Below are 57,220 nucleotides of genomic sequence, written 5' to 3' on the forward strand. Positions count from 1 at the left end.
AGTGGGAGACACCCAAAGAATCCAGTTCCAACCGCTTCGCAACGCCCATCCGCCGCCATATGCGATTCCCCTACCCCTGGAGGGGAGGTAAGGGGCACGTCGAGCAAACCGGCTGCGATCCGTGGACGCTATCCGATCGCGATGCCGTTGCCGACGGTCCGGTTCAGGACCTGGGTCGATTTCTCGATGCGCTCGGCGGCGGCGTTCAGCGCGTTCACGACCGCGGTCTGGGTCATCCGGGCGCGCTCGACGGCGGCATTGCGGAAATCCCGCAGCTCGGTCAGCTCCTGCTCCATGGTGCGCACGCGGTTACCGACGTCGACCAGTTCGTCGCAGACGGTCAGCGCCGCCATCACGGTGAGGCGCGCATCGCCGATCTCGCCGAATTTTCCGCGCAGCGACTGAATCCGTGTCTCCAGGCTTTCGGCGAGCTTGAGCAGCCGCACCTCCTGGCCCTCCTCGCAAGCCATGCGGTATTGCCGGCCGTTGATGGTGACGTTGATGTGGCTCATCCGTCCTCTCCGGTATCGAGCACCGAGCGTATCGTGACGATTGCGGAATCCAGCCGGTCGGAGATGTCGCGATTGGTGCGCTCGAGCTTGCGCGCCTTCACCAGCGCGCCGTCGAGCTCGTCGGCAAGCCGCGAGCGATCCGCGCCCAGCGCCTGGATCCGCGCCGCGAGTTCGTTCTCGTCGCGATCGGCATCACGCCGCCGCTCCACCGCGCTTTCAAGCGCGTCGAGCGCCGCCATGAGTCTGCGGGTCGCGATCTCGATCTCGACGGCGGACGACTCCGTCATGGCAGAGCTGTTGGACACGCGATCGTTCATGCAGTCAGCGGCGGAACCTGTGGCCTTCACCCTGGGACTTGCCGTCCGGCAAAAGACTCGGTTCGGCAAGCGGTTAGAAGCAGAAATTTACGTGGCAAGCTAGCCGAGCGCAACGCCGCCGCGAAACTATGCACTGCTAAGCAACTTTTACGGCCAAACCGACGTTTGATTGCCTTGGACTCCCGGAACCGAGGTGCTATCCCAGCCCCGACCTTCAGCGGCCGCCAAGCTCCTCCCACGCGGCCCGCACCACCGCCAAGCGCCTCATTTCAGACGGATTTCAGACATGACGCAAGTCGACCACACCCGTATGGCCAACGCGATCCGTGGCCTCTCGATGGACGCTGTCGAGAAGGCGAAATCGGGCCATCCCGGCCTGCCGATGGGCGCCGCCGACATCGCCACGGTGCTGTTCACGCAATTCCTGAAATTCGACGCTGCCGCAACCGATTGGCCGGATCGCGACCGCTTCGTGCTCTCGGCCGGTCATGGCTCGATGCTGCTCTATTCGCTGCTGTACTTGACCGGCAATGCCGGCATGACGCTGGACCAGCTCAAGCAGTTCCGCCAGCTCGGCGGGTTGACCCCGGGCCACCCCGAGAACTTCCACACCAAGGGCATCGAGACCACCACTGGTCCGCTCGGCCAGGGCATCTCGACCGCGGTCGGCATGGCGCTCGCCGAGAAGATGCTGGGCGCCGAGTTCGGCAAGAAGATCGTCGACCACCACACTTTCGTGCTCGCCTCCGACGGCGACCTGATGGAAGGCGTGTCGCAGGAAGCGATCGCGATGGCCGGGCACTGGAAGCTCGGCAAGCTGATCGTGCTCTACGACGACAACGGCATCTCGATCGACGGGCCGACCTCGATCTCCGATTCCGTCGACCAGGTGAAGCGCTTCAAGTCCGCGGGCTGGGCCGCCGAGAAGATCGACGGCCATGACCAGGCCGCCATCGCCGCCGCCATCACCCGCGCGAAGAAATCCAACAAGCCGACGCTGATCGCCTGCCGCACCACCATCGGCTTCGGCGCGCCGCATAAGGCCGGCACCGCGAAGGCGCATGGCGAGGCGCTCGGCGCCGACGAGCTCAAGGCCGCCAAGGAAAATCTCGGCATCTCGCTCGAGCCGTTCTCGGTCCCTGATGACGTGCTGAAGGCCTGGCGCGCAGCCGGCAGCCGCGGCGCTGTGGCGCGGCAGGAATGGGAGGGCCGGCTCGGTGAGCTCGGCAGCCGCAAGCGCGCCGAGTTCGAGCGTCGCCTGCGTCATGAGCGTCCGGCCTCGCTCGCCAAGGCCGTGCGCGCGTACAAGAAGGAGCTCTTGGAAAAGCCGATGACCGCGGCGACCCGCAAATCCTCGGAAGCGGTGATCGAAGTCATTGCCGGCGCGATGCCGATGGAATTTCTCGCCGGCTCGGCCGACCTCACCGGCTCCAACAACAACAAGGCGAAGTCGGCGACCGCGTTCTCCGCCAAGACGCCGAAGGGCCGCTTCATCCATTACGGCATCCGCGAGCACGGCATGGCCGCCGCGATGAACGGCATCTTCCTGCATGGCGGCTTCGCGCCGAACGGCGCGACCTTCCTGGTGTTCACCGACTACGCGCGTCCTGCGATGCGTCTTGCCGCATTGATGGGCGCCGGCGTCGTCTACGTGATGACGCATGACTCCATCGGCCTCGGCGAAGACGGCCCGACCCATCAGCCGGTCGAGCATCTCGCCGCACTTCGCGCCATTCCGAACATGCGCGTGTTCCGTCCCTGCGATGCGATCGAGGTCGCCGAGTGCTGGGAGCTTGCGCTCAACCGCATCGACGGCCCGACCGTGCTGGCGCTGACGCGTCAGAACCTGCCGCAGCTCCGCACCAATGCGCCGAACGACAATCCGTGCGCGGCCGGCGCCTACGAGCTGGTCGCAGCCCAGGGCGAAGCCAAGGCGACGCTGTTCGCTTCGGGCTCCGAGGTCGAGATCGCGGTCGCCGCCCAGAAGCAGCTCGCCGAGCGCGGCATCGCGTCACGGGTGGTCTCGGTGCCCTCGCTCGAGCTTTTGTTAGCGCAACCAGAAGCCAAGCGCGCCGAGATCATCGGCAACGCGCCGGTGAAGGTCGCGATCGAGGCCGCGGTGCGCTGGGGCTGGGATGCCGTAATCGGCCAGGATGGCGATTTTGTCGGCATGCATTCGTTCGGCGCGAGCGCGCCGGCGAAGGATCTTTACAAGCATTTCGGCATTACCGCCGAGGCTGCGGTTAACGCCGTGCTGAAGCGCGTTTCCTGAGAGTTGAGCTTGCCAAAAAAAAGGACTACGTAACGTCTCATATGATCAAGCACCGCCCGGCCGAACCGGGCGTCCGCCTCTAAAAAACCCTCGCAGGCGCGCAAAGCGCGTTGTGCGGGAAGACGAACGTCATTGAACGGTCATAAGGAGATGAAACATGGCAGTCCGCGTCGGAATTAACGGTTTTGGCCGCATCGGCCGCAACGTGTTGCGCGCTATCGCCGAGTCCGGCCGCAAGGACATCGAGGTCGTCGGCATCAACGACCTCGGCCCGGTCGAGACCAACGCCCATCTCCTCCGTTTCGACAGCGTCCATGGCCGCTTCCCCGGCACCGTCATCGTCGACGGCGACTCGATCAGCCTCGGCGGCGGCAAGATCAAGGTGACCGCCGAGCGCGATCCCTCGAAGCTGCCCTGGAAGGATCTCGGCGTCGACATCGCGCTGGAATGCACCGGCATCTTCACCTCGAAGGACAAGGCCTCCGCACATCTGACCGCCGGCGCCAAGCGCGTGCTGGTCTCCGCGCCCGCCGACGGCGCTGACGCCACCATCGTCTACGGCGTCAACCACGAGACGCTGACCAAGGATCATCTGGTCGTCTCCAACGGCTCCTGCACGACGAACTGCCTTGCGCCGGTCGCCAAGGTGCTGAACGATCTGGTCGGCATCGAGACCGGCTTCATGACCACGATCCATGCCTATACCGGCGACCAGCCGACGCTCGACACCATGCACAAGGATCTCTACCGCGGCCGTGCGGCTGCGATGTCGATGATCCCGACCTCGACCGGCGCCGCCAAGGCGATCGGCCTCGTGCTGCCCGAGCTGAAGGGCAAGCTCGACGGCGTCGCGATCCGCGTACCGACCCCGAACGTCTCGGTCGTCGACCTCAAGATCGTCGCCAAGCGCGCCACCGACGCCAAGGAAATCAACGCGGCGATGAAGCGCGCCTCCGAGCAGCAGCTCAAGGGCATCCTCGGCTACACCACGGCGCCGAACGTCTCGATCGACTTCAACCACGACCCGCACTCCTCGACGTTCCACGAGGACCAGACCAAGGTGCAGAACGGCACGCTGGTGCGCGTGATGTCCTGGTACGACAACGAGTGGGGCTTCTCGAACCGCATGGCGGACACCGCCGTCGCGATCGCGAAGGTGATCTAAGGGGAGCGCAATGCTTCCTGCCTGGATCGGAATTCCTGGCGTCATTCTGCTGTTCGCATTGATCGCGTATGGCATGCGCCAGGGAGACAAAGTGACGACCAGGCAGGAAGGCAATCCACCCGAACGCGATGCGCAATAGCGTCGCCAGCTGACGAGTGATCAGGACATGGCCAGTTTTCGCACCCTCGACGACGTCGACGTGAAGGGCAAACGTGTGCTGCTGCGCGTCGATCTCAACGTGCCCATGGACAACGGGCGCGTCAGCGACGCCACCCGGCTCGAGCGCGTCGCGCCGACCATCACCGAAATCTCGGACAAGGGCGGCAAGGTCATCCTGCTCGCGCATTTCGGCCGGCCGAAGGGACGCGACCCCAAGGAGTCGCTCAAGCCGGTTGCCGAAGCGCTGTCGAAGGTCGTGAACAAGCCCGTCGCCTTCGCTGACGACTGCATCGGCGAGCCCGCAGCCACGGCCGTTTCCAGCTTGAAGGATGGCGACATCCTGTGCCTGGAAAATACCCGCTTCCACAAGGAAGAGGAAAAGAACGATCCCGCCTTTGTCGCGGAATTGGCGAAGCTCGGCGACATCTGGGTCAATGACGCGTTCTCGGCCGCGCACCGCGCCCATGCCACGACCGAAGGCCTCGGCCACAAGCTGCCGGCCTATGCCGGCCGCACCATGCAGGCCGAACTCGTCGCGCTGGAGAAGGCGCTGGGTTCGCCGACCAAGCCGGTCATCGCGATCATCGGCGGCGCAAAAGTCTCGACCAAGATCGACCTGCTCGAAAATCTCGTCAGCAAGGTCGATGCGCTCGTGATCGGCGGCGGCATGGCCAACACCTTCCTGCACGCCCAGGGCGTCGCGGTCGGCAAGTCGCTCGCCGAGAAGGATCTCGCCGCCACAGCGCTCCGCATCATGGAGAAGGCGGAAGCCGCCAATTGCGCGATCATCCTGCCGGTCGACGCCACTGTGGCCTATCACTTCGCCGCCAATGCGCCCTCGCATGCCTACGGGCTCGATGCGATCCCGGCCGACGGCATGATCCTCGACGTCGGTCCGCAGTCGATCGCGCGTGTCCATGCCGCCATCGACGATGCGGCCACGCTGGTCTGGAACGGACCGCTGGGCGCCTTCGAGATGCAGCCGTTCGACCGCGGAACCGTGTCGGCCGCCAAGCATGCCGCCGAACGTACCAAGGCCAAGAAGCTGATCTCGATCGCCGGCGGCGGCGACACCGTTGCGGCCCTCAACCAGGCCCATGTGGCCGGGCAATTCACCTATGTCTCGACCGCCGGTGGCGCATTTCTTGAATGGATGGAGGGCAAGCCCCTGCCCGGCGTCGAAGTTCTGCGCACCAAGTAATTAGTCGACACGTACCAAGCGGCCCGATAGGCCCAACCGGAGAAAAAAACACATGGCTCGGATCACGTTGCGTCAATTGCTCGACCATGCGGCGGAGAACGATTACGGCGTACCGGCCTTCAACATCAACAACATGGAGCAGGCGCTGGCGATCATGGACGCGGCCAACACGGTCGACGCGCCCGTCATCATCCAGGCCTCGCGCGGTGCGCGCTCCTACGCCAACGACATCATGCTCAAGCACATGATGGACGCGGTGACCGAGATCTATCCGCACATTCCGGTCTGCGTGCATCTCGACCACGGCAACGAGGCCGCGACCTGCATGACCGCGATCCAGGCCGGCTTCACCTCGGTGATGATGGACGGCTCGCTCAAGGCCGACGGCAAGACCCCCGGCGACTGGAACTACAATGTCGGCGTCACCAAGACCGTGACCGACATGGCCCATCTCGGCGGCATCTCGGTCGAGGGTGAGCTCGGCGTGCTCGGTTCGCTCGAGACCGGCATGGGCGACAAGGAAGACGGCCACGGCGCCGAAGGCAAGCTGAGCCACGACCAGCTCCTGACCAATCCGGACGAGGCTGTGAAGTTCGTCCAGGAGACCAGGGTCGACGCGCTCGCGATCGCGATGGGGACGTCTCACGGCGCTTACAAATTCACCCGCAAGCCGGACGGCGACATCCTCGCCATGAACGTGATCGAGGAGATCCACCGCAAGCTGCCGAACACGCATCTCGTGATGCACGGCTCCTCGTCGGTGCCGCAGGACCTCCAGGACATCATCAACGAGTTCGGCGGCAAGATGAAGCCGACCTGGGGCGTGCCGGTTGCCGAGATCCAGCGCGGCATCAAGAACGGCGTGCGCAAGATCAACATCGACACCGATAACCGCATGGCCATGACCGGCCAGATCCGCAAGGTGTTCAAGGAGCACCCGGAAGAGTTCGACCCGCGCAAGTACCTGAAGCCCGCGATGGAAGCCATGACCAAGCTGTGCAAGCAGCGGCTCCAGGAGTTCAACACCGCCGGCCAGGCCTCCAAGATCAAGAAGGTCCTGACCACCGCCGAGATGGCCAAGCGCTACGCCAAGGGCGAGCTCGACCCCCGCGTCGCGTAGCGATCGCGTGGTGGCGTAGGGCTCTCAGGGCCCCCTCTACCGTCATTCCGGGACACGCGAAGCGTGGGCCCGGAATCCATAACCACAGCCTGGGGTTATGGATTCCGGGCCTGCGCCGTTCGGCGCATCCCGGAATGACAGAAACCCTTTTACCCTGCGACGAACGTTAACTCGGCAATTGCCCGAGAACCGTCTATTTTCACAGGCATGGGCAGAATCGTTTTGGGAGGACCTCTCGATGAATCTGACTGAGCTCAACAGGATCGCGACCGCCGTGGTCACGCCCGGCAAGGGCATCCTTGCAGCCGACGAATCCTCCGGAACCATCAAGAAGCGTTTCGACGCGATCGGCGTGGAATCGACGGAAGGCAACCGCCGCGACTATCGCGAGATGCTGTTCCGCTCGAAGGAGGCCATGAGCCAGTACATCTCCGGCGTGATCCTCTATGACGAGACGATCTGGCAGGATGCGAAGGACGGCACGCCGCTGATCAAGCTGATCGAACAGAGCGGCGCCGTTCCCGGCATCAAGGTCGACGAGGGCACGCAAGCCCTGCCGATGTGCCCGGGCGAGCTCGTCACCGTCGGGCTCGACAAGCTCGCCGAGCGCCTGAAGAAGTATTACGAGCGCGGCGCGCGCTTCGCCAAATGGCGGGCGGTGATCGACATCGGCAGCGGGATTCCCTCGATGACGGCGATCAGCGTCAACGCGCATGTGCTCGCCCGCTACGCGGCACTGTGCCAGGCTGCGCAGATCGTGCCGATCGTCGAGCCGGAAGTGCTGATGGACGGCGATCACGACATCGACCGCTGCTATGACGTGACGAGCCGCGTGCTCAACAAGACGTTTCAGGAATTGCGGGTGCAGCGCGTCGCGCTGGAGGGCATGGTGCTGAAGCCGAACATGGCGATTTCGGGCAAGAAGTGCGCGAAGCAGGCTCCCGTCGAGGAAGTCGCGGAGAAGACCGTGCGGCTCTTGAAGGCGTGCGTGCCGGCGGCGGTGCCCGGCATCGCCTTCCTCTCCGGCGGCCAGTCGGACGAGGAGGCGACTGCGCATCTCAACGCCATGCACAAGCTCGGGCCGCTGCCCTGGGGGCTGACCTTCTCCTACGGCCGCGCGCTGCAGGCCGCGCCGCAGAAGGCCTGGTCCGGCAAGGCCGAGAATGTCGCAGCCGGCCAAAGCGCATTCAGCCATCGCGCCCGGATGAATGGCCTAGCCTCCAAGGGCGAATGGCAAAGCAGCCTGGAAAAGAAGGCAGCCTAGATCTTGTCGAACAAATCGCCTCCGCCGCGCCCGGCGCCGCGCCTCTATCTTGCGACGCCTGTTGTCGACGATCCCGCGACGCTCGTCGCCGACCTGCCGGACCTGCTCGCGTCTGCCGATGTCGCGGCGGTGCTGATGCGGCTGAAGGAGACCGACCAGCGCACCATGATCTCGCGGATCAAGGCGCTGGCGCCGGTCGTGCAGAATGCGGGTGCAGCCCTGCTCGTCGACGGCCATCCCGAGCTCGTCGCACGCGGGGGCGCCGACGGCGCGCACTTACCCGGCATCGCCGCGCTGAAAGAGGCGCTGCCATCGCTCAAGCCCGATCGCATCGCCGGAGTCGGCGGGCTGACGACGCGGCACCATTCCATGGATGCGGGCGAGATCGGCGCGGACTATTTGTTGTTCGGCGAGCCTGACGCGAAGGGCCAACGCCCGTCGCCCCAGGCAATCGCCGAGCGGCTGGACTGGTGGGCCGAGCTGTTCGAGCCGCCCTGCGTTGGCTTTGCCACCTCGCTCGAAGAGGCCCACGACTTCGCCGCCAGCGGCGCCGATTTCGTGCTGGTCGGCGAGTTCGTCTGGTCCGATTCGCGCGGTCCCAAGGCCGCGCTGATCGAGGTCGACGCCGCGATCAAGAAGGCCCATGCGACTGCGCTTGCGGGTCAGGAGCACGGCTAGCGCCCGACATGAAGCTTTCGCGCATCACCATCCTGGCCACGCTGCTGCTGACGGCGCCCGCGGCCGCGCAGCTCCAGATCACGCCGCCGGTGGCAACGCCGGGCGCTGTGCCTGAGAAACAGAAGCCCAAGCCGCCTCCGGCCGCCAAGAAGGAAGCTGCGCCGGCGCCAAAACCTTCGGCCTCGCCCAAGCCGGCCGCCTCCCCCAAGCCGGCGCTGCCCGCAACTGTGATCCCCGCACCGGCAACCGACAATCCCAATGTCGATCTGGTGTTCGGCGCCTATCAGCGCGGCCAGTACAAGACGGCGTTCGACCTCGCCACCGCTCGCGCCGCGACCGGCGATCCCAAGGCGATGACCATGCTGGGCGAGCTCTATTCCAACGCCATGGGCATCCGGCGCGACTACGCCAAGGCGCTCGAATGGTACAAGCGCGCCGCCGACGCCGGCGACCGCGAGGCGATGTTCGCGCTCGCCATGATGCGCATGTCTGGCCGCGGCGGCCCGGTCGACAAAGGTGAAGCGGTCAAGCTGATGGCATCGTCCGCCAAGCTCGGCGAGCCCAAGGCGGCCTACAACCTCGCCCTGCTCTATCTCGACGGCCAGACCCTGCCGCAGGACGTCAAGCGCTCCGCCGAGCTGCTGCGCCAGGCGGCGGACGCCGGCCTGCCCGAAGCTCAGTACGCGCTCGCGACCTTCTACAAGGAAGGCACCGGCGTGCCGAAGGACGCCGAGAGGTCGGTGCGACTGCTGCAGGCGGCCTCGCTCGCCGACAATGTCGATGCCGAGGTCGAATATGCCATCGCCATGTTCAACGGCACCGGCACGCCGAAGAACCAGCCGGCCGCTGTCGCGTTGCTGCGCAAGGCCTCCCGTCAGGGCAGCGCGATCGCGCAGAACCGCCTGGCCTGGGTGCTGATCAACGGCATGGGCACGTCCACGGACAAGGTCGAGGGCTTTAAATGGCATCTGGTGGCCAAAACCTCCGGCAAGGGCGATCCGGAGCTCGACAAGCAATTGTCCGACCTGCCGGCCGAGGACCGGGCCAAGGCCGAGGCCGCCGCCAAAAAATGGCTCGGGACCAAATGACTTGACGCAATGACTTGACCTTGGGGCCCTCGCAGGGCACCCAATCCTTCAAACAGGCGCGATTTCGCGCCATTTCCCCCGATCAAGACCAGAGCACATGCTGTATTCCGCCACTATCAACGTCATGGTCAAGGCCGCGCGCCGCGCCGGCCGCAGCCTCAAGCGCGATCTCGGCGAGATCGAGCATCTCCAGGTCTCGCTGAAGGGGCCGGCCAATTTCGTCTCGCTGGCCGACAAGCGCGCCGAGGAAATCCTCTATCAGGACCTCGCCAAGTCCCGTCCCGGCTACGGCTTCATCGGCGAGGAAGGCGGCACGCGGGAAGGCTCCGACAAGAGCCACACCTGGATCGTCGACCCCCTCGACGGCACCACCAACTTCCTGCACGGCATCCCGCAATTCGCGATCTCGATCGGCCTCGTGCGCGAGGGCACGATCATTGCCGGCGTGATCTACAACCCCGCCAATGACGAGCTCTACATCGCCGAGCGCGGCAAGGGCGCCTTCCTCAACGACCAGCGCCTGCGCGTGGCCGGCCGCCGCCAGCTCAACGAATGCGTGGTGGCCTGCGGCCTGCCTCATATCGGCCGCGGCGACCACGAGGAATTCCGCCGCGAGATGACCGCGATCCAGGACCGCGTCGCAGGCCTGCGCCGCTTCGGCGCCGCCTCCCTCGACCTCGCCTTCGTCGCCGCCGGCCGCCTCGACGGCTACTGGGAGCGCAACCTGCAATCCTGGGACATCGCCGCCGGCATGCTGATGGTGCGCGAAGCCGGCGGCACCGTGAGCGACATCGCGACCCCAGGCGATGCGCTGGTGACCGGCCACGTCGTGTGCGGCAACGAGTTCGTGCACGGGGAGCTGGTGAAGATTTTGCGGAAGTAGGCGTCCAACGGCTCGACCTGCAACGATTAAGAGTCGTCTTCGTCGGATTCCTCGACCCGATATTCACCGCCAATGGTCAGACCTTCGATGGTCGTGGCGCCTTTCGGCTTGATCACCCGGCGAAGCGGGACCGAACTCTCGCTTCGCAATGCCTCCATCAACTGCTCCGAGTGGGTGACAATCCAGATGTCCGCGCGGCATGACGCCTTGGCGATCAGCCGCGCCAATGGCGCAAGTAACGACGGATGTAGGCTGGTCTCCGGTTCGTTCAGCGCGATGAAAGGCGGCAGCCGATAGCCCATGAATACCGCAAGCAGGCAGATGTATTTCAGCGTCCCATCGGACAATTCGTGAGCCTTGAACGGCCGCGGCATATCCGCCAGTTGCAAATCAAATTCGCACAAACCGCCTTCCTCCCAAGCGCGGAGCTCAGCGCCCGGGAATGCATCCTGGATCGCGTCCTGCAGGTCGGTTGCGTCTTCCCGAATGGAATAAAGTGTCGCCAGGGCGGCGGCCAAATCGCTTCCGTCGGCGCTGAGCGAGGGCGTCGTGATCGCAAGGCAAGGCTTTCGTATCGGTGATGCCGGATCGGTGCGAAAGTCGTGATAGAAGCGCCAGCCCAGCATTGCGTTTCTGATCAAATCGATTTCGGGGCATTCCCTACCATCGGAAAAGCCCGCGAGCGCCGTCTCGGACGGCAGCACCGCGTCCTTGTGGCTGCTCCATGCGCCGCTCTCGCCGCGGATGCTGACGAGCGAATTCTTCCGCTCCATCAGCTGAACCGTTCGTTTGCCCTGTGCTGCCTCGATACTTTCGGCCTTGATCATCGGCTCGCTGGAAAACGCTGCCTCGAGCGGGCCAGGAAATCCGATCTCAATGGAATATCTGAAACGGTCGAATTTGGCCGACAACCGCAGTCGCCCATCTTCGCCGCGTTTGCGGATGCCGGACCAGCAGACTGAATTCAATCCGCCTTCGTCGGCGATCGTGCGCGTGATCCGCCCGCTTGCCGCATCGCGCAGGAGCGACAAGGACTTGTAGAGATTGGATTTGCCGACACCATTCTCGCCCACAAACACGGACAGGGGGTGGATTGGTATGGAGAGCCGCCGAATGGAGCGATAGTTCGAGATCGCAATTTCGGTCGGACGCATCACATGCTCTCAATCGGCAGGTGTGCATTGGCGGCGCAGCGCGAATACACCTGCTTTCAATCCAGGGATGCAGTCTGGATCGACGCTCCCGCGAAAGCAAGCCGAACGCCTTCTTGACGTCGCGCGACGTGGAGGCCGCTAAATCGCGGCCTCCGGTCTCGTGTCATACTAGCCGATTACCACGCCACCCATTTGCGGCCGTGCCAATAGCCGCGGCCCTCGTGCTCGCGGAAGGCAAACTTCTCGCGCGGGCCCCAGTGCCAATTGTCCTCATGGACGACGACGCCCGCTTCGTGAGGAAAATCGTAGGCCTCATGCGTGTGCCAGCAGGTGTGGCCCTTACACACGATCGCCGCCGACGCGGTGAAGGTCGACATCATCAGCACGCCGGTGCCGACAGCGGCAGCGGAAAGGATCTTCTTCAACATTTGGACGTCTTCTTCTCCGTGGAACCCCTAACCCCGCGGAAAACAGATTTGCCGACGTCCGGTTCCATCAGAGAACGTGAAGCTTTCGTAAGGATCGGAGCGCCTTCACCTATGGCTTCACCCGCGCCGGCGGGCCGTACGCTTCGCTTTCGTTCGCAGCCTTTGGCTCCCGATCCCCCGCCAGCACGCGCTGCACCGAGACGAAGAACACCGGCACCATCAGCAGCGCCAGGATCACCACCGCGATCATGCCGCCCATCACGATGCTGCCGAGCGCTTGCTGGCTGGCGCCGCCGGCGCCGTGAGCGATGGCCATCGGCAGCACGCCGCAGATGAAGGCAAGGCCGGTCATCAGGATCGGGCGGAAGCGCAGGCGGCAGGCTTCGATCGTGGCTTCCACCAGCGGCTTGCCTTCCTTGCGCAGATCCTTGGCGAACTCGATGATCAGGATCGCGTCCTTTGCGGCGAGGCCGATGATGGTGATCAGACCGACGGTGAAATAGACGTCGTTGGGCAGGCCGCGCAGCATCGCCGCGGCCACCGCGCCGACGATGCCCAGCGGCACGGTGAGCAGCACCGCGAGCGGAATGGTCCAGCTCTCGTACAGCGCGGCAAGACACAGGAACACCACGAACACCGACAGCGCCAGCAGGAACGGCGCCTGCGAGCCCGACAGTTTTTCCTGGAGCGACTGTCCGGTCCATTCATAGCCGAAGCCGCGCGGCAATTTGCCGGCAAGCCGCTCCATCTCGTCGATCGCGTCGCCCGAGGTGAAGCCGGGTCTCGCCTCGCCGGAGATGCGCACAGCGGGATAATAATTGAAGCCCGCGATCTGCGTCGGGCCGCGCGCCCATTCGACCGTGGCGAAAGAGGAGAACGGCACGAGCTGGCCACGGCTGTTCTTGACGTTGTAGTTGAGGATGTCCTCGGTCCGCATGCGGTCGCGGGCATCCGCCTGCACCACGACGCGCTGCATGCGGCCGCGGTTCGGGAAGTCGTTGATGTAGTTCGAGCCGAGATTGGTCGAGATCGTGTTGTTGATGTCCTCGAAGGTGACGCCGAAGGCGCCGGCCTTCTCGCGGTCGATCACGAGATTGACCACGCCTGCCTCGGGCAGGCCCTCGATATAGACCTTTTGCAGCACGGGGCTGGCATTGGCCTCCGCGATCAGCTGGTCGGCGGCGCGCATCAATGCCGGATAGCCTTTCTGGCCGCGGTCCTGGAGGCGGAACGAGAAGCCCGAGGAGTTGCCGAGATTGTCGATCGGCGGCGGCTGGAGCGCCGAGATCTTTGCATCGCGGATCGAAGACGACAGATCGCGGTTGATGTCGTTGACGATCGCGGCGGCGGAGTCCTTCGGACCGCGCTCCGACCAGTCCTTCAGCGTGATGAAGGCCTGCGCGGTGTTCATGCCCTGGCCGGAGAAGCTGAAGCCGGTGAGGAAGGTGACATCCTTCACGCCCGGCCGCTCGGCGAGATATTTCTCGACCTTCTCGATGACGGCCTCGGTGCGGGGATACGACGAATCCGACGGCGTCTGCACGTCGGTGGTGACGAAGCCCTGGTCATCGATCGGCAGGAAGCCGCCGGGCAGGCTGACGAAGGCCCAGGAGAGACCAACCAGCAGCGCGACATAGACCAGCATCAGGCGGCCGGTTCGCTTCAGCGAGAAGCCGACGGTGCGGGAATAGCCCTCCTTGCCGCCTTCGAGCATGCGGTTGAACCAGCCGAACACGCCCCTCTTCGCATGACCGTGGCCGGCCGCGACGGGCTTGAGCAGGGTCGCGCACAGCGCCGGCGTCAGCGACAGCGCGAGGAAGGCGGAGAAGCCGATCGCGGCGACCATGGTCACCGAGAATTGGCGGTAGATGATGCCGACCGAGCCGGGGAAGAACGCCATCGGCACGAACACCGCCATCAGCACCAGCGTGATGCCGATGATGGCGCCCGATATCTGCGCCATCGCCTTCCGCGTCGCTTCCTTCGGCGGCAGACCCTCCTCGGACATGATGCGCTCGACGTTCTCGACCACGACGATGGCGTCGTCGACGAGGATGCCGACCGCGAGCACCATGCCGAACATCGAGAGCATGTTGATGGAATAGCCGGCGAGCAGCAGCGTGGTACACGCGCCCAGCAGCGCCACCGGCACCACGATGGTCGGGATGATGGTGTAGCGGATGTTCTGCAGGAACAGGAACATCACCACGAACACCAGCACCACGGCTTCGACCAGCGTCGTCAGCACTTTCTTGATCGAGGCCTCGACCACGGGCGTGATGTTGTAGGGGATCTCGTAGGAGATGTTGGCCGGGAAGAAGCGCGAAAGCTCCTTCATCTTCTCCTCGACCGCGCTCGCGGTCGCCAGCGCGTTGCCGGTCGGCGACATCAGCACGGAGAGGCCCGCGGTCGGCTTGCCGTTCAGGCGGGTGTTGAACTGGTAGCTGAGGCCGCCGACCTCGATGCGTGCGACGTCGCGCAACCGCACGGTCGAACCGTCGGCATTGGCGCGCAGGATGATGGAACCGAATTCGTCCGGCGAGGAGAGCTGGCCCTTGACCAACACCAGCGAGGAGGTGCGCTGGCTCGAGGTCGACGGCTCGGCGCCGATGCTGCCCGAAGCGACCTGTGCGTTCTGCGCGGCAATCGCCTTGTTGACGTCGTCCGCGGTCAGCCCATAGCCGACGAGCTTTGCCGGATCGACCCAGACGCGCAAGCTGCGTTCGGTCGAATAGAGCGTGGCGCGGCCGACGCCGGGGATGCGGCGGATCTCGCCGAGCACGTTGCGGATCATGAAGTCACCGAGGCCGACTTCGTCGAGGCTGCCGTCGGTCGAGTTCAGCGTGATGATCTGGAGCACGGCGCTCGAGGCTTCCTCGATCAGGATGCCCTGCTGGATCACCGCGCGCGGCAGGCGCGCTTCGACGCGCTTGATGCGGTTCTGCACCTCGACGGAGGCGGCGCTGGTATCGGTGCCCGGCTGGAAATTGGCGATGATCTCGACCTGGCCGAGCGAGTCGCTGGTCGATTCGAAATTGAGGATGCCGGAGGCGCCGTTGAGCTCCTCCTCGATCAGCCGCGTGACGCTGTTGTAGAGGTTTTCGGGCGAGGCGCCGGGATAGCTGGTCGAGATCGAGATCGAGGGCGGCGCGATGATCGGATATTGCGCGATCGGCAGCAGCGGGACCGCAATCGCGCCGATCAAGCAGATGAACAGCGCGACCACCCAGGCGAAGATCGGCCTGTCGATGAAGAAACTCGCCATGGCGCGTTACCGCGTGAGCTTCTGGGCGTGCCGGTTGTCCGCGGTCGCGTCCGCTTCCGACCAGGATCGCGGCTTCACCTTGTCGCCGGCCGCGAACTTCTGGAAGCCTTCGACCACGACCTTGTCACCGGCCTTCAGGCCCTCGGTCACAAACCAGAGTCCGTCCTGCACCGACCCTGTGCGCACGGGCTGCACCGCGATGTGGTTGTCGTCCTTGACGACGAACACCTCGCTGCCGCCGCCGCCATTGCGCTGGATCGCCTGCTGCGGCACCGCGATCGCGTCGCTATCGAGACCCTGGTCGATGCGGACGCGGACATACATGCCCGGCAGCAGCTCGCGCTTGGGATTGCGGAATTCGCCGCGCAGGGTCACCTGGCCGGTATGGGCATCGACCTTGGCGTCGGAGAACAGCAGCTTGCCTTCGAGCGAATAAAGGGTGTTGTCGTCGAGCACGAGGTGCACCTTGGCGGCATCGGCCGCGATGCGCTCGAGGTCGCCGGTCTCGAAGGCGCGGCGGAGCTGGTTGAGCTCGGTCACCGACTGGGTGAAGTCGGCATAGATCGGATCGAGCTGCTGGATGCTGGCGAGGTTGGTCTCGTTCTGCACCGCGAGCGCACCCTCGCTGACCAGCGCCGCGCCGACAACGCCATCGATCGGCGCGCGCACGGTGGCATAGTCGAGATTGAGTTTTGCGCGCGCGAGTTCCGCCTTGCGGCCTTCGACCTCGGCTTGGGCCTGACGTTCGGCCGCGACCGCCTTCTCGTTCTCGGCCTCGGGCGCGGCGCGCTGGCTGGTGAGCGTCGCGATGCGGTGCGCCTGCTGCTTGGCCTGCATCAATGCGGCCTCGGCCTTGGCGACCGCCGCCTCGTTCGCCATCACCTCGACCTCGAACGGACGCGGATCGATCCGATAAAGCGCATCGCCCGCCTTCACCTCGCTGCCCTGGCGGAACAGGCGCTCGACCACGATGCCGGAGACGCGCGGCCGCACGTCGGAGACGCGCGTCGGCGCGATGCGGCCCGGCAGCTCGCGCACCACGGCACGCGGCTGCGGCTTCACGACGACGATGCTGACATCAGGATCGGCGGGCTGGACCGCGGAAACCGCAGAGGCGGACTCGTCACAGCCCGCGAGCAGCGGCGCTAGGGCCGCGAGCATCATTGCAACGCATGCCGATCGCGCGCGAAGTCCTGACATGAAGTTAAGTGCCCCGATGTTGTTGAAACTGAAACCACGCTCCGCACGAGCCCGTTCTGGGCGAATCCACGCGGCTGATGCCGTCAAAATAGAACGTACTTGCTGCGACGCAACGCATTGCGCGGGCGGCTCAATGCCACATGACCTATCGTGCTGAGTTCAGGGCGCTTTTAGGGACTCACCGGATTGTGAGTCTGGTTCCATCATCGCGCGCTGCGACAGAATATCGCAATCACGCGGAAGCCTTCATCCGGTAGTGGCTGACACCCCATTCGGTTCCATCGGCATAGCCGAACAGGCCTGATGTCGCGAGGAAGAACCAGCGCCAGCGCCGCATCCACAAAGCGGTCTCCTCGCCATAGACCTTGCGCAGGGACGCTTCGATCGTGTCGCGACGCGCATCGAAATTGGCGAGCCAGTCGTTGGCGGTACGCTGATAGTGCGTTCCGCTCCAGCACCATTCCTTCTCGATCGTGAAGATGTCGCCGAATTGCCTGACGAGGTGATGGCTCGGCATCAACCCATCCGTAATGACATGCTGCGCGATCCAGTCCCCGCGATTGGTGCGGTCGAACAAATGAGAGCCGGAGCGATGGGTGACGATGTGCATGAAGAAGCGCCCGTCAGGCGCGAGCCATGACCGCACGCGCGTCATCAGCTTGCGCCAGTTCATCATCTGCTCGAACATCTCGACCGAGACGATGCGGTCGAATTGCCCATCGGGCGCGAACACGTTCATGTCCGCGGCGACCACGCGCAGGTTCAGGAGCCCGAGCAGCCGCGCCTGCTCCTCGACACAGGACCGCTGGGCCTGCGAGTTCGACACCGCCGTCACCTTCGCATGCGGAAACCGCCGCGCCATCCACAGCGACAGCGAGCCCCAGCCGCAGCCGAGCTCGAGGATGGTCTGGCCGTCGGCGAGACCGGCGTGCTCGACGGTCTGGCGCAGCGCCTCCTCCTCCGCCTCCTGCAGGGTGCTCGCATCGGACTTGTAGAAGCAGGACGAGTATTTGCGGTTGGGGCCGAGCACTTCCGCAAAGAACGAAGCGGGCACCTCGTCATGCCCGGCATCCGCGTCCTCGGCGATCGGCCGCAGGATCATCCGCCCGGCGAAGGCGGCATCGTCGGCAGGGCCCAGCGCGGACAAGCGCGTCGCCGTGCGCGAGCACAGACGCTGGATCGCGGCGCGAATCACGACGTCCGGCAGCGGCACGCGCTCGGCAGTCCCGATGATCGCGGAAACGACGCTCATGCGACCACTCCGTTGGTCAGCTCTCGTTGGGGCGGCGGTGGAAAGATCGGGCAGGTTCGGGCGTTGCCACCCACCCGGCGGGCTCTGAGGTCCAAACGGGATCGACCGCGCCGCAGGTGCTGCCGCGCCGTCCAGGCGAGCCCCATCCAGACCGCGAGCAAGAGCGCGATGACGGCCAGCCCCCAAGGATTCGTCGCCATGCAAAAAATCTGACCTAAGTCTGCGGAATGCCGAAGTTTTGCAAATTACCTCTCTATCAAAGCGCGATTTCAGCTTTGGGTTCCGGGAGCTGTCCACGAAATCGGCGCATCCGGCGCTTTTTTTGGGCTGCCGCTGTGCCATAGTGCGCGCTGCAAGCAAGTAACGGATGATACCGGCCATGCCGCCAGGCGCCTCGCCCCGCTCCCCCAAGGATATCGAATATACCAAGCTGTCCTCACCCAGCGTTTTCCTGGTGCGGATGCTGGTCTTTCTGGTGCTGTGCACCCTGGTCGGCGTGGTGCTCTACAAGCAGATCATCCAGGCCTTCTTCGCCAATCCCGGCCTCAATGCCCTGATCGGCGGCGTGCTGTTCATCGGCATCATCCTGGCCTTCCGCCAGGTGATCCGGCTCTACCCCGAAGTCTCTTGGGTCAACAATTTCCGCATCGCCGATCCCGGCCTTGCGCCGTCCCGGCACCCGAAACTGCTGGCGCCGATGGCGATGATCCTGGGCGGCGAGCGCACCGGGCGGATGACGATCACCCAGACCACCATGCGGCACCTGCTCGATTCGATCGCGACCCGCCTGGACGAGGCCCGGGACATCTCCCGCTACATGACCGGCTTGCTGGTCTTCCTCGGCCTGCTCGGCACCTTCTGGGGCCTGATCGAGACGGTCGGCTCGGTCGGCAAGGTGATCGACGGGCTCAAGGTCGGCAGCGATTCCGGGGCCCTGTTCGACACACTGAAGGAGGGACTGGCCGCCCCGCTCGGCGGCATGGGCATCTCGTTCTCGAGCTCGCTGTTCGGCCTCGCCGGCTCGCTGATCCTGGGCTTCCTCGACCTGCAATCGAGCCAGGCGCAGAACCGCTTCTACACCGATCTGGAAGACTGGCTCGCCACCACCGTGCGCGAATACGGCCGCGGCGAAGTTGCCGTCGCCGCCGGTGGCGGGGGCGGCGTTGCCAGCGGCGAGCTTCAGGCCGCCGTCGAGCGGCTGCGCTCGGTGCTCGAGGAAGGCAGCGCCAGCCGCGGAACCACCGCGGCGATGGCGAGCCTTGCCGAAGCCATCCAGGCGCTGGTCTCGCACATGCGGACCGAGCAGCAGATGATTCGCGAATGGGCCGACGGCCAGGGCGAGCAGAACCGCGAGATCCGCCGCCTGCTGGAGCGCCTCGCGCGCCAACCCGAGAAGGGTTAGCGACATGGCTCTAGCGCGCGGCCGCCGCAGCGATGGCGCCTTCAACTACTGGCCGGGATTCGTCGACGCGCTGTCGACGCTGGTGCTGTCGATCGTGTTCCTGCTGTCGGTGTTCCTGGTCGTGCAGTTCTTCCTGTCGCAGGAGGTCACCGGCAAGGACAAGGCGCTGGAGCAGCTCAACGCCAAGATCGCCCAGCTCAACGAGCTCCTGTCGCTGGAAAAGCTCGGCAAGCTCACGCTCGACGACCAGGTCTCGCAATTGAAGGCGGGCCTCGCCTCGGCCGAGACCGAGCGCGATCGCATCAAGGGCCTCTATGACGGCCTGGCTGCTGCCGGCAACGACGCGCAGGGCAAGACCTCGGAGCTCGGCAAGGCGCTCGACTCGGAGAAGGCCGTCTCGGCGCGGGCGCTGGCGCAGATCGAGGTGCTGAACCAGCAGATCAGCGCGCTGCGGCGGCAACTGGCGGCGCTGGAAGAGGCGCTCGACGCCAGCGAGAAGCGCGACAAGGAATCGCAGAACCGGATCGCCGATCTGGGATCTCGCCTGAATGTTGCCTTGGCGCAGCGCGTGCAGGAATTGTCGCGCTATCGCTCGGAGTTCTTCGGCCGCCTGCGCGCCATTCTCGGCAACCGCCCTGACATCCGCATCGTCGGCGACCGCTTCGTGTTCCAGTCCGAAGTGTTCTTCGACACCGGCCAGGCGGTGCTTCTGCCCGAGGGCCGCGCCGAGCTCGACACCCTGGCAGCCGCGCTGATCGAGCTCGACAAGAAGATCCCGAGCGATCTCCCCTGGGTGCTGCGCGTCGACGGCCATACCGACGTACGCCCGGTCACCGGCCCGAACTTCAAGTCGAACTGGGACCTGTCCGCGGCGCGCTCGATCTCGGTGGTGCAGTATCTGGTCTCGCTCGGCGTGCCCGCCCAGCGCCTCGTCGCCGCCGGCTTCGGCGAATTCCAGCCGCTCGACACCGCCAACACGGAAGAAGCCTACAAGCGCAACCGCCGCATCGAGCTGAAGCTGACGGAGCGGTAGTGAGCGCCCTCCGCCTCCGCCCCTACCGCCCCGAGGACGAAACCGCCTCGATCGACCTTTGGCATCGCACCTGGCAGCAGGCCTATCCGCAGATCGATTTCGCCGCGCGGCTCGAATGGTGGCGCGAGCGCTGGCGCAAGGATCTGGTGCCGAAAGCCTCGATCGTCGTCGCCGAACAAGACGGCGTGCTGACCGGCTTCGTCACCATCGACGGCGAAGGCTATCTCGACCAGCTCGTGGTCGATCCCGCTCACTGGGGCTCGGATGCAGCAAGGTTGCTGGTGGACGAGGCCAAGCGCCTGTCACCGTCAGGCATCACGCTGCTCGTCAACAAGGACAATGCCCGCGCCATCCGCTTCTACGAGCGCAACGGCTTTGCGCATGCCGGCGACGATCTGAACCCGACCTCGGGACGGCCGGTGCTGAAGATGGCATGGCGGGCGTGACGCCGGTCACCCAGGGATCCCCGGACGTCGGTTATTCGTTGCCCCCGTGGGAGCAGCGATGACAGGCGGATGGAGACGATCGATGCGGCTGAGCAACCTGGCCAAGGGGTCTTCGGTCTTTCTGGGCGTCATCGTCGCCGGATTTTTATCGACGGCCTATGTCGACCAGCGTTTTGTCGCGCCGGCGAAGACGGCGAGTGCGCCGGCTCCGACCGGCACCCCCGATCCAACGATCGGCCCTGCTTCATCGGCCTGCGTCGGCGAGGACGGGAGCTGGAAGAACTGGCCGTGGCCGAATGTGCCGGCGCTGTCGCCGAAGTGCCGATAACGTCCGCTATGTCATTCCCCGCCACCGGGTCTCGCCTTCGGCGAGCCCGATGACAGGCTCCGGCCGGGGATCCAGTATGCGGCAGTTTCTCGATTGATCACGACCGTCTCGGAGTACTGGATCACCCGCCTTCGCGGGTGATGACACCGTGATCGGGGCGGCGATCGCGGCGCCTCACGCCCCCTCGAACTGCAGCCTCGCGAGCCTCGCATAAAGCCCGTTCGCCGCCACGAGTTCCGCATGCGTGCCCTGCTCGACGATCTTGCCGTGCTCCATCACCAGGATGCGGTCGCAGGAGAGGACGGTTGCCAGGCGATGTGCGATCACGAGCGTGGTGCGGTGGCGCATCAGCTCTTCGAGTGCGGTCTGCACCAGCGTCTCGCTTTCGGCGTCGAGCGCGGAGGTGGCTTCATCGAGCAGCAAGAGCGGCGCATCGCGCAGGATCGCGCGGGCAATCGCGATGCGCTGGCGCTGGCCGCCGGACAGCGTCACACCGCGCTCGCCGAGCGGGGTGTCGAAACTTTCGGGCAGGCGGCGGATGAACTCGGCGGCATGCGCGAGTTCGGCAGCACGCTCGACCTCGGCGTCGGTCGCATCGGGCCGGCCGAAGCGGATGTTCTCGCGGGCGCTTGCGGCGAACACGTTGGATTCCTGCGGCACCAGCGCGATGCGGGAACGGAAATCACGCGGATCGGCGGACTTCACCGGCACGCCGTCGAGCGAGATCGCGCCGCCCCGCGGATCGTAGAAGCGCAGCAGCAGATGGAAGATCGTGCTCTTGCCGGCGCCTGAGGGGCCGACGATCGCGACCTTCTCGCCGGGGCGCACGGTGAACGACACGGCATCGAGCACATTGACGTCGGGCCGCGCCGGATAGGAGAAGCTGACCTGGTCGAAGCCGACCTCGCCGCGTGCCGGCACCGGCAGCGCGCGCGGCGCTGCGGGCGCCTTGATCTCGGGCTGCACATGCAGGATCTCGAACAGGCGCTCGGCCGCGCCGGAGGCAGCCGAGACTTCGCCCCAGACCTCGCTGAGCTGGCCGAGGCCCGCCGCAGCGAAGGCCGCATAGAGCACGAACTGGCCGAGCCGGCCCGGCGAGATCGTGCCGATCAGGACGTCATGCGAGCCGATCCAGAGGATCGCGACCACGCTGGCGAACACGATGAAGATGATGATGGCGGTGAGCACCGCGCGCGCCTGCGTGGACGTGCGCGCGGCTTCATAGGCCTGCTCGACCTCGCCACCAAAACGCTTCTCGGCGAGCCCTTCGCTGGTATAGGCCTGCACGGTGCGGATGGCGCCGACCAGCTCGCCCGCATAGGCCGAAGCGTCGGCCAGCGTGTCCTGCGCGTTGCGCGACAGACGCCGCACCCAGCGCCCGAACGCGACCAGCGGCAGCACGATCAGGGGAATGGCGAGAAGCACGAAGCCGGATAGCCGCGGGCTGGTGATCACCATCATCGCCGCTGCGCCGAAGAACATCATGAGATTGCGCAGCGCGATCGACACGGAGGCACCGACCGCGGATTTGATCTGGGTGGTGTCGGCCGTGAGCCGCGACACCAGCTCACCGCTGCGCGCGGAATCGAAGAAGGCCGGCGAGAGCGAGAGCAGATGGGCGAAGACGTCGCGCCTGAGATCGGCGACGATGCGCTCGCCGATCGTCATCACGAGGTAGTAGCGCGCGGCACTGGCGAGCGCGAGCACCGCGACGACTGCGATCATCACCGAGAAGTAGTTGTTGATCATCGCGATGCCTTCCGGCGTCAGGCCGAAATCGATCATCCGGCGCACCGCGATCGGCACCAGCAGCGTGGTCAGCGCTGCGACCGTCAGCGCGACAAAGGCCAGCGCCGCCCGGCCGCGATAGCGGGCCACATAGGGGGCGAGCGCAAGCAGCGGCCGCAGCTTGGCGCGGCCCTTGGCGGGCTGCTCGATCAGCTCGGCTTCGATGGACGGGGCCTCGGGCGCAGCGCGCTCGTCGCGGTACTGGTCGTCAAGCCGTTCCACAGCGCTCATGAGATCGGACCCAAGGAGATAAGTTAGCTCCACATAGGCCGCGGCAGGGGGAGTGGCAAATCCGGGATGTCCCTTAGGGGACGGCCCGGTTCTCCTTTGCCCACAATGGCTTGTTTTACGGGGTCCCGTAGGGTATAGACCCCGCCAAATCCGTCATCGATAGTCACTCAACCGAGAGGCGCCGGGCGCCGGCGAATTGCCATGAAAGCCGAAATTCATCCGAATTATCATACGATTAAGGTCGTGATGACCGACGGAACCGAGTACCTGACCCGCTCGACCTGGGGCAAGGAAGGCGACACGCTGAACCTCGACATCGACCCGAAGTCGCACCCGGCCTGGACCGGCGGCAACGCGCAGATGCTGGATCGCGGTGGCCGCGTCTCGCGCTTCCAGAAGAAGTTTTCGGGCTTTCTCAAAAAGGATTGATCCGGCCCTCACGGCTGGAAACGAAAAACGCCCCCGGGAGACCGGGGGCGTTTTTGTTTCTGGGCAGGACCGCGAATTCGTAAGGTGGGCAAGGCGAAAGCGTGCCCACCACTTCTTGTCACGATTCCGAAAGACAGATGGTGGGCACGGCGCTTCGCGCCTTTGCCCACCCTACGACAGCTGCGCTTACCGCTCGAACGCGGCCTTCAGCGCGTTGAGCTGCGGCACCAGCGGGTTGCCGATCGCCACGTATTCGACCGGCGGGGTGTGGATGGTGGTGTCCAGGCGGCGCACGCGGGTCTGAAGACTCATCGAGCGATGGATCAGGTCCTGGAGCTGCGAGGGCAGCTTCTCGATGGTGTCGGACGGGCCGGGATCCGCGGCGGTGAGCTTGACCTTGGTCTTCTCGCGATTGGCCTGGCTCAGCGTCATCTCGCCTTCCTTCACCGCGCGGTGCAGCAGCAGCCACGAGGCGAGCTGCATCAGTCGCGTGGTCAGACGCATGCTCTCGGTCGCATAGGTGAGGCTGACGGCACGATCGAGCGCCTTGGCCTCGGTGCGGCCAGCGCCATCGAGATAGGCGGCAGTCTCTTCGACCAGGTCCATGCCCTCACGGAACAGGACGCCGAACGCCGCAGAATTGGTGAACCGCTCGCTGAGTTGAACGAGGGCACCCTCGGCTTGCAAACGTTCCATGGTTAACGCCCCTTACGCAACTGTCTACCCACCCGGCTTTGGCGCCGGCTTATGATGAACAAATCATTGCGCGGGCGGGACGCGGAGTCCAGCGACAAGCGCGGATATGGTTTCCGCGGGTCTTTCCTCGGAATTCAACCGGAACGAGACGCAAAAAAGGCAAAAAAAGAGCCGCCGGAGACCGGCGGCTTTGAAAGTTGATAACAGGGAGGCGTCAAACAGAGTGGACAGGAGCCACTCGGTGTCCAAACGAGGACAGTTCCAGTCATAAAGTGAAAAGCTTAATCGACCGTAAACGAACGAATTTTTTGAGGGTTCGTTAGCCATGTCGGCCAGAGGCCGAGTGCGCTGCGGAACAAACTCTCCGTCATGCCCGGGCTTGTCCCGGGCATCCACGTTCTTCGTCGCTGTTGGAAAGAAAACGTGGACGGCCGGGACGAGCACGGCCACGACGCCGTGGAAGCGGCACGCGTTACGCTGTCGAATTCTACTTCTTGAAAAAACTATCCGCCGCATCGCGCGAGGCGCGCTTTTTGGTAGCGGCCTCTTCCAGCCTTGCGATCTCGGTGTTGAGCAGCGCGACGCGCTCTGTCAGTTCCTCCACAGACAACAGGGAGAGATCCTGTCCGATTTCATGGCTGACCTTCTTGCGCGGCTTGTCGTCGTCCTCGATGGCCATGTGTCCTCCCGGGCAGTCCTGTCCTGAACGACGCCGATCTGGCGCTTTCCGAGCCGAAATGGTATCGCTTCTCCACAAGGAGAATTTGCAGTGACTTTCGCGAGCGCGCAACACCTGACGCGAATGCCCCGGCCCAACCGCAAGGAGGTTGACCGGACGGGATAAGCGCGCGTCCACGCGCGTGAGGCATGAGCCGACCCCAAGCCCTTCCGATCATGCGGGAGGGCTTTTGATTTTTCGTCGGTCGGCATCACCAAACGCGAAAGACCGCAGTCATGACCAAAATTCTCATCACCAGTGCCCTTCCCTACGTGAACGGCGTCAAGCATCTCGGCAATCTCATAGGCTCGCTCCTCCCTGCCGATGTCCACGCCCGCTTCAGGCGGCAGATCGGCGACGACGTGCTCTTCATCTGCGCCACCGACGAGCACGGCACGCCGGCTGAGCTCGGCGCCGTTCGCGCCGGACAGGATGTCCGCACTTTCTGCGACGCGCAGCACGCAATCCAGGCCGACATCTACCGCCGGTTCGGCCTCTCCTTCGACCATTTCGGGCGAACCAGCTCGCCACAGAACAGCGCTCTGACACAGCACTTCTATCGCAGGCTCGAGGATGGCGGATTGATCGAGGAACGCAAGTTGCCGCAGGTCTGGTCACCCACGGACGGCCGCTTCCTGCCGGACCGCTACGTGCTCGGCACCTGCCCGCATTGTGGCGACCCGTCCGCGCGCGGTGATCAATGTGACCAGTGTGGCGCGCTGCTCGATCCGCCCGAACTGATCGACCCGCGATCTGCGCTGTCGGGCGACCGGACGCTGGAAGTCCGCGAAAGCCGCCATCTGTTCCTGCGCCAGTCGCAGCTTGTGGCCACGTTGAGTGCCTGGATCGACAGCCGCTCCGGCTGGCCTTCCTTCGTGGTGTCCACCGCGAAAGGCTGGCTGACAGCCGACCTGCGCGATCGCTGCATCACGCGCGATCTGGCCTGGGGTATCCCGGTTCCGCGGCAGGGATTCGACGACAAGGTCTTCTATGTCTGGTTCGACGCGCCCATCGGTTACATCGCAGCCACCCAGGAATGGGCTGCCATCGCGCCGGGCCGTGACTGGCGAAAATGGTGGTGGCAGGCCGATGACGTCCGCTACGTCCAGTTCCTCGGCAAGGACAACATCCCATTCCACACCGTGAGCTTCCCGGCGACGCTGATTGGCTCGAATGAGCCCTGGAAGACTGTGGACGTGATCAAGGGATTCCACTGGCTCAATTACGAGGGCGGCAAGTTCTCGACCAGCCGCAATCGGGGCATCTTTACCGACCAGGCCCTGGACGAATTGCCCGCCGATCTCTGGCGCTGGTGGTTGATCGCCAACGCGCCCGAAAGCGCCGACACCGATTTCATCGTCGCCAGATTCGTCGCCGATGTGAACAAGGATCTCGCCGACATCTTCGGCAACCTCGTCAATCGCATTGTCAGCTTCGCCCATCGGGCCTTCGACGGCCAAATTCCGGAAGGCGGCGCTCCTGGCGAGGCCGAGCACCTGCTCGCACGCGAACTGGAGCAGCGTATCGCGACGTTGCGACGGCACCACAAGGCCCTCGAGTTTCGTGCAGCGGCGGCCGCGACGCGCGCGATCTGGGATGTGGCGAACGCATACCTGCAGCATGCCGCGCCGTGGACAGCCCTCAAGTCCGATCGGCTTCGCGCAGCGATCGTGACGCGAACGGGCCTCAATCTGGTCCGCACCTGCGCTGTGCTGGCGTGGAGTATCGTACCCAGCCTGTCGGAAAATGTGCTGTACGCCTTCGGTGGCGAAGATGCCGTGCCACGCTGGCCCCGTGGCCCAATCGCGGACCTGCTCGACGGCGGCGCCGGCACAGCGATCGCGCCGATCGGTCCACTGGTCGAAAAAATCTCTCCCGAAAGAGCAAGCCATTTGGCGGAGCGGTTCGGGCCCTAATGTCGTTTCACTTCGGCGGAAAAAGGCGATATGCCATCCGCCGAATTCATTCATCCAAGGACACATCATGGACAAGCTGCCCGCGCAAATGACCGTGGTCGCCATCTCCAAGCCCGGCGGACCGGAGGTGCTGGTGCCGGAACAACGGGCGCTGCCGCAACCCGGCCCCGACGAGATTCTGGTCAAGGTGCAGGCCGCGGGCGTCAACCGGCCCGACGTGGCGCAGCGCTCCGGCGCCTACCCGCCGCCGCCCGGCGCCAGCGACCTGCCGGGGCTCGAGATCGCGGGCGAAGTGGTGGCGGTCGGCAGCAACGCCAAGCGGCACAAGATCGGCGACAAGGTGATGTCGCTCGTCGCCGGTGGCGGCTATGCGCAGTACTGCATCGCCCAGGACGCCCAGGCGATGAGCGTCCCGCCGGCGCTGTCGATCAAGGAAGCCGGCGCGCTGCCGGAAACCCTGATGACGGTCTGGCACAACGTGTTCGAGCGCGGCGGCCTGAAGGCCGGCGAGACGCTGCTGATCCATGGCGGCTCCTCCGGCATCGGCACCATGGCGATCCAGCTCGCGAAAGCGTTCGGCGCCAAGGTGTTCGTCACCGTGGGATCGCAGGACAAGATCGATGCCTGCCTCAAGCTCGGGGCCGACCGCGCCATCAATTACAAGACCGAAGACTTCGTCGCCGTGGTCAAGGCGGAGACGAACAATACCGGCGCCAATCTGATCCTCGACATGGTCGCCGGCGACTATGTCGACCGCAACTATGATGCCGCCGCGGTCGACGGCCGCATCGTGCAGATCGCAACCCTCAATGGCCCCAAGGTCAGCGTCAACATCGCCAAGGTGATGGTGAAGCGCCTCACCCATACCGGCTCGACGCTGCGCCCCCGTAGTAATGCGGACAAGGCGGCGATGGTGGCCGCAATCGAGGCGAAAGTGATGCCGCTCTTGCGCGAAGGCCGCGTCAAGCCGCTGATGGACAGCACTTTCCCGCTGGAAAAGGCATCCGATGCGCACCGGCGCATGGAGACTTCGGCACATATTGGCAAAATTGTGTTGGAGGTCTAGGCCAACGGCCCACGGGGCGAGGCGGAAACCCTTTGATTTTCCTCGCTTTCGTGGCATCTATCGCGACGCGCCGAACCATCTTGTTCCGTTCGGAAAACGCCTTGCACTGACGATCCTGCACTGAAGAGTTTGCGTCGAACGCGGAGAACTGACCTTGCGTCTGATCAGGTGCCTCGCGCCCATAGCGCTGGGCCTCATGATTCTCGTCGCCGCGTCCCCGGCGCGCGCGCTGGACGCCGTCAGCGTCCGCGGCGATGCGCCCGCAATCGACCTCACCGGAGTGCTCGAGCATCAGCGCAGTGACGCCGACCGCATCCAGGTCTCGACCGCGCCCGGTACCGACGGCATCGTCCGCCGCATCGAGGTGCGCGCGCGCGAAGGCGGCCAGAACTGGGTGGTGTTCGCGCTCGCCAACAACACCGATGACCAGCTCGACCGCCTGATCGTCGCCCCGCATTACCGCATCGTCTCGTCGGGCCTGCTCTGGCCCGACCTCGGCCTCTCGCGCATCGCGACCATCACGCCGTCGATCGGCGACCGCCCGGAACGCCAGGAGAGCGCGACGGCCGACGTGTTCCGCATCACGCTCGATCCCGGCGCCGTCGTCACCTTTGTCGCGGAGTTGCGCACCGACAAGCTGCCGCAGCTCTATTTGTGGGAGCCGGAAGCCTACAAGGACAAGGTCAACTCGTTCACGCTTTACCAGGGCATCGTGATCGGCATCTCCGGGCTTTTGGCGCTCGTTCTCACCATTCTGTTCGTGGTGAAGGGCAGCATCATGTTCCCGGCCGCCGCGGCGCTGGCCTGGGCGGTGCTGGTCTATATCGGCGTCGATTTCGGCTTCTGGGGCAAGGTGCTCGACATGTCGAACAACGCCGAGCGCATCTGGCGCGCGGCGGGCGAAGCGATTTTGGCGGCGACGCTGCTGGTGTTCCTTTTCGCCTATCTCAACCTCAGTCGATGGCATGTGCGCTATTCGCACATCACCGTCGGCTGGCTCGCGTTCCTGGGCTCCCTCGTTGCGCTCGCCCTGTTCGATCCGGCTGTGGCGTCCGGCATCGCGCGCATATCGCTGGTGCTGATCGCCTTCGCGGGCTTCGCGCTGATCGTCTATCTCTCCACCCACGGCTTCGACCGCGCCGTGCTGCTGATCCCGACCTGGTTCCTGCTGGTGGTCTGGGTGGTCGCGGCCGGCATGACGGTCGCGGGCTCCGTCACCAACGACATCGTCGGCCCGGCCCTGCTGGGCGGCCTCGTGCTGATCGTGATGCTGATCGGCTTCACGGTGATGCAGCACGCTTTCGCCGGCGGCGGCGCCAGCACGGGGGTCGTCTCCGACATCGAGCGACGGGCGCTGGCGCTGGCCGGTTCCGGCGATCTGATCTGGGATTGGGACGTGTCCGCCGACAAGGTCTTCACCAGTCCCGAGACCGAGGCCCTGCTCGGCCTCAAGCGCGGCACGCTGGAAGGCCCGGCGGCGTCCTGGCTCGAAGTGCTGCATCCGCTCGATCAGGACCGTTTCCGCGCCGCGCTCGACAGCGTGCTCGACCAGCGCCGCGGCCGCCTGGTGCAGGATTTCCGGCTGCGCACGCCGGACGGTCATTTCATGTGGTTCGCCCTGAAGGCGCGCCCGGTGGTCGGCTCGGACGGCGAGGTCTCGCGCGTCGTCGGCACGCTCACCGACGTCACCGAGCTGCGCAACGCCGAGGAGCGCCTGCTGCACGATTCCGTGCATGACAACCTCACCGGCCTGCCCAACCGAAAACTGTTCATGGACCGGCTGGGTGCGGTCGCGCATTTCGCCAAGACCATGCCGACGCTGCGGCCGACGCTGATGGTGATCGACCTCGACCGCTTCAAGCAGGTCAACGATTCCGTCGGCATCGCGGTCGGCGACTCGATCCTGCTGACGCTTGCCCGCCGACTCACCCGCATCCTGAAGCCGCAGGACACGCTGGCGCGGCTTGCCGGCGACCAGTTCGGCCTGATCCTGCTCTCGGAGCAGGACCCTGCCCGCATCACCGCCTTCGCCGAGACCATCCGCAAGACCATCCGTGCCCCGATCGCCTTCAACGACCGCGAGATTTTTCTCACTGCCTCGATCGGGCTGGCGCTCTCCGATCCTCAAACCCAGTTGACGGACGAGATCATCAAGGACGCCGAGCTTGCGATGTATCATTCCAAGCGCATCGGCGGTGACCGCATCGACGTCTACAAGCCCGCCATGCGCGCGCGAAAGACCGACCGCCTGACGCTGGAGAGCGAGCTGCGCCGCGCCATCGAGCGGCAGGAGCTCACGATCCTGTACCAGCCGATCGTGCGGCTGGAAGATCGTTCGATCGCCGGCTTCGAGGCACTGGCGCGCTGGGATCATCCGAAGCTCGGGCGCATGGCGCCGTCGGAATTCATCAGCATCGCGGAAGAGACCGGCCTGATCGTCGACCTCGGCATGTTCGTGCTCGACCAGACCGCAAAGCAGCTTTCGGTGTGGCAACGCGCGATGCGCTCGCGCGAGCCGATCTTCGCCTCCGTCAACGTGTCCTCGCGGCAATTGCTGCGCCACGATCTGATCCACGACATCCGCACCGTGCTGTCGCGCTCCTCGGTGGCGCGGGGTACGCTGAAGCTGGAATTGACGGAATCGCTGGTGATGGAGAACCCGGAGCACGCAGCCCAGATGCTGACGCGCATCCGCGAGCTCGGCACCGGACTGTCGCTCGACGATTTCGGCACCGGCCATTCGTCGCTGGCCTATCTCCAGCGCTTCCCGTTCGACACCATCAAGATCGACCAGTCCTTCGTGCGCACCACCAACCGCGGCACCCGTCCGGTGATCCTGAAGTCGATCATCGCGCTCGCGCACGACCTCGGCATGGACGTGGTCGCGGAAGGCGCCGAGACCGATTCCGATGCCGTCGAGCTCTACCAGATGGGCTGCGAATACGCGCAGGGCTTTGCCTTCGGCGAGCCCATGGATGCGGACGCGGCGATGCGGTTGCTGACGGAAGTGCGGCTGGAAGCGGCGAGCTAGCGCTTATCTTCTTCCGCTCTCCTCCCGGAAAGGGTCGCTCGCGAAGCGAGCGGGGTGCCGCACCGGCGCGCTGATGCCGGGCTTGATCCAGATCAATGGACCCTGCTCGACCACCATGAAAAATGGCACGCAGCATGCTATCCAGAACGGCTTCGTCATCGAGGTCGCTGGGCTCGCAGCTGCCGTTCTCAGAATGAGCAGACCACGCGCGTCTTTCTCAGGAGTCACGGATGACCCGGCACATTTTCTACGCGATCACCCTCATCGGCACCGGAATGTTCCTCGCCTCATCGGCCGAAGCAGTGACAGCCGCACGATGTGAGGATCGAGGCGCAAATTGCATCGGCACATGTGCCAACTACACCGGCGGGGCCGGTGACTTTCGAGGGCACCAGAACACATGCGTGCGCGCCTGCGACCGGCAGACGAGCAGATGCCTGATCCGAGCCCATATCTCTGACGAACGCTGGCCCGGTAATCGCCAATGAAGGCCGTGGTTCTACATTTGAGCAAACGCTTCGGCCAACACTTGGGCTAACGCCCCCCGTCTCGGGCTGGCGGCGCACCGCGTCCGGCTGACCTAGCCTGGCTTGCGTCGTAGACCCGCGACCAAACAAAGCCCCACCAGCAGCGAGATCGCGGCAAGACCGCCCCAGACCAAACCGGCCTGTTCGAGATAGACATCCTGCGAGACCGGGTCGTAGCAGCGGCCGAGCTCGTTGAAACAGTCGCGCCAGCGCCAGTAGCGGGCCTCGAAGGCGAGTGCGAACAGCACGCCTGTTGCAATCAGGGCTGCGCCAAAAATCCCCCTTAGCCAGCGCAGAATCATGCGGCGTCAGCTCACCTGCGCTGCTTCTTCCTGGTGAACCGCACGCTCTGGCCATCGGGCATCCGGGTCGCCACGAAACCCGCGGCGAGGCACGCTTCGCGCTGCGGCATCTGGATGTCGGGGCTGCGCAAGCTGTCCCACCATGAGGCGCGGTTCGCCGCGCGCGGCAGGGCCGCGCCGATGATCTCCTCGATCTGCTCGAAGCTCAGCACGAATTCCGTCTGCTTCTGCCGCATCAGGTAATCCCGCAGCGTGTCGTAATCGTTCACAATCGTCCTCTCGTCCCAGCTCCGCTGCCCAAAAGCGATGCCCGCGGAAACCAATTCTTAACTCATTGCGGCAGCGCCGTCCCGGCTTAAACACTACGCAAGCTTTCGGGCGCATCCACTAGTGTCGGGAGCAATCGATGCAGTCTGGATGGCGTGAAGTCACGACCCGCCTGCCGTGGCGCATTTTTTCGGCGAAGCTGCTGATCATATCGTCCGTCGTGACGGTGATCGGATTTTCCGCCATTTGCGTCAACGTCATGCTGGACATGCGCCGCGGCGAGGAGGCCCTCGCGCGCCAGACGCTGGAAAATCTGGCCACCTCCATCGAAGCAGATATCAGCCGCAACATCGAGATCTACGATCTCTCCCTGAAGGCGGTCGCCAGCAACATGCTGCTGCCGGAGATCAACACGGCCTCGAAGCCGATCCGTCACCTGATCCTGTTCGACCACGCGACCACGGCGAGGCACTTCGGTGCCATCCAGGTGTTCGATGCCGACGGCAAGCTGACCATCGACGCCTCCACGCTCGATCCCCTGCCGGAGAACCGGAGCGAGGAGGATTACTTCAGGGTTCATCGCGACGATCCCGGCGCCGGCCTCTTCATCAGCCGTCCGATGCTGTTCCGCGGCGCCTATTCCATCGTGCTGAGCCGGCGCATCAGCGATACCGACGGCGGCTTCCTGGGCGTCGTCACCGGCTCGATCCGCTTCAGCTATTTCCACGAATTGTTCGAGCGCCTGAACCTCGATCCCGACGATACCATCACCGTGCTCAAGCGCGATCGCACCATCATGATGCGGCGGCCGTTCGATCTCGACATCATCGGCAAGAATCTCGGGACGCAGCCGAGCTGGAAGGCCGACAATCTCAAGGCCGGCGGGGCCTATGCGGGCCAGGGCCCGGTGGACGCGACGCCGCGCCTCTACGTCCGCAGCACCGGCACGGGTCCGCTATTCGTGGTGGCGGGAAAGCCGCTGGCCGCGGTGTTCGAGCTCTGGCAGAAGGAAGCCTACCGCATCGGCGCCGTGGTCCTGGCGCTCATCCTGTTCATGCTGGCCTCCTCGCTCGTGCTCGCCCGCGAGATCGGCCGGCGCGCCGAAGCCGAGCGCAAGCTCGAGGAGATGGCGACGACGGATGCGCTCACCGGCCTGAAGAACCGCCGCAAGTTCGACCAGGTCATCGACGTCGAATGGCGCCGCGCGATGCGCCAGAAGGCGTCGGTCGCGCTGCTGATGATCGATGCCGATCACTTCAAGGCCTACAACGACACGTTCGGCCACCAGGCCGGCGACCAGGTGCTGGTCGGCATCGCCATCTGCATTTCCGATTCGGTGCGGCGGTCCGGCGACTGCGCCGCGCGCTATGGCGGCGAGGAATTCGCGGTACTGCTGCCGAACACCTCGGCCGCCGAGGCCTTCAATATCGCCGAGACGATCCGCGGCAAGGTGCGGGGCTGGTCCGACGATCAGACGACGTCGACGGTCTCCTGCGGCATTGCGAGCTTCGTTCCCACCACCGGCACGGATTGGCCGATCCTGGTCGCCGCCGCCGACAAGGCGCTCTATGCGGCGAAAGCCGGCGGCCGCAACCAGTCGGTGGTCGCGAGCCTTCCGAAGCTGTCGCTGGTGGCGTGAGACGCTCTCCCGCCGTCATTGCGAGGAGCTCTTGCGACGAAGCAATCCAGATTGTTTCCACGGAAAGATACTGGATTGCTTCGCTTCGCTCGCAATGACGAAGGGCAGCTACTGCTCCAGATACTTCTTCATCTCCGCGATCAGGCCGTCGCGCAGTTCCGGCCGCTTCAGGCCGTAGGCGATGTTGGCGCGGAGGAAGCCGGGCTTGGAGCCGCAATCATGGCGCTCGCCCTCGAACTCGACGCCGTAGAATTTCTGCGACTTGGCGAGCCCGATCATGGCGTCGGTGAGCTGGATCTCGCCGCCGGCGCCGCGCTCCTGGGTCTCCAGGATCTTGAAGATCTCCGGCTGGAGGATGTAGCGGCCGGTGATGGAGAGATTGGAGGGCGCAGTGCCCTTGGCCGGCTTCTCGACCATGCCGTCGACCTCGAACATCTTGCCGGTGCGCTTGCCGACGCCGCAGATGCCGTATTGGTGGGTGAGATGGTCAGGCACCGCCTCGACCGCGATGACGTTGGATTTCTCGCCGAGCGATGAAGCCGTCTCGATCATCTGCTTCAGGCAGCCGGTGGTGTTGAGCACGAGTTCGTCGGGCAGCACGACCGCGAACGGCTCGTTGCCGACGATGTCGCGCGCACACCACACCGCGTGGCCGAGGCCGAGCGGCGCCTGCTGGCGGGTGAAGCTGACGGCGCCGGCCTCCGGCTGGTTCTGCGCCAGGATCTCCTGCTCGGCCTTCTTGCCGCGCGCGGCGAGCGTCGCGTCGAGCTCGAACATCTTGTCGAAATGATCTTCGATGACGTTTTTGTTGCGGCCGGTGACGAAGATGAAATGCTCGATGCCGGCTTCCCGCGCCTCGTCATAGACGTACTGGATCAGCGGCTTGTCGACGATGGTCAGCATTTCCTTCGGCATCGCCTTGGTGGCGGGCAGGACGCGGGTGCCGAGGCCGGCGACGGGGAATACGGCTTTGCGAATTTTCATGGGACAGATCGAATACCTGAGGACGTGAACGGAGCAATGGCATCTTGCTAGCTTGTTTGCAGCCGCTAACAAAGGCGGATGTGGGGCCTCGCGCTCACAGAGTTGAGAAAAAGGCCGACACCAAAATTTCACCTTTGTTAAGCTATTGGCAACCGGTACCGGCCTCCTGAAGGCGGATTTTCGGCCGGACAGGCGAGGTATGATGCAATCAGTGGCAGGGCCGGCGAAACGTGCTGGATTTGTGACCGGCGCAACGATGGTTGCGGCCGCCTTGCTGCTGCCTGTCAGCGCGCACGCGCAGGCGCAGAACGGCCTGTCGAACCTGTTCGGCGGCATTTTCTCCGGCCCGAATCCGGCGCCCTCGCAAGCCCCGCCCGGCGGCGCGCAGACCGGACCCCAACCTTGGACCGGCGAAGACGGCGCCTCCGGCCATCCGCTGATGACGGCCGCCGCGATCCGCGAGGCGGCCTCCAACTTCAACAATTGCGTCGCGGGGATGTGGCCCGATGCCGCACGCCGCAACATCACGCAGGAGAATTTCCAGCGTTTCACGGCGGGGCTCTCACCCGATCTGCGCATCATGGACCTGATGGACTCGCAGCCGGAGTTCACCAAGTCGATCTGGGACTATCTCGACATTCTCGTGAACGACAACCGCCTCGCCAAGGGCCGCGAGGTCCTCGCCAAATACAAGGCGCAGTTCGACGCCACCGAAAAGGCGACCGGCGTCGACCGCTACATCATCGCCTCGATCTGGGGCATCGAGTCCAATTACTCGACGCAGATGGGCGACCGCAGCGTGCTGCAATCGACCGCGACGCTCGCCTGCATCGGCCGCCGCCAGGCCTATTTCAGGGACGAGTTTCTCTCCGCGCTGGAGATCCTCAACCGCGGCGATCTCAGGCCTGAGCAGATGCGCGGCTCCTGGGCCGGCGCCTTCGGCCCGACCCAGTTCATGCCGACCGCGTTCAAGCGCTTTGCCGTGGACGGCGATGGCGACGGACGACGCGACGTCGTCGACAATCCCACCGACCTGATCGCCTCGACCGCCAACAATCTGAAGAAGGACGGCTGGCAGGCCGGCCAGACCTGGGGCTACGAGGTCGTGGTGCCGCAGGGTTTCAACTACATGCTGGCCGATCGCGCCAAGGCGATGACGATGGCGCAGTGGGAGAAGCTAGGGCTCAAGCGCCCGACCAGCCAGCCCTTCCCGCATCCGGCGGAGAAAGCCTATCTGCTGGCCCCGGCCGGCGCGCAGGGCCCGGGCTTCCTGATGCTGCAGAATTACCGGGTCATCATGAAGTACAACCCCGCCGAGGCCTATGCGCTCGCGATCGGCCATTTCGCCGACCGCCTGCGCGGCGGCCAGCCCTTCGTGCAGCCCTGGCCGCGGCAGGAGCGCGAGCTGTCCCGCACCGAGCGGCTGGAACTCCAGCAGCTCCTGGCGCAGCGCGGCTTCTACAAGGGCACCCCCGACGGCCAGTTCGGCGGCCAGACCCGGGAAGCCTTACGCAATTTCCAGGCCTCGATCGGGGTCCCCGCCGACGGATTTGCCTCCTCGGACGTGCTGGATCGCCTCCGCGGGCGGTAAAATCGCGCCGAAAGTAACCCTGAACAGGGATTTTGCCTGATCGTCTTGACGGGGGCGGCTGTTCCCCGGTGTATGGCAGAAGAATCTGCAAAGAGAATATGCCCGTTTGGCGCCTGATTCCGTTATTATATCGAGCCTGTCCCGATCCCTATTGCACGTGCCTGAGATCGCATGTCGAAGCCAAAGTCTTTCTTCAAGGCGCTGACCGAGACCGGCCCGTTGATCGCGCTGGGGACGGCGCTTGCGATCCTGGTCTCCGTCGCGGGACCCGCCTCGGCGCAGTTCTTCAATTTCCCCGGCTTCGGCGGTCCGCCGCAACGCTCGGCCCCGCCGCCGCGCCAGGGTGGCGGCGGATGGTTCGGCGGCGACTTCTTCCAGCCGTTCCAGCAGCAACAGCCGCAAGCGCCGCGCCAGGATTTTTCGCGCGCGCCGGCACCTAGCAAGCGCGACACCACGCCCGACAAGAACGTGCTCGTCATCGGTGACGCCATGGCCGACTGGCTCGCCTACGGCCTAGAAGACGCCTACACCGAGCAGCCCGACATGGGCGTGATCCGCAAGCACAAGACCACGTCCGGCCTGATCAAGTACCAGCCGAAGGGTGAGCCCGCGGACTGGGCGGCGGCTGCGAAGGGTATCCTCGATACCGAGAAGCCCGAAATCATCGTCGTCATGCTCGGCCTCAACGACCGCATCTCGATCCGCGAGGCCGCGCCCGACAAGGCCTCGGACAAGGACAAGAAGAACGACAAGGGCGCGCGCGGCAAACCGCCTGCGAAGCCCGGCGATGCTAAGCCCGACACCGCCGCCAAGCCGGACGACAAGCCGGCCGACGCCGACCTGCCGCAGGACGATGCCGACAACGCCGATGCGCCGGCGGCCGCGGCGCCCGAGAAGACCGCACGCAATCCGAACGGCCTCTACGAATTCCGCGACGAGCGCTGGGTCGAGCTCTACGGCAAGAAGATCGAGGAGCTGGCTAACGTCCTCAAGAGCAAGGGCGTGCCGGTGCTCTGGGTCGGCCTGCCCGCGATCCGCGGTCCGAAAGGCACGGCGGACATGCTGTTCCTGGATTCGCTCTATCGCGAAGGCGCGGCCAAGGCCGGCATTACCTATGTCGATGTCTGGGACGGCTTTGTCGACGAAGCCGGCCGCTTCCTCCAGAAGGGCCCGGACTTCGAAGGCCAGATCCGCCAGCTCCGCAGCTATGACGGCGTCTATTTCACAAAGGCCGGCGCACGCAAGCTCGCCCACTATGTCGAGCGCGAGATCACGCGCCTGCTCGCCGGACGCTCCGGCCCAATTGCGCTGCCGAGCGAACCAGCGACCCCCGACACCAGCGCCGAGCCTGGCAAGCCGGCGCCGCGGCCGCTGGCGGGACCGATCGTGCCGCTGGTTGCGGCCTCGATCTCGACCGATCAATTGCTCGGCGGCCCGGGCACACGTCCCGCCGCCGTCGATGCGCTCGCCGCGAGGACGATGGTGAAGGGTGAGCCGCTGGCCGCGCCCGCCGGCCGCGCCGACGATTATGCCTGGCCGCGCCGCGAAGTCGGCCGCGAGCAGGCAAAGGGCGATACGCCGATGGCGGCGACGACGCCCGACGGCAGCATTCCCAATGCATCGGGCACGCCGGGAGCAGCCGCGGCGATCGCGCCGCCAAAGCCGCCCGCGCCGAAGAAGCCGCCGGTGGTACAGCAGCCGGCCCAGGCAACGCCGTCATTCCGCGATTTCTTCGGCTTCGGCTCTCCGCAGCCACCGCCGCGTCAATTCGCGCCGGCGCCGCGCAACCCGAATCCCAATCCCGCGATCCTGCGCCCGCCTGGTAACGTCGGGCGATCGGCGGAGATGTTCCGGTAGTTTTTCACCGATGATTTGAGATGTCATTCCGGGGCGCGCGTAGCGCGAGCCCGGAATGACCGCTCGCTGCTAGCGGTAATAGCGCCAGCGCGGCGGAGGACGACGCGCGGGGCGCGACATCAGGAGCGCGAGTGCGAAACCGATGCCCCCGGCGACGAGCAGCGCGCCGAGCGGGTTGTCCTTCACCTTCTGCGAAATCGCCTGCGAGCCGTCGCGCAAGGTGTCGCCGGGATTCTGGTAAGCATCCTTGGCGTAGCCAGCCGCGGTCTCGCCGGCGTCGCGCACGGCATCCTTGGCCTGGCCGTAGAGATTCTGCACGGTGCCGGCGGCTTCGCGCGCCTTGCCCGACGCCTGTGTCTGCGCATCGCCCGCGAGATCACCGACGGCGCCTTCCGCACGTCCGGCGAATTCCTTGGCCGATCCGACAATCCGATCCTTATCCATGATGCTCCTCCTCGGGGGTCAGCCCAAGTAACCGATCAGGAGCAGCGCAGTTCCACGTCTCTACGAAAGTACGTAGCCGGACGGAGCGCAGCGAAATCCGGGAAAGGGTCGAGGAGGATGCCGCCGTCCCGGATTACGCTTCGCGCCATCCGGGCTACAGAATAAGGCCGCCGTCGACGACCAGCGTCTGGCCTATGATGTAGGACGACAGCGGCGAAGCCAGGAACAATGCTGCGCCCGCCATGTCGGCGGGCGTGCCCAGGCGCCGCAGCGGAATGCGTGACAATGCACCTTCGAGCCGCTTGGGATTGTCGGTGGTCACCTTCGTCATCTTGGTGTCGACGAGGCCGGGCGCGATACCGTTGACGCGGATGCCATCCTCGGCCCAGGCCTCGCCCAGCGTCCGCGTCAATCCGACTGCGCCGGTCTTCGAGGCGTTGTAGGCGGGATTGCCCATGGTGGAATGATAGGCCGCGGTCGAGGACACCATGATCAGCGCGCCCCTGGTATCGCGCAGCATGGAATGAAACCGCGTCGCGCAGGCCATCAGGCTCATCAGATTGACCTCGACGACCTTGCGGAAGCCGGCCATTTCGAACTCGCCGCGGCGATAGAGCACCGCGCCCTGCGCGAGCACGAGCACATCGAGACGGTCGAAGGACGGCTTGAACGCTTCCACCGCTCCGGCATTGCCGACATCGAGCTGCGCATAGGAAAGACCCGTGAGATCGGAGCCTTCCTCCGCCGAATATTCCGTTGCGTGAGCACGCGTGCCGCAAACCGCAACATGCGCGCCCTTGCTGCGAAAGGCTTGCGCGATGCCGTTGCCGATACCGCTTGAACCGCCGACCACCAGCACCTGCTTGCCTGAGAAATCGAGCTCGTTCGCCATCGCGGCCTCCCCTTTTGTCTTGCTTGTTTGACCTGTCTGCTGATCGATGCCAGCCTTGTCAATCTCATAACAAGAAACAAGACGCCGCGAGGAAACAGCATGTCCGACTTCAAGCAGCTCAGCCGGTCCGTGAAGGGCCTGACCGTTCTCGTCACGGGTGCCGCCAGCGGCATGGGCCGCGCCACCGCGCGCGTGTTCGCCACCGAGGGTGCAAGCGTCGCCGTCACCGATCATGACGAACAAGGCGCGCATGCAGTTGCCAAGGAGATCGCGGCGAGCGGCGGTTCAGCGAAGGCGTGGAAGCTCGACGTCGCCGACGGCGGCGAGATCAAGCGCGTGATTGCCGATGTCGCCACGCATTTCGGCGGGCTCGATATCGTCGTCAACAATGCCGGCATTTCCGTGCGCGTCGCGATCGACGACGAGACTTATGAAGACGCCTGGGCCAGGGGCATCGCGGTGATGCTGACGGCGCATCCACGCATCATCCGCGCCGCACTGCCGCATTTGCGCAAGTCGAAGAGCCCGCGCATCGTCAACATCGCCTCGACCGAGGCGCTCGGCGCCACCGCATTGCACAGCCCCTATTCGGCGGCGAAGGGCGGCGTGGCGAGCCTCACGCGCTCGCTCGCCGTCGAGCTCGGCCGCGAAGGCATCACCGTCAACTGCATCTGCCCGGGCCCGATCCGCACCGCAATCACCGACCGCATCTCCGAGGAGCACAAGACCATCTACGCCAAGCGCCGCACTGCACTCGGCCGTTACGGCGACCCCGAGGAGGTCGCGCATATGACGCTCAGCCTGTGCCTGCCAGCAGCCTCTTTCCTCACCGGCGCGGTGATCCCGGTCGATGGCGGTCTCATGGCCCGCAACGCGTGAGAGCCATGACGCTTAAGAGATATGCGCGCCGAGCGTTGACAACGCCTGTCGCGGGAGTAGCTTTTTCACCGGCAGAGCGGACCAACCGCTCGCGGTTCGCGGGAGAAGACGCCATGACGATCGCCATCCGGCAGCTTCAGACACATTTTGTCGGCGAGGTATCCGGCCTCGATCTGCGAAAGCCTCTCACCGAGGCCGAGGCGCGCGAGGTCGAGGCTGCCATGGACAAATATGCGGTGCTGGTCTTCCACGACCAGGACATCACCGACGAACAGCAGATGGCCTTCGCACTGAATTTCGGCCAGCGCGAGGACGCGCGCGGCGGCACCGTGACCAAGGAGAAGGACTACCGGCTCCAATCCGGACTGAACGACGTCTCCAATCTCGGCAAGGATGGCAAGCCGCTGGCGAAGGACAGCCGCGCGCATCTGTTCAATCTCGGCAACTGCCTGTGGCATTCCGACAGCTCGTTTCGCCCGATCCCCGCAAAATTCTCGCTGCTGTCGGCGCGGGTGGTGAACCCGAAGGGCGGCAACACCGAATTCGCCGACATGCGCGCGGCCTATGACGCGCTCGATGACGACACCAAGGCGGAGATCGAGGATCTCGTCTGCGAGCACTCGCTGATGTATTCGCGCGGATCGCTCGGCTTCACCGAATATACCGACGACGAAAAGCAGATGTTCAAGCCGGTGCTGCAACGCCTGGTGCGCACCCATCCGGTCCATCGCCGCAAGTCGCTGTATCTGTCATCGCATGCCGGCAAGATCGTCAGCATGAGCGTCCCCGAAGGTCGGCTGCTGCTGCGCGATCTGAACGAACACGCGACGAACGCAGAGTTCGTCTACGTCCACAAATGGAAGCTGCATGATCTCGTAATGTGGGACAACCGCCAGACCATGCACCGCGTCCGCCGCTACGACCAGTCCCAGCCCCGCGACATGCGCCGCGCGACGGTGGCGGGGACAGAGCCGACGGTGCAGCAGCAGGCGGCTGAGTAAGGCTGCCGTCGTCACCCAACGTGGTCATCGCCCGCGAAGGCGGGCGATCCAGTATTCCAGAGGCCTGTGTTGGAGGGCTCGCGCTTACTACAGCCGCCGCAGCGTACCGGATGCCCCGGTCAAGCCGGGGCATGACGGCGGAGGGTGACGCACGACGCCGAGGACGACCGTGCGCCAGCTACGCGTGTCCCGCCTCGTTGGAGAGCATGCCGGGATCGATGCCGATCTTGCGCAGAGCGCGACCGTACTTCTCGTCGACATCGTCGCCGAAGATCAAATCCGAATCCGCATCGCAATGCAGCCAGCCGTTGCTCTGGATTTCGGTCTCGAGCTGGCCCGGCGCCCAGCCGGCATAACCAAGCGCGAGGATGGCGTGCTTCGGGCCGGAGCCGTTGGCGATCGCCCGCAGGATGTCGACGGTCGCGGTGAGGCAGACGCCGTCGTCGATCCGGAGCGTCGCGTTCTCGATGTAGAAGTCGCTGGAATGCAGCACGAAGCCGCGGCCGGTATCGACCGGCCCGCCACGCAGCACCTTCATGCTTTCGGCGTTCTCCGGCAGCTTGATGTGCTCGCCCTTCTTGATGATGCCGAGCTGCTGCAAGAGCTCAGGGAAGTCGATGCTGCCGGCCGGCTGGTTGACGATGATGCCCATCGCCCCCTCGGCCGAATGGGCGCAGAGATAGATCACCGAGCGCTCGAAGCGCTCATCGCCCATCACGGGCATCGCGATCAGGAGCCGGCCGTCGAGATAACCGGCCGAACTGGGGAGCGCGGGGCCCGCGCTGCGGGTGCTTTCGCCCGTCCTTTTGCCTGTGGGAGCCATCGGTGAAGCACTCCGGTTTCAATTCCTATCCTGATGTCGGGCCGCGCCGGTGTCAAATCAAGGCTTGCCCGGACTCGATTCAAGTGCATCCATCACAAGCAATTCAATGGTTTGCCCCGGGGGGACCCTGTAAAGACGTGCCATGCTGACAAGAGTTCCCATGCGTGCGGCGATTGGCGTCGCGACAACCCTGCTTGCGTCGTCGGTGACGCTCGCAGCCCACGCCGACGACGCTTCGCCCTGGCAGCGCGACGGCCATTCCGCAGTGCGATTGCTCGCGGGATCGCGCAGCGGCGCCGTCCTGCTCGGCGGTATCGCCTTCCAGCTCCAGCAGGGATGGAAGACCTACTGGCGCATCCCCGGCGATTCCGGCGTTCCGCCGCGGTTCGACTTCTCGAAATCGGACAATGTCGAAGCGGTGACGGTGATGTGGCCGGCGCCACTGAAATTCGATGACGGCGCGGGCGGGCATTCGATCGGCTATCACGGCCAGATCGTGCTGCCCCTGCGCATCGTGGCCAAGGCGCCCGACAAGCCGGTGACGCTGCGCGCCGAGATCAACTACGCGGTGTGCGAGAAGCTCTGCATTCCTGTCGAGGCCAATGTCGAGCTCGGCTTCAACAACGTCGCCTCGACCGAGGACGCCAACCTGCGTGCCGCGCTCGACACCGTGCCGAAGCCTGCCACGATCGGAGATCCCAATCCGCTGACCATCCGCGACGTCAAACGCGACGGACCCAAGAATGTGTTGGTCGACGTGGTCGTGCCTGACAGCCGCGACGTCAATCTATACGTGGAAGGGCCGACGCCCGATTGGGCGTTGCCGATTCCGGCACCGGTCGAGCGCAGCCCGCCCGGCGTGAGGCGATTTTCCTTCGAGCTCGATGGACTGCCGCCGGGCGCCAAGCCCGACGGAGCGGCGCTGAAGTTCACGCTCGTCGCGCCCGAGAAATCGTACGAGTTCAATACCAATTTGGAGTGAGCCGGAGCCGTCGTCTCGGCGAAGGCCTGGATAACGGCGAGCGAGTTGCTCTGCAGGCGCGCCACACTCAGCTGCCGTCCCGGACAAGCGAAGCGCAGATCCGGGACCCATGACCACGGGGAGTGGTTTGGCGAAGGCTCGTGGTACCCGTTTGCTTCACAACTTCTCCCTGGGGTTATGGTCCCCGCGCCTCGTGCGCAATTGCGCACCAGGCGGGGACGATAGCGGAGATTGAGGCGGCAGCGTACCCACCCAACCGAATCTTAACGAATGGTTGCTAATTCCCGAGGCTACCGCATCAAGCCTGCCGCAGCATGCGGGACGCCCCGGGGACTCTTCGAATTGGCCGTGATGGACGCAGAACCCGCAACGACCGGACCTGCCGGCCTCATCGCGCGGCTGCGCGCCAAATTGACGGGCGGGTCGAACGAAGCGTCGCTGACGCGACGGTTGGCCGGCACCATCTTCATCATCCGGGTGATCAGCGCAGGTCTCGCCTATTTCTCGCAAGCCCTGCTCGCGCGCTGGATGGGGACGTCCGACTACGGCATTTACGTCTACGTCTGGACCTGGGTGCTGCTGCTCGGCAGCATGATGGATTTCGGCATCTCGGCCTCCGCGCAAAAGATCATTCCGGAGTACCGCACCAGCGGCGAGCACGCGCTGCTGCGCGGCTTTCTCGCCGGCAGCCGCTGGCTGACCTTTGCCGCGTCCACGCTGGTGTCGCTGGGGCTCGCCGGTATCGTCAAGCTGCTCTCGCCCTGGATCGACCCGGCCGAGGTGCTGCCGCTCTATATCGGCTGCATGACGCTGCCCGCCTTCGTCGTCGCCAACACCCAGGACGGCATCGCACGCTCGCACGACTGGATGCAGCTCGGCCTGATGCCGCAATTCATCATCCGCCAGGCGCTGATCATCGGCATCACGGCCTCCGCCTTCCTGCTCGGCTATCATATCGGCGCGGTCGCCGCGATGGTCGCGAGCGCAGGCGCGGTGTGGATCGCGATGACCGGGCAGATGGTGGTGCTGAACCGCAAGCTCGCCGATCACATGGAGCAAGGCCCCAAGGCCTACGACATCAGCGGCTGGCTCGCCGTGTCGCTGCCGATCCTGCTGGTCGAGAGCTTTTACCTGCTGCTGTCCTACACCGACGTGCTGGTGCTTCAGCAGTTCCGTCCATCGGACGAGGTCGGTGTCTATTTCGCGGTGGTGAAGACGCTCGCCCTGGTCTCGTTCATCCACTACGCGATGTCGGCGACGACGGCGCACCGCTTCGCCGAATACAACGCGCTCGGCGACAAGGCGCGTCTGTCGGCCTATGTCGCGCACGCCATCAACTGGACGTTCTGGCCGTCGCTGGCAGCGACCATCGTGCTGCTTGCGCTCGGCAAGCCGCTGCTCTGGCTGTTCGGCCCGCAATTCACGGTCGGCTACGACATCATGTTCGTCGCCGCGATCGGCCTCGTGGTGCGCGCCGCGATCGGACCGGTCGAGCGCCTGCTCAACATGCTCGGCCAGCAGAAGATCTGCGCCCTGGCCTACGCGCTGGCCTTCGTGATGAACCTCGTGCTCTGCATCGCGCTGGTACCACGCTTCGGCGGCCACGGCGCCGCGGCCGCGACCTCGATCTCGCTGACATTCGAGACGGTGCTGCTGTTCTGGATCGTGCGCCAGCGGCTCGGCCTGCACGTGCTGGCGTTCGGCAAATAGGCGCTGCCACCCGGGTCGGCCGGCCCGGAGAATGGCTATTTCGCGCCTTGCGGGGCGGCGACTGAAACCCCCTCCCTGCTCGCCGTCCGTAGCAAGATTTTTCTTATTCAGCCCAAGCGGTTGCGCTTCAGGGAAATTTTATTCTACGTCATATTGCTCAACCGACGAGATAAACCTAAGATTCCCCAGACATGATTGATCCGCTCTATGTCGCCTCCGGATTTGGCGTCGGCCTGCTTGTCGGGATGACCGGCGTGGGTGGCGGCTCGCTGATGACGCCGCTGCTGATCCTGCTGTTCGGCGTCCACCCCTCCACCGCCGTCGGCACCGACCTGCTCTATGCCGCCGCCACCAAGACCGGCGGCAGCGTGGTGCACGGCTGGTCGCGGAGCGTGCACTGGCCAGCGGTGCTGCGGCTCGCCTGCGGCAGCATTCCGGCGAGCGCGCTGACGCTGCTCGTGCTGTGGAAGCTCGACCTCAAAAGCGATTCCGAGCGCAGCCTGGTCAATCTGGTGCTGTGCTTTGCACTGCTGCTGACCGCGACCTCGCTGATCTTCCGCAAGGCCATCATGGAGCGCTATCGGAGGCACCTCGAGCAGGTCAATGCGCGCACCACCGCGATCGCGACCGTGGTCACCGGCATCGTGCTCGGCGTGCTGGTGTCGATTTCATCCGTCGGTGCCGGCGCGGTCGGCGTCACCGTGCTGCTGCTGCTCTATCCGCGCCTGCCGATGGCGACCATCGTCGGCTCGGACATCGCGCATGCGGTGCCGCTGACGCTGGTTGCCGGAATTGGACACTGGGCGCTTGGCGATGTGGATTGGGCCCTGATGGGCGTGCTGCTGCTGGGCTCGCTGCCCGGCATCATCGTCGGCAGCTACAGTGCGACGCGCGTGCCGGAGACGGTGCTGCGGCTTACGCTCGCCTGCGTGCTGTTCGTGGTGGCCGGCAAGATCATGTTCGCGGAGCTGCACCTCTCCTCGGCGTTCATGACGGCTCTGGCGTGGAGCCATTGAACGGGGAGCGCCGGCCTCGTTCTCGCTCTCGTAGGGTGGGCAAAGCGCAAGCGTGCCCACCGCTACCCTCAATCACCGAAGGATGGTGGGCACGGCGCTTTGCCCACCCTACGGCATCGAGTGCTTATTCCGCGGTCCAGCCGCCATCGATCGACAGGTTCGTACCCGTGATCTGCGCCGCGTCATCGCCGCACAGGAACAGCGCAAGCGCTGCGACCTGCTCGGAGGTGACGAACTCCTTGGTCGGCTGCGCGTCGAGCAGCACGTCGTTGATGACCTGCTCGCGCGTCAGGCTGCGCGCCTTCATCGTATCCGGGATCTGCTTCTCGACCAGCGGCGTCCAGACATAGCCGGGGCTGATGCAGTTGCAGGTGATCTTGTGGGTCGCGACCTCGAGCGCCACGGTCTTGGTCAGACCGGCGATGCCGTGCTTGGCCGACACATAGGCGGACTTGAAGGGCGAGGCGACCAGCGAATGCGCCGACGCCGTGTTGATGATACGGCCCCAGCCCTTCTTCTTCATGCCGGGCACGGCGGCGCGGATGGCATGGAAGGCCGAGGACAGGTTGATCGCAATGATCTGGTCCCACTTCTCGACCGGGAATTCCTCGATCGGCGACACGAACTGGATGCCGGCATTGTTGACGAGGATGTCGACCGAGCCGAACGACTTCTCGCCGAGCGCGATCATCCCGGCGATCTCGGCGGGCTTGGTCATGTCGGCCGGCGAATACACCGCCTTCACGCCGAAATCGGTTTCGATCTTGGCGCGCTCCTTCTCGATGTCTTCCGGCGAGCCGAAGCCGTTGATGACGACATTGGCGCCGGCGGCGGCGAAGGCCCGCGCATAGGCGAGCCCGATGCCGCTGGTCGAACCGGTCACGACGGCGTTCTTGCCTGACAGACTACCCATGTTATTCGCTCCTTTTTGGCGGGGGCGCGGTGACGTCCCCCGTGAGATCGTAGGTCACCATGGTCTCGCCGGACTGCGGCCGCTCGAGCCAGTCCTTGTGGCGCATCGACAGATGCACGTCGCGCACGCCGGCTTCCCAATGCTCGACCATGGCGACATGCGAGAAGTCGTAATCCTTCGACGAGGATTCGTAGTTCTTGCTGCGATAGATCAGATGCACCACGGTGACGGTGCTTTCGCGCGACACCTTCGCGAGGAATTCGACGGACGGGTCGTTCTTCAGATAGTCCGGCAATTTGCCGATCAGGTCGCGCACGGCCCGGCGCGCATTATGAATCTGCTTGTTCTTGTCGGTGTTCATCCGCGTGCGGCTGGAAAAGCGGATGTCCTTCTCGCGCTCGGTCGCCTCGAGCAGCGAATTCGGCAGATCGCCGCGGGCGCTGAACAGATCGACCTGGAAGATCAGCATGTCGCGAGCGAGCTCGGCATCGAGCACGTAGTCGAGCGGCGTGTTGGAGGCGATGCCGCCGTCCCAGTAGTGCTCGCCGTCGATCACGACGGACGGAAAGCCCGGCGGCAGCGCGCCGGAGGCCATGATGTGCTCGGGGCCGATGGTCTTGCCGAGCTTCTTGAACTCGTAATTGTCGAAATATTTGAAGTTGCCCGAAGTGACGCCGACGGCGCCGACCGACAGGCGCGTCTTCAGATCGTTGATGCGGTCGAAATCGACCAGGCGCTCCAGCGTCTTCTTCAGCGGCGCGGTGTCGTAATAGCTCTCGGCCTGCGAGCTGCCGGGCGGCCAGAGCGGCGCGGGCGGAATGCGCGGCGTGAAGAATCCGGGCACGCCGAAGGTCGCGATCAATGCGGCACTGGTCGAATTGAACAGCTCGCGGCTGTGATCGCTCTTGCCGATCGGCTTCCAGGGCACCGGCGCCGACACCATCTCCCAGAATTCCTTGAGCCGCGTGATGCGGGTGTGTCCCTCATTGCCGGCGATGATGGCGGCGTTGACCGCGCCGATCGAGATACCGGCGACCCATTCCGGCTCGAAGTCGAAATGGCACAGCGCCTGATAGGCGCCGGCCTGATAGGAGCCGAGCGCGCCGCCGCCCTGGAGGACCAGGACGCGCTGCGCCTTCGCGGGAACTGTTGCGACTTCCGGGCTATGATCGGTCATGCGGGAACAATAGCAAAAGGCAAGCCACCGTGGCGACAGTCCGCCGCGGCGTCAATGCATCCCGGGATCAAGTCTGGCTTATCGGGGGTCAGTCGAGGCCAGGATCATGGTCCAGAACACCTTGTATTTGGTGCCGGGAGCATAGCCCGCCGCGATGCCCAGTTTTGTGACACCGCTCTTGAGCATGTTGGCGCGGTGCGGAGGCGAGTCGCGCCAGCCGGAAAACGCTTCCGCCAGCGTATGATAGCCCGCCGAGACGTTCTCGACCGCCACCGTCGCCGGATAGCCGCCCGCGCTGAGGCGCTTGGCCAGCGGGGCGCGGACGTCATGGTCCATCTTGTTGGCCGCCGCCATGGCCTGGGACTGGGATTCGGCGAGCCGCATCAGATCGGGGTCGATCACGACGGTGCCGAGGGCGTTGTTCTGGCGGTATTGCGAGATCATGATCGCTGCCGCCTGCGCATCGAGCTTGGTGCCGGGGACCGACATGTCGGCATACATCGACGGCTGCTGGACCGGTGCTTCGTTGCCGGCGCAGCCGGCGAGAAGCAAAGTGATTGATATCGCGGCCGCAGCGCGCATGTTCAGGGGCCCCCAAATGAAGGGCCGTTGTTGCATACCAACCGTGGCTGAAAGGTGAATATTGAGGAAAATTCGAGCTTTTGGCCGAGGTACTTAGCCCGCAAATATCCGGTAACGGCGCGGTTCGAGGCCGATCGTGTCGCCGGCGCGCAGTTCCCTGTCGCGGGGCGCGTCGATCTCGATGGTCTCGCCGCCGGATAGCGCCACCTCGGCCCGCTGCACCGGGCCGAAATTCCGGACGTGCTGCACGGCGCCCTCGAAGGCACCGCTTCCGGGCGGGCCGACCAGCATGTCATGTCGCCGCACGAACAGTTTTGACGCGCCAGGCGCCAGCCCGTCCGCTGCAAGATTGAGCGGACGGTCGCCGAGCCGGATGACGTCGCCTTCGACCTGGACCGGCAGCTCGATGGATTCGCCGATGAAGCCGTGGACGAAGGCGGTCGCCGGGCTTTCATAGACGTCATCGGGCGAGCCGATCTGCTCGATCCTGCCCTTGTCCATCACCACGACGCGGTTGGCGACTTCGAGCGCCTCCTCCTGGTCGTGGGTGACGAAGATCGAGGTGACGTTGATCTCGTGGTGCAGCGAGCGCAGCCATCGGCGCAGCTCCTTGCGCACCTTGGCATCGAGTGCGCCGAAGGGCTCGTCGAGCAGGAGGATGCGCGGCTCGATCGCGAGCGCACGGGCGAGTGCGATGCGCTGGCGCTGACCGCCGGAGAGCTGGCTCGGATAGCGGTCGGCGAGCCAGTCGAGCTGCACGAGATCGAGCAGCTCCTTGACCCGCGCACGAATGGTAGCCTCATCCTTACGGCTGGCGCGCGGCTGCACGCGCAGGCCGAAGGCGACGTTCTCGAACACCGTCATGTGGCGGAACAGTGCGTAATGCTGGAACACGAAGCCGACGTTCCGCTCGCGCGCGCCCTGTGCCAGCGCATCCTCGCCATTGAAGAAGACCTCGCCGGAATCGGGCCAGTCGAGGCCGGCGATGATGCGCAGCAGCGTGGTCTTGCCGGAGCCGGACGGCCCGAGCAGCGCCAGCAACTCGCCATTGTCGACCTTGAGATCGACGCCGTCGAGGGCTTTGAAGCTGCCGAACTGCTTGACGAGATTCCTGACTTCAATGGTCACTTGCGTCGTGTCCTTCGTCGAGGTGGCGTTCGAGAACGGTCTTGGCGATCAGCGTGATGAGGGCCAGCATCGCCAGCAGCGAGGCGATCGCAAACGCAGCGACGAACTGGTACTCGTTGTAGAGAATCTCGACCAGCAGCGGCATGGTGTTGGTCTCGCCGCGGATGTGACCGGAAACCACCGACACGGCGCCGAATTCGCCCATCGCGCGCGCATTGCAGAGCAGGACGCCGTAGAGCACGCCCCATTTGATGTTGGGCAGGGTGACGCGGAAGAAGGTTTGCAGGCCCGAGGCGCCGAGCGAGATCGCGGCCTCCTCCTCCTGCGTGCCCTGCTCCTGCATCAGGGGGATCAGCGCGCGCGCCACGAACGGAAAGGTCACGAAGGTGGTGGCGAGCGCGATGCCGGGCACCGCGAACAGGATCTGGATGTCGTGGTCCCTGAGCCAGCTGCCAAAATAGCCCTGGGCGCCGAACAGCAGCACGAAGACGAGGCCCGAGATCACCGGGCTCACCGAGAACGGCAGGTCGATCAGCGTGATCAGGAAGGTCTTGCCACTGAATTCGAACTTGGCGATGGCCCATGCCGCGACGAGGCCGAATACGAGATTGAGGCCGACCGAGATCGCCGCGACCAGCAGTGTCAGCCTGATCGCAGCCAGCGCCTCCGGATCGGCGAGCGCGGAAAGATAGGCGAGGATTCCCTTCGAGAAGGCCTGCGCGAACACGACGACCAGCGGCAGCACGACGAAGACGGAGAGAAAGACGATCGCCAGCGCGATGATGGTCATGCGGACCGCCCTCGGTTCGGTCCGGAGGCTGTCGCGTGCCGCAGCGGCGTGCGCACGTGCGCGTGCATCGGGCGAAGGCAGCGAGACGGAATCTGCGATCTGCATCGTCATGATCTGGCCTCAGCGCGCCGGGATCCGGCTCTGCGCCCAGCGCTGGAGCCGGTTGACGGCGAAGATGGTCACGAAGGAGACGACGAGCATGACCACTGCGATGGCGGTCGCGTCGGCATAGCGGAATTCGGACAGCCGGATCACGATCAGCAGCGGGGCGATCTCGGAGACATTAGGCAGATTGCCGGCGATGAAGATCACCGATCCGTATTCGCCGACCGCGCGGGCGAAGGCGAGCGCGAGGCCGGTGAGCAGCGCCGGTCCGAGCGAGGGCAGGATCACGCGGATGATGGTCTGCCAGCGACTGGCGCCGAGGCTGCCCGCGGCCTCCTCGATCTCGGGGTCGAGGTCCTGGAGCACCGGCTGCACGGTGCGAACCACGAAGGGGATACCGATGAAGATCATGGCGACGAAGATGCCGACCGGCGTGAACGCCACCTTGATACCGAGCGCGGCAAGCGGCGCGCCGAGCCAGCCCTTCTCCGCAAACAGCGCAGTCAGCGCGACGCCGGCCACCGCCGTCGGCAGCGCAAAGGGCACGTCGACGATGGCGTCGAACAGCCGACGTCCGGGGAAGCGGTAACGCACCAGCGCCCAGACGATGATGCTGCCCATCACGAGATTGACGCAGGCCGCCGCAAAGGCGAGACCGAAGGAGACGCGCAAGGCGTTGAGGGTGCGGCGGCTGGAAAGGATGGCCCAGAACTGCTCAGGGCTCAGCTCCAGCGATTTCAGGAACAGCCCGGCCAGTGGAATCAGGATGATGACGGAGAGCCAGGAAAGCGTCAGTCCCATCGTGAGACCGAAGCCCGGCAATGTCCGGCGTCGTGCTGCGATTGCGCTCACCAGGCCCCCTGTTAAAGCCCCTTCGACAGCGCCCGATCAGTTCTTGTAGATCTGATCAAAGACGCCGCCGTCGGCAAAATGTTCCTTCTGCGCCTTGGTCCAGCCGCCGAACACGTCGTCGATCGTGAACAGCTCGACCTTTGCGAACGAGTTTTCGTACTTTTTAGCGATCTCGGCGTCGCGCGGCCGATAGAAGTTCCGCGCGGCGATCTCCTGCCCCTCCTTGGTGTACCAGTACTGGAGGTAGGCATCGGCCGCGTTGCGCGTGCCCTTTTTGTCGGCAACCTTGTCGACGATCGCGACCGGCGGCTCGGCGAGGATCGATTGCGGCGGTGCCACGATCTCGAACTTCTGCGGACCGAATTCCTTCAGTGCGAGGTAGGCCTCGTTCTCCCAGGCCAGCAGCACGTCGCCGACGCCGCGCTCGACGAAGGTCACGGTGGCGCCGCGCGCACCGGTGTCGAGCACCGGTACCTGCTGGTAGAGCTTTCCGATGAAGTCCTTGGCCTTGTCGGCCGAGCCGTATTTCTTTTGGGCAAAGCCCCAGGCAGCGAGATAATTCCAGCGCGCCCCGCCAGAGGTCTTCGGGTTCGGCGTGATCACCGCAACCCCGGTCTTGAGCAGATCGTCCCAGTCCTTGATGCCCTTCGGATTGCCCTTGCGCACCAGGAACACGATGGTCGAGGTATAGGGCGATGAATTCTGTGGCAGACGCTTCTGCCAGTCGGTCGCGGTGAGGCCCTTGTTCGCGACAGCGTCGATGTCATAGGCGAGCGCAAGCGTCACCACATCGGCCTGCAATCCGTCGATCACGGCACGCGCCTGCGAGCCGCTGCCGCCATGCGACTGCTTGATCTCGACGCTCTTGCCGGTTTCCTTCTGATAGGCATTCGCGAACGCCTTGTTGAACTCGACATAGAGCTCGCGCGTCGGATCGTACGATACGTTCAGCAGATTGATGTCAGCGGCAAGAGCCGAGCTTGCCGAGAAACTTGCCAAGAAACCCGTCGCGAGAAGTCCTGCAGCGAGCGGAACGATACGGCGCATCATGTCCATCTCCATTCACTTCGACGACGTCAATGTCAGCGAAGGCATGCAGGCGAAACTCGTGGCGAAACGCTCTCAAGTCAACGGAACCGGATTTTCTTGTTCGCAGCGTGGCAGCGCGACTGTGCTACGAAGTCTTCATCGTGTGGATGCCGCATTCTGTCTTGGCCCGGCCGCGCCAGCGACCCGCGCGCGCATCCTCACCTTCGGCCGTTCTGCTCGTGCAAGGCATACACCCAACCGACAGGAAACCGGACTCCACCAGTGGATGACGCGGCAATTTGGCGCGGACGAAAATCGCCTCCAGTTCCTCACGCGAGACATTGGCGAAGGGATTGAACTTCAACCGCACGCCATCGTCCTCGACTACCGGAATGTCGGTGCGCGCATTGCCCTGGAAACGCTTGCGCCCGTTGAGCCAGGCCAAGAAAGGCTTCAGCGCACGCGCCAACGGCTCGACCTTGCGGATACGGCAGCAGGCGTCGGGATCGGAAAACCAGAGGTCGCGGTCGGGATCTTGGCGCGACAGCGTCTCCTCGGCAGGCTTGATCGAGCGGACGTCCTTCAAGCCGAGTTCCGCGATCAGCGTGTCGCGATAGGCCAGCGTCTCCTCGAACAGCCAGCCCGTGTCGAGGAAGATCACGGGGATCGCCGGATCGACGTCGGCCATGACCTTCAGCAGCGTCGCCGATTCCGTGCCGAAGGACGACACCAGCGCAAGCTTCTCGCGCCCGACCGCCTTCAACGCCGCGGCGATGACTTCCGCAGGCGAAGCATCGCGCAGCGCGCGATCGAGCTCCTCCGCCGAAAGCAGCGCGGTATCGGACACCGAAGAGACCTGGGGCGCGATTGCGTTCACGTGCCGACACCTTCGGAGTGACGCAGCTGCATCCGCCGGTGCAGCGCGGTGATGCGGCCGTCGCCGGTCGGCTGATAGAACACCGAATAGCGCTTCGCGGTCTGCATGAAAGCTTCCGCGTCGGCCTGCTTCTTGACCTCGAAGGAATCGAAGCCGGCGCGCAGCATGAACACGAACTGGTCGCGCAGGATCTGACCCGTCGCACGCAATTCACCGCGGTAGTTGTATCGCTCGCGCAGCAGCCGCGCTTGGCTGTAGGCACGCCCGTCGCGGAAGGTCGGGAACACCAGTGCCACCACTGCGATCCTGCCGAGATGGGGCACCAGCTCGGCGATGTCACGGTTGTTCGGCCAGATCACCCCGACCTTGCCGGCGCGCGCGAGCAGCACGTCCGCATCGCTCAGGAATCGCTCGGCCGGCACCAGGATGTCGCCGCCCTCGGGCAGCGGCGTGTCGACGGCGAGCTTGACGAAGCTGTCGTCGGCGATTTTTCCGCCGTTAACGAGTGGCATAGACGCGCTCCTTGAAGGGTTCGACGCCGAGGCGCTTCACCGTGTCGATGAACAGCTCTTCCGGCCGCTCGCGCAGCGCAAGATAAGCTTCCACGACGTCCTCGATGACATCGGCGACTTCGTCGAACTTGACGCCGGGTCCGATCAGATTGCCGAGTGCGGCGCCCTCGTCGGCGCGGCCGCCGATGGTGATCTGGTAGACCTCCTCGCCGTTCTTCTCGACGCCGAGGATGCCGATATGGCCGACATGGTGATGGCCGCAGGCATTGATGCAGCCGGAGATGTTGATGTGCAGACGGCCGATCAGGTTGGCGAGCTCGTGATTGGCGAAGCGCCGCGTCAGCTCCTGCGCGATCGGGATCGAGCGCGCATTCGCCAGCGAGCAATAGTCGAGGCCGGGGCAGGCGATGATGTCGGTGATCAGATTGACGTTCGGCGTCGCCAGCCCGAGCTTGTCGAGCGCCTTCCACAAGGCCGGCAGGTCGCGCTTGGCGACGTGAGGCAGCGCGAGGTTCTGCTCATGGCCGACGCGGATCTCGCCGAAGGAATATTTGTCGGCGAGGTCGGCGAGCGCGTCCATCTGCTCGGCGGTGGCATCGCCCGGAGGCGCGCCGATCGGCTTCAGCGAGATCGTGACGATGGAATAGCCCTGCACCTTGTGCGGGGCGACCGAGTTCTTGCGCCACGCCTCGAAATCAGGATCGGCCGCGGCCTGGCGCAGCTCGTCCGGATTGTGCGGCAGCTTCTCGTAGGATGGATAAGTGAAGCGCGAGCGGATGTCCTCGATCACCTCGTCGTCGATCTGGAGCGAGGAGTTGCGGATGTGCTGCCACTCCTCCTCGACCTCGCGCGAGAATTTTTCGATGCCGAGCTCGTGCACCAGGATCTTGATGCGCGCCTTGTAGATGTTGTCGCGGCGGCCATACTGATTGTAGACGCGAAGGATCGCCTCGATATAGCTGAGGATGTCGCGGCCGTGGACGAAGTGCTTGATGGTCTTGCCGATGAACGGCGTGCGGCCGAGACCGCCGCCGACCAGCACCTCGAAGCCGGTCTCGCCCTTCTCGTTCTTGATCAGCTTCAGTCCGATATCGTGAATCTTGATCGCGGCGCGATCGTGGTCCGACGCGGTGATCGCGATCTTGAACTTGCGCGGCAGGAACGAGAATTCCGGATGCAGCGTGGTGTGCTGGCGGATCAGCTCCGACCAGATGCGCGGATCCTCGATCTCACCGGGCGCGACGCCGGCCCACTGGTCCGAGGTGACGTTGCGCATGTTGTTGCCGGAGGTCTGCATCGCATGGATGCCGACTTCGGCGAGATCGGCGAGTGCATCCGGCAATTCGGCGAGCTTGATCCAGTTGAACTGGATGTTCTGCCGCGTGGTGAAGTGACCGTAGCCGCGATCGTATTTGCGCGCGACATGGGCGAGCGCCCGCAACTGGTTCGTCGCCAGCGTCCCGTAGGGAATCGCGACGCGGAACATGTAGGCGTGCAGTTGCAGGTAGACACCGTTCTGAAGCCGCAGGATCTTGAACTCGTCCTCGGTGAGCTCGCCGGAGAGGCGGCGCTTCACCTGGTCGCGGAACTCCGAGACGCGCTCGTTGACGAGCGTGCGATCGATTTCGTCGTAAGCATACATGGGAAAGCGCCTTAAACCTGGGCCGGCTGTCCGATGGTGACACCGGTTCGGCGGATCTGTTCGCGCAGATTGCCGGGTTCGATCCTGCCGTCGGCGCCGACCTGCACCGGTGCGATATAGGGACCGATTGCGCCGACGTCATCGGCAACGGACTCCGCAAGCAACGCTTTGGCCTCGTCCGAGTTGCGCACGATCGCGGCTTCCGACAGGTCCGCGGACCAGCTCTTGGCGGCGGTGCGGTAAACCACGATGCCATCCCAGGTGCGGTTGGCAGTCACGACCGAGGGGCCGGCGATTTTGATCTTCTTCTGTTCAAGCGGGGAGGTCATTCGGCTGCATCCAATAGGTCAGAGATGATGTGTTGAGGAGTCTGGCGGCGAAGCGAGCCGGCATGCCGGACCACGTCGCCGATGATGAGGATGGCGGGACCGCCATGGGTCCGCCGCACGAGCTCGGGCAGGTCGCGCAGCGTACCGATCGCGCCTTGCGCATCCGGGCGCGTGACGCGGGCGAACACGCCGACCGGCGTCTCCGGCGAGCGGCCGGCTGCGAACAGGCCGGCGCGGATCGCGGGCGCAGCGGTCATGCCCATATAGACCACGACGGTCATTTTGGTGTCGGTCAGCGTCGACCAATCCACCGTCTCCGCATCGCGCGCCTTGTGCGCGGTGAGGAAAGTGATGCGGGTCGCTTCATGACGATAGGTGAGCGGCACCTCGAAATCGGCGGCGCCGCCGAGCCCGGCAGTGATGCCGGGGATGATCGAATAGGCGATTCCGGCCGCGCGCAACGCTTCGACCTCTTCGCCGCCGCGGCCGAACACGAAGGGGTCGCCGCCCTTCAACCGCACCACGCGCTGGCCGGATTGCGCGGCTTCGATCATGCGCTTGTTGATGGCATCCTGGCCGATACCGGGCTTGCCGACGCGGCGGCCGACGGCGACACGCGTGGTGTCGCGGCGGATGCGATCGAGAATTTCGCCCGAGACCAGTTCGTCATGGAAGACGATATCGGCATCCTGGAGCGCACGCAGCGCCTTGATGGTGAGAAGGTCGGGATCGCCGGGCCCGGCGCCGACCAGCATGACGGAGCCTTCCGGCTTGTCGGCACGCGCGAATGCGGACGGATCGGAAATCGCCTTGATCGCGGCGTCGGCCTCGCCCTTGCGGCCCGCGAGCACGGATGCGCCGATCGGACCGTCGATGACGCGCTCCCAGAAGCGGCGACGCAGCGGAAACTCGGCGATGCGCTCGTTGATGGACTTGCGGAAGCCGCCGATGAACTCGGCGAGTTCGCCGATGCGCGCCGGCAGCAGCGCCTCGATCTTCTCGCGCACGCGCCGCGCCACCACCGGCGAGGTGCCGCCGGTGCCGACGGCGACCACGACATCGCCGCGATCGACGATCGCCGGGAAGATGAAGCTGGAATGTTCGAGATCGTCCATGACGTTGACGGGCAGGCCCAGCGCCTTGGCGCGGACCGACATCGCCACGCCGACATCGCCCGCGCCCGCGCAAACGATGGCAATGACGCCCGAGAGATCGGCGGTGAGCGGATCACCAGTCACGATGTCAATACGCGCAGCGTCGTCGGAGCTGAGACCCAGATCCTGATTGCCGTCGATCGCATACACGCGGATGCGCGCACCGGCTGCAGC

General features: G+C 64.9%; 53 protein-coding genes (1 of these 53 cut by a window edge). 25 read left to right on the forward strand and 28 right to left on the reverse strand.

The annotated features are described in order from the left end of the window. Window positions 1-128: 128 nt before the first annotated feature. Together JQ627_RS25460 and JQ627_RS25465 are read right to left on the reverse strand one after the other, a co-directional pair. A complete protein-coding gene (locus tag JQ627_RS25460; RefSeq protein WP_028150902.1) occupies window positions 129-512 on the reverse strand; it encodes a cell division protein ZapA in 384 nt (127 codons plus the stop codon). After that, complete coding sequence (locus JQ627_RS25465) at window positions 509-829, reverse strand: DUF4164 domain-containing protein (protein ID WP_212486845.1); 321 nt, start codon at window positions 827-829, stop codon at window positions 509-511. Before JQ627_RS25465 ends, JQ627_RS25460 begins: the two co-directional genes overlap by 4 nt. A 286-nt stretch (window positions 830-1,115) precedes the next feature. Between JQ627_RS25465 and tkt the strand changes: the two genes are divergently transcribed. The 9 genes from tkt (at window position 1,116) to JQ627_RS25505 (ending at window position 10,659) form a co-directional block, all read left to right on the forward strand. Continuing rightward, the gene (gene tkt / locus JQ627_RS25470) at window positions 1,116-3,101 is read left to right on the forward strand and encodes a transketolase (protein WP_212486846.1); all 1,986 of its coding nucleotides are present in this window, start codon (window positions 1,116-1,118) and stop codon (window positions 3,099-3,101) included. Window positions 3,102-3,258: 157 nt separating this feature from the next. After that, the gene (gene gap / locus JQ627_RS25475) at window positions 3,259-4,266 is read left to right on the forward strand and encodes a type I glyceraldehyde-3-phosphate dehydrogenase (RefSeq protein WP_212486847.1); all 1,008 of its coding nucleotides are present in this window, start codon (window positions 3,259-3,261) and stop codon (window positions 4,264-4,266) included. 10 nt (window positions 4,267-4,276) lie between these two features. After that, window positions 4,277-4,405, forward strand: a complete 129-nt coding sequence (locus tag JQ627_RS39540; protein WP_283817134.1) for a hypothetical protein — start codon at window positions 4,277-4,279, stop codon at window positions 4,403-4,405. Window positions 4,406-4,432: 27 nt separating this feature from the next. Next, complete coding sequence (locus JQ627_RS25480) at window positions 4,433-5,626, forward strand: phosphoglycerate kinase (RefSeq protein WP_212486848.1); 1,194 nt, start codon at window positions 4,433-4,435, stop codon at window positions 5,624-5,626. Between the two features lie 52 nt (window positions 5,627-5,678). Beyond that, entirely contained in the window at window positions 5,679-6,746 is a 1,068-nt protein-coding gene (fba, locus tag JQ627_RS25485) for a class II fructose-bisphosphate aldolase (RefSeq protein WP_212486849.1), read from the forward strand. Between the two features lie 238 nt (window positions 6,747-6,984). Then, window positions 6,985-8,010 carry a class I fructose-bisphosphate aldolase gene (locus tag JQ627_RS25490; protein ID WP_212486850.1) on the forward strand — a complete coding sequence of 342 codons (1,026 nt, stop codon included), beginning with the start codon at window positions 6,985-6,987 and terminating at the stop codon, window positions 8,008-8,010. Window positions 8,011-8,013: 3 nt separating this feature from the next. After that, window positions 8,014-8,688: a thiamine phosphate synthase gene (locus JQ627_RS25495; protein ID WP_212486851.1), complete on the forward strand. Its 675-nt coding sequence runs from the start codon at window positions 8,014-8,016 to the stop codon at window positions 8,686-8,688. 8 nt (window positions 8,689-8,696) lie between these two features. After that, complete coding sequence (locus JQ627_RS25500) at window positions 8,697-9,776, forward strand: tetratricopeptide repeat protein (protein WP_212486852.1); 1,080 nt, start codon at window positions 8,697-8,699, stop codon at window positions 9,774-9,776. Between the two features lie 97 nt (window positions 9,777-9,873). Further along, window positions 9,874-10,659, forward strand: coding sequence for an inositol monophosphatase family protein (locus JQ627_RS25505; RefSeq protein ID WP_212486853.1), 786 nt, complete (start codon window positions 9,874-9,876; stop codon window positions 10,657-10,659). A 26-nt stretch (window positions 10,660-10,685) separates the two neighbouring features. On the opposite strand, the gene JQ627_RS25510 is transcribed toward JQ627_RS25505, so the two are convergent. From JQ627_RS25510 to JQ627_RS25530, 5 genes are all read right to left on the reverse strand, one after another. Continuing rightward, on the reverse strand, window positions 10,686-11,813 hold the full coding sequence (locus JQ627_RS25510; RefSeq protein WP_041956196.1) for an AAA family ATPase: 1,128 nt from the start codon (window positions 11,811-11,813) through the stop codon (window positions 10,686-10,688). 176 nt (window positions 11,814-11,989) lie between these two features. Beyond that, window positions 11,990-12,241, reverse strand: coding sequence for a hypothetical protein (locus JQ627_RS25515; protein ID WP_028157444.1), 252 nt, complete (start codon window positions 12,239-12,241; stop codon window positions 11,990-11,992). A 109-nt stretch (window positions 12,242-12,350) separates the two neighbouring features. After that, complete coding sequence (locus tag JQ627_RS25520; protein ID WP_212486854.1) at window positions 12,351-15,506, reverse strand: multidrug efflux RND transporter permease subunit; 3,156 nt, start codon at window positions 15,504-15,506, stop codon at window positions 12,351-12,353. A 6-nt stretch (window positions 15,507-15,512) separates the two neighbouring features. Next, on the reverse strand, window positions 15,513-16,706 hold the full coding sequence (locus JQ627_RS25525; protein ID WP_212486855.1) for an efflux RND transporter periplasmic adaptor subunit: 1,194 nt from the start codon (window positions 16,704-16,706) through the stop codon (window positions 15,513-15,515). A gap of 232 nt (window positions 16,707-16,938) precedes the next feature. After that, window positions 16,939-17,958: a cyclopropane-fatty-acyl-phospholipid synthase family protein gene (locus tag JQ627_RS25530; protein ID WP_212486856.1), complete on the reverse strand. Its 1,020-nt coding sequence runs from the start codon at window positions 17,956-17,958 to the stop codon at window positions 16,939-16,941. 379 nt (window positions 17,959-18,337) lie between these two features. On the opposite strand from JQ627_RS25530, the gene JQ627_RS25535 reads away from it, so the two are divergent. From JQ627_RS25535 to JQ627_RS25550, 4 genes are all read left to right on the forward strand, one after another. Further along, window positions 18,338-19,360: a flagellar motor protein MotA gene (locus tag JQ627_RS25535; RefSeq protein ID WP_212486857.1), complete on the forward strand. Its 1,023-nt coding sequence runs from the start codon at window positions 18,338-18,340 to the stop codon at window positions 19,358-19,360. Window positions 19,361-19,364: 4 nt separating this feature from the next. Beyond that, entirely contained in the window at window positions 19,365-20,393 is a 1,029-nt protein-coding gene (locus JQ627_RS25540) for a peptidoglycan -binding protein (protein WP_212486858.1), read from the forward strand. Continuing rightward, window positions 20,393-20,839 carry a GNAT family N-acetyltransferase gene (locus tag JQ627_RS25545; protein WP_212486859.1) on the forward strand — a complete coding sequence of 149 codons (447 nt, stop codon included), beginning with the start codon at window positions 20,393-20,395 and terminating at the stop codon, window positions 20,837-20,839. Before JQ627_RS25540 ends, JQ627_RS25545 begins: the two co-directional genes overlap by 1 nt. 82 nt (window positions 20,840-20,921) lie before the next feature. Then, window positions 20,922-21,167, forward strand: a complete 246-nt coding sequence (locus JQ627_RS25550) for a hypothetical protein (RefSeq protein ID WP_212486860.1) — start codon at window positions 20,922-20,924, stop codon at window positions 21,165-21,167. 174 nt (window positions 21,168-21,341) lie between these two features. On the opposite strand, the gene JQ627_RS25555 is transcribed toward JQ627_RS25550, so the two are convergent. Beyond that, window positions 21,342-23,186, reverse strand: coding sequence for an ABC transporter ATP-binding protein/permease (locus tag JQ627_RS25555; protein ID WP_212486861.1), 1,845 nt, complete (start codon window positions 23,184-23,186; stop codon window positions 21,342-21,344). A gap of 201 nt (window positions 23,187-23,387) precedes the next feature. Here JQ627_RS25555 and rpmE point away from each other — a divergent pair, with 201 nt between their 5' ends. Further along, a complete protein-coding gene (gene rpmE / locus JQ627_RS25560; RefSeq protein ID WP_008137002.1) occupies window positions 23,388-23,615 on the forward strand; it encodes a 50S ribosomal protein L31 in 228 nt (75 codons plus the stop codon). A gap of 186 nt (window positions 23,616-23,801) precedes the next feature. Here rpmE and JQ627_RS25565 read toward each other — a convergent pair whose 3' ends face one another. Together JQ627_RS25565 and JQ627_RS25570 are read right to left on the reverse strand one after the other, a co-directional pair. After that, on the reverse strand, window positions 23,802-24,311 hold the full coding sequence (locus JQ627_RS25565; protein WP_212486862.1) for a DUF1465 family protein: 510 nt from the start codon (window positions 24,309-24,311) through the stop codon (window positions 23,802-23,804). 487 nt (window positions 24,312-24,798) lie between these two features. Beyond that, on the reverse strand, window positions 24,799-24,990 hold the full coding sequence (locus JQ627_RS25570) for a DUF1192 domain-containing protein (RefSeq protein WP_028148424.1): 192 nt from the start codon (window positions 24,988-24,990) through the stop codon (window positions 24,799-24,801). A 275-nt stretch (window positions 24,991-25,265) separates the two neighbouring features. Between JQ627_RS25570 and metG the strand changes: the two genes are divergently transcribed. The 3 genes from metG to JQ627_RS25585 all read left to right on the forward strand — a co-directional run bounded on the left by metG (window position 25,266) and on the right by JQ627_RS25585 (window position 31,042). Then, window positions 25,266-26,945: a methionine--tRNA ligase gene (metG, locus tag JQ627_RS25575; RefSeq protein WP_212486863.1), complete on the forward strand. Its 1,680-nt coding sequence runs from the start codon at window positions 25,266-25,268 to the stop codon at window positions 26,943-26,945. 67 nt (window positions 26,946-27,012) lie between these two features. Then, window positions 27,013-28,011 (forward strand): NAD(P)H-quinone oxidoreductase, encoded by a 999-nt coding sequence (locus JQ627_RS25580; RefSeq protein ID WP_212486864.1) that lies wholly within the window; start codon window positions 27,013-27,015, stop codon window positions 28,009-28,011. A gap of 154 nt (window positions 28,012-28,165) precedes the next feature. Next, the gene (locus JQ627_RS25585; protein WP_212486865.1) at window positions 28,166-31,042 is read left to right on the forward strand and encodes an EAL domain-containing protein; all 2,877 of its coding nucleotides are present in this window, start codon (window positions 28,166-28,168) and stop codon (window positions 31,040-31,042) included. Window positions 31,043-31,622: 580 nt separating this feature from the next. On the opposite strand, the gene JQ627_RS25590 is transcribed toward JQ627_RS25585, so the two are convergent. Continuing rightward, window positions 31,623-31,871, reverse strand: a complete 249-nt coding sequence (locus JQ627_RS25590) for a hypothetical protein (protein WP_212486866.1) — start codon at window positions 31,869-31,871, stop codon at window positions 31,623-31,625. Between the two features lie 11 nt (window positions 31,872-31,882). Next, window positions 31,883-32,140, reverse strand: coding sequence for a hypothetical protein (locus JQ627_RS25595; protein WP_212486867.1), 258 nt, complete (start codon window positions 32,138-32,140; stop codon window positions 31,883-31,885). Between the two features lie 137 nt (window positions 32,141-32,277). Between JQ627_RS25595 and JQ627_RS25600 the strand changes: the two genes are divergently transcribed. Continuing rightward, window positions 32,278-33,777, forward strand: coding sequence for a diguanylate cyclase (locus tag JQ627_RS25600; protein ID WP_212486868.1), 1,500 nt, complete (start codon window positions 32,278-32,280; stop codon window positions 33,775-33,777). A gap of 108 nt (window positions 33,778-33,885) precedes the next feature. On the opposite strand, the gene galU is transcribed toward JQ627_RS25600, so the two are convergent. Next, entirely contained in the window at window positions 33,886-34,761 is an 876-nt protein-coding gene (gene galU / locus JQ627_RS25605; RefSeq protein WP_212486869.1) for a UTP--glucose-1-phosphate uridylyltransferase GalU, read from the reverse strand. A 202-nt stretch (window positions 34,762-34,963) separates the two neighbouring features. Here galU and JQ627_RS25610 point away from each other — a divergent pair, with 202 nt between their 5' ends. Both JQ627_RS25610 and JQ627_RS25615 read left to right on the forward strand, forming a co-directional pair. Next, entirely contained in the window at window positions 34,964-36,352 is a 1,389-nt protein-coding gene (locus JQ627_RS25610) for a lytic murein transglycosylase (protein WP_409363817.1), read from the forward strand. A 171-nt stretch (window positions 36,353-36,523) separates the two neighbouring features. Next, complete coding sequence (locus JQ627_RS25615; protein WP_212486871.1) at window positions 36,524-38,209, forward strand: SGNH family hydrolase; 1,686 nt, start codon at window positions 36,524-36,526, stop codon at window positions 38,207-38,209. A gap of 69 nt (window positions 38,210-38,278) precedes the next feature. Here JQ627_RS25615 and JQ627_RS25620 read toward each other — a convergent pair whose 3' ends face one another. Beyond that, window positions 38,279-38,653 (reverse strand): CsbD family protein, encoded by a 375-nt coding sequence (locus JQ627_RS25620; RefSeq protein ID WP_212486872.1) that lies wholly within the window; start codon window positions 38,651-38,653, stop codon window positions 38,279-38,281. A 154-nt stretch (window positions 38,654-38,807) separates the two neighbouring features. Next, on the reverse strand, window positions 38,808-39,545 hold the full coding sequence (locus JQ627_RS25625) for an SDR family NAD(P)-dependent oxidoreductase (RefSeq protein WP_212486873.1): 738 nt from the start codon (window positions 39,543-39,545) through the stop codon (window positions 38,808-38,810). A gap of 99 nt (window positions 39,546-39,644) precedes the next feature. On the opposite strand from JQ627_RS25625, the gene JQ627_RS25630 reads away from it, so the two are divergent. Both JQ627_RS25630 and JQ627_RS25635 read left to right on the forward strand, forming a co-directional pair. Then, window positions 39,645-40,424 (forward strand): SDR family NAD(P)-dependent oxidoreductase, encoded by a 780-nt coding sequence (locus JQ627_RS25630; protein WP_212486874.1) that lies wholly within the window; start codon window positions 39,645-39,647, stop codon window positions 40,422-40,424. A gap of 113 nt (window positions 40,425-40,537) precedes the next feature. Beyond that, a complete protein-coding gene (locus JQ627_RS25635; protein WP_212486875.1) occupies window positions 40,538-41,425 on the forward strand; it encodes a TauD/TfdA family dioxygenase in 888 nt (295 codons plus the stop codon). A 178-nt stretch (window positions 41,426-41,603) separates the two neighbouring features. Here the strand turns inward: JQ627_RS25635 and JQ627_RS25640 are convergent, their stop codons facing one another. Beyond that, window positions 41,604-42,248, reverse strand: a complete 645-nt coding sequence (locus JQ627_RS25640; protein ID WP_212486876.1) for a YqgE/AlgH family protein — start codon at window positions 42,246-42,248, stop codon at window positions 41,604-41,606. 142 nt (window positions 42,249-42,390) lie between these two features. On the opposite strand from JQ627_RS25640, the gene JQ627_RS25645 reads away from it, so the two are divergent. The 3 genes from JQ627_RS25645 to JQ627_RS25655 all read left to right on the forward strand — a co-directional run bounded on the left by JQ627_RS25645 (window position 42,391) and on the right by JQ627_RS25655 (window position 45,956). Next, window positions 42,391-43,230, forward strand: a complete 840-nt coding sequence (locus JQ627_RS25645; protein WP_212486877.1) for a protein-disulfide reductase DsbD domain-containing protein — start codon at window positions 42,391-42,393, stop codon at window positions 43,228-43,230. Between the two features lie 342 nt (window positions 43,231-43,572). Then, window positions 43,573-44,940 (forward strand): oligosaccharide flippase family protein, encoded by a 1,368-nt coding sequence (locus tag JQ627_RS25650; protein WP_212486878.1) that lies wholly within the window; start codon window positions 43,573-43,575, stop codon window positions 44,938-44,940. 191 nt (window positions 44,941-45,131) lie between these two features. Further along, entirely contained in the window at window positions 45,132-45,956 is an 825-nt protein-coding gene (locus JQ627_RS25655; protein WP_212486879.1) for a sulfite exporter TauE/SafE family protein, read from the forward strand. Between the two features lie 124 nt (window positions 45,957-46,080). Here JQ627_RS25655 and JQ627_RS25660 read toward each other — a convergent pair whose 3' ends face one another. The 12 genes from JQ627_RS25660 to cysG all read right to left on the reverse strand — a co-directional run. Beyond that, entirely contained in the window at window positions 46,081-46,869 is a 789-nt protein-coding gene (locus JQ627_RS25660) for a 3-hydroxybutyrate dehydrogenase (protein ID WP_212486880.1), read from the reverse strand. A 1-nt stretch (window position 46,870) separates the two neighbouring features. Further along, window positions 46,871-48,046: a patatin-like phospholipase family protein gene (locus JQ627_RS25665; RefSeq protein ID WP_212486881.1), complete on the reverse strand. Its 1,176-nt coding sequence runs from the start codon at window positions 48,044-48,046 to the stop codon at window positions 46,871-46,873. Window positions 48,047-48,124: 78 nt separating this feature from the next. Then, window positions 48,125-48,628: a CAP domain-containing protein gene (locus JQ627_RS25670; protein WP_212486882.1), complete on the reverse strand. Its 504-nt coding sequence runs from the start codon at window positions 48,626-48,628 to the stop codon at window positions 48,125-48,127. A gap of 93 nt (window positions 48,629-48,721) precedes the next feature. After that, window positions 48,722-49,756 (reverse strand): sulfate/molybdate ABC transporter ATP-binding protein, encoded by a 1,035-nt coding sequence (locus JQ627_RS25675; RefSeq protein WP_212486883.1) that lies wholly within the window; start codon window positions 49,754-49,756, stop codon window positions 48,722-48,724. Then, window positions 49,746-50,657, reverse strand: a complete 912-nt coding sequence (gene cysW / locus JQ627_RS25680) for a sulfate ABC transporter permease subunit CysW (RefSeq protein WP_212486884.1) — start codon at window positions 50,655-50,657, stop codon at window positions 49,746-49,748. The genes JQ627_RS25675 and cysW overlap by 11 nt, the downstream gene beginning before the upstream one ends. A gap of 9 nt (window positions 50,658-50,666) precedes the next feature. After that, window positions 50,667-51,503 carry a sulfate ABC transporter permease subunit CysT gene (gene cysT, locus JQ627_RS25685; protein WP_212486885.1) on the reverse strand — a complete coding sequence of 279 codons (837 nt, stop codon included), beginning with the start codon at window positions 51,501-51,503 and terminating at the stop codon, window positions 50,667-50,669. Between the two features lie 36 nt (window positions 51,504-51,539). Continuing rightward, window positions 51,540-52,565 carry a sulfate ABC transporter substrate-binding protein gene (locus JQ627_RS25690; RefSeq protein ID WP_409363818.1) on the reverse strand — a complete coding sequence of 342 codons (1,026 nt, stop codon included), beginning with the start codon at window positions 52,563-52,565 and terminating at the stop codon, window positions 51,540-51,542. 112 nt (window positions 52,566-52,677) lie between these two features. After that, a complete protein-coding gene (locus JQ627_RS25695) occupies window positions 52,678-53,409 on the reverse strand; it encodes a phosphoadenylyl-sulfate reductase (RefSeq protein ID WP_212486886.1) in 732 nt (243 codons plus the stop codon). Further along, window positions 53,406-53,921 (reverse strand): DUF934 domain-containing protein, encoded by a 516-nt coding sequence (locus JQ627_RS25700; RefSeq protein ID WP_212486887.1) that lies wholly within the window; start codon window positions 53,919-53,921, stop codon window positions 53,406-53,408. Before JQ627_RS25700 ends, JQ627_RS25695 begins: the two co-directional genes overlap by 4 nt. Then, complete coding sequence (locus tag JQ627_RS25705; protein WP_212486888.1) at window positions 53,908-55,563, reverse strand: nitrite/sulfite reductase; 1,656 nt, start codon at window positions 55,561-55,563, stop codon at window positions 53,908-53,910. The genes JQ627_RS25700 and JQ627_RS25705 overlap by 14 nt, the downstream gene beginning before the upstream one ends. An 11-nt stretch (window positions 55,564-55,574) precedes the next feature. Continuing rightward, window positions 55,575-55,892, reverse strand: a complete 318-nt coding sequence (locus JQ627_RS25710) for a DUF2849 domain-containing protein (RefSeq protein WP_212486889.1) — start codon at window positions 55,890-55,892, stop codon at window positions 55,575-55,577. Further along, window positions 55,889-57,220 carry the 3' portion of a siroheme synthase CysG gene (cysG, locus tag JQ627_RS25715; RefSeq protein ID WP_212486890.1) on the reverse strand. 93 nt of this gene lie beyond the right edge of the window, so only the last 1,332 of its 1,425 coding nucleotides appear in the window; its start codon lies beyond the right edge, outside the window; it ends in the stop codon at window positions 55,889-55,891. The genes JQ627_RS25710 and cysG overlap by 4 nt, the downstream gene beginning before the upstream one ends.

The organism is Bradyrhizobium liaoningense, assembly GCF_018130785.1.
GTDB classification, from domain to species: domain Bacteria; phylum Pseudomonadota; class Alphaproteobacteria; order Rhizobiales; family Xanthobacteraceae; genus Bradyrhizobium; species Bradyrhizobium liaoningense_A.

Coding starts and splice junctions, on each gene's coding strand:
- JQ627_RS25670 (WP_212486882.1), bottom strand. CDS start 48,628: ATGCGCGCTGCGGCCGCGATATCAATCACTTTGCTTCTCGCCGGCTGC.
- JQ627_RS25705 (WP_212486888.1), bottom strand. CDS start 55,563: ATGTATGCTTACGACGAAATCGATCGCACGCTCGTCAACGAGCGCGTC.
- JQ627_RS25500 (WP_212486852.1), top strand. CDS start 8,697: ATGAAGCTTTCGCGCATCACCATCCTGGCCACGCTGCTGCTGACGGCG.
- rpmE (WP_008137002.1), top strand. CDS start 23,388: ATGAAAGCCGAAATTCATCCGAATTATCATACGATTAAGGTCGTGATG.
- JQ627_RS25690 (WP_409363818.1), bottom strand. CDS start 52,565: ATGGAGATGGACATGATGCGCCGTATCGTTCCGCTCGCTGCAGGACTT.
- JQ627_RS25460 (WP_028150902.1), bottom strand. CDS start 512: ATGAGCCACATCAACGTCACCATCAACGGCCGGCAATACCGCATGGCT.
- JQ627_RS25665 (WP_212486881.1), bottom strand. CDS start 48,046: ATGACCGATCATAGCCCGGAAGTCGCAACAGTTCCCGCGAAGGCGCAG.
- JQ627_RS25630 (WP_212486874.1), top strand. CDS start 39,645: ATGTCCGACTTCAAGCAGCTCAGCCGGTCCGTGAAGGGCCTGACCGTT.
- JQ627_RS39540 (WP_283817134.1), top strand. CDS start 4,277: ATGCTTCCTGCCTGGATCGGAATTCCTGGCGTCATTCTGCTGTTCGCA.
- JQ627_RS25490 (WP_212486850.1), top strand. CDS start 6,985: ATGAATCTGACTGAGCTCAACAGGATCGCGACCGCCGTGGTCACGCCC.
- JQ627_RS25655 (WP_212486879.1), top strand. CDS start 45,132: ATGATTGATCCGCTCTATGTCGCCTCCGGATTTGGCGTCGGCCTGCTT.
- JQ627_RS25700 (WP_212486887.1), bottom strand. CDS start 53,921: ATGCCACTCGTTAACGGCGGAAAAATCGCCGACGACAGCTTCGTCAAG.
- JQ627_RS25555 (WP_212486861.1), bottom strand. CDS start 23,186: ATGAGCGCTGTGGAACGGCTTGACGACCAGTACCGCGACGAGCGCGCT.
- JQ627_RS25590 (WP_212486866.1), bottom strand. CDS start 31,871: ATGATTCTGCGCTGGCTAAGGGGGATTTTTGGCGCAGCCCTGATTGCA.
- JQ627_RS25540 (WP_212486858.1), top strand. CDS start 19,365: ATGGCTCTAGCGCGCGGCCGCCGCAGCGATGGCGCCTTCAACTACTGG.
- JQ627_RS25620 (WP_212486872.1), bottom strand. CDS start 38,653: ATGGATAAGGATCGGATTGTCGGATCGGCCAAGGAATTCGCCGGACGT.
- cysW (WP_212486884.1), bottom strand. CDS start 50,657: ATGACGATGCAGATCGCAGATTCCGTCTCGCTGCCTTCGCCCGATGCA.
- JQ627_RS25565 (WP_212486862.1), bottom strand. CDS start 24,311: ATGGAACGTTTGCAAGCCGAGGGTGCCCTCGTTCAACTCAGCGAGCGG.
- JQ627_RS25520 (WP_212486854.1), bottom strand. CDS start 15,506: ATGGCGAGTTTCTTCATCGACAGGCCGATCTTCGCCTGGGTGGTCGCG.
- tkt (WP_212486846.1), top strand. CDS start 1,116: ATGACGCAAGTCGACCACACCCGTATGGCCAACGCGATCCGTGGCCTC.
- JQ627_RS25580 (WP_212486864.1), top strand. CDS start 27,013: ATGGACAAGCTGCCCGCGCAAATGACCGTGGTCGCCATCTCCAAGCCC.
- JQ627_RS25570 (WP_028148424.1), bottom strand. CDS start 24,990: ATGGCCATCGAGGACGACGACAAGCCGCGCAAGAAGGTCAGCCATGAA.
- JQ627_RS25615 (WP_212486871.1), top strand. CDS start 36,524: ATGTCGAAGCCAAAGTCTTTCTTCAAGGCGCTGACCGAGACCGGCCCG.
- JQ627_RS25510 (WP_041956196.1), bottom strand. CDS start 11,813: ATGCGTCCGACCGAAATTGCGATCTCGAACTATCGCTCCATTCGGCGG.
- JQ627_RS25645 (WP_212486877.1), top strand. CDS start 42,391: ATGCTGACAAGAGTTCCCATGCGTGCGGCGATTGGCGTCGCGACAACC.
- JQ627_RS25525 (WP_212486855.1), bottom strand. CDS start 16,706: ATGTCAGGACTTCGCGCGCGATCGGCATGCGTTGCAATGATGCTCGCG.
- JQ627_RS25515 (WP_028157444.1), bottom strand. CDS start 12,241: ATGTTGAAGAAGATCCTTTCCGCTGCCGCTGTCGGCACCGGCGTGCTG.
- JQ627_RS25465 (WP_212486845.1), bottom strand. CDS start 829: ATGAACGATCGCGTGTCCAACAGCTCTGCCATGACGGAGTCGTCCGCC.
- JQ627_RS25530 (WP_212486856.1), bottom strand. CDS start 17,958: ATGAGCGTCGTTTCCGCGATCATCGGGACTGCCGAGCGCGTGCCGCTG.
- JQ627_RS25610 (WP_409363817.1), top strand. CDS start 34,964: ATGCAATCAGTGGCAGGGCCGGCGAAACGTGCTGGATTTGTGACCGGC.
- JQ627_RS25710 (WP_212486889.1), bottom strand. CDS start 55,892: ATGACCTCCCCGCTTGAACAGAAGAAGATCAAAATCGCCGGCCCCTCG.
- JQ627_RS25600 (WP_212486868.1), top strand. CDS start 32,278: ATGCAGTCTGGATGGCGTGAAGTCACGACCCGCCTGCCGTGGCGCATT.
- JQ627_RS25505 (WP_212486853.1), top strand. CDS start 9,874: ATGCTGTATTCCGCCACTATCAACGTCATGGTCAAGGCCGCGCGCCGC.
- gap (WP_212486847.1), top strand. CDS start 3,259: ATGGCAGTCCGCGTCGGAATTAACGGTTTTGGCCGCATCGGCCGCAAC.
- JQ627_RS25550 (WP_212486860.1), top strand. CDS start 20,922: ATGCGGCTGAGCAACCTGGCCAAGGGGTCTTCGGTCTTTCTGGGCGTC.
- metG (WP_212486863.1), top strand. CDS start 25,266: ATGACCAAAATTCTCATCACCAGTGCCCTTCCCTACGTGAACGGCGTC.
- JQ627_RS25625 (WP_212486873.1), bottom strand. CDS start 39,545: ATGGCGAACGAGCTCGATTTCTCAGGCAAGCAGGTGCTGGTGGTCGGC.
- JQ627_RS25640 (WP_212486876.1), bottom strand. CDS start 42,248: ATGGCTCCCACAGGCAAAAGGACGGGCGAAAGCACCCGCAGCGCGGGC.
- JQ627_RS25535 (WP_212486857.1), top strand. CDS start 18,338: ATGCCGCCAGGCGCCTCGCCCCGCTCCCCCAAGGATATCGAATATACC.
- JQ627_RS25635 (WP_212486875.1), top strand. CDS start 40,538: ATGACGATCGCCATCCGGCAGCTTCAGACACATTTTGTCGGCGAGGTA.
- JQ627_RS25480 (WP_212486848.1), top strand. CDS start 4,433: ATGGCCAGTTTTCGCACCCTCGACGACGTCGACGTGAAGGGCAAACGT.
- galU (WP_212486869.1), bottom strand. CDS start 34,761: ATGAAAATTCGCAAAGCCGTATTCCCCGTCGCCGGCCTCGGCACCCGC.
- JQ627_RS25660 (WP_212486880.1), bottom strand. CDS start 46,869: ATGGGTAGTCTGTCAGGCAAGAACGCCGTCGTGACCGGTTCGACCAGC.
- fba (WP_212486849.1), top strand. CDS start 5,679: ATGGCTCGGATCACGTTGCGTCAATTGCTCGACCATGCGGCGGAGAAC.